Below are 57,671 nucleotides of genomic sequence, written 5' to 3'. Positions count from 1 at the left end.
GCTGAGCAAATGACGGAATTGTCACAGGAACCACCTTTACAGGAAGAATTCGAAGTCCGTGTCCGTCGTGATCATTCGCAATATTCCGGGACAGGCTATGTGGATAAACTCAATATCATGTCACTAAATGATGATCCAACCACCCTGACCAAGGTATCAATCAATCGCGGTAATTGTAGAACCAAAGGCTTTTATGATTATCAAAATATGCGCTATGGCTCAGTGGCCCAAGTCTATCTCGGTTGCGCTGCTGAAAATGTGCGTGAGGTGACCATCACCACCAACAGCGGATTGACCTATACCTATAATTTTTAGCTATTGATAACGAAGATTTTCCATTAATTAAGGGAATAAAAATATTCCCTTCTTTTAACTATAACAATATTATTTATTTTAATATCAACAGCTTAAAAACACAACTCAAATTTTAGTAGACATATTTTTAAAAAATAATTTTCGAGCTTAAGCCTAGCACTAAAGCATTATCAACATAATTCGTTGCTCCAGGATTGATTACATATTGAATATTAGGTCTAAGCATCAACCATTTCATTGGGAAATATGAATAGTTCAACTCAATGTTATATTCAGCCTCCTTGTTAAGGACTTGGTGTATTTGACTGTAACGATCACTAACATCAACTCTATTCACAGCAAAACCAACAATATCATTAGGATGATGATTTAAAAGTCCAACATATTTCAACCCCATTTGTTGCATATTTTCAACTTTGTTAGTGGTTTGATCATGAAAGCTAAAGTTCATAAAGGCATACAATCCCTGATGAGTTGAGTCTTTTTGGGTTAATTGTTGTTCCGCAACTCCCCACATACCATATGTATGATCTTGCAGCTCTCCAGTAACAATATCCTTCTGATTTTTAACATCATGAGCTGTATTGTAAAATCCACCAAGACGATATATCCCTGGTAATTCATTTATTCCTTTTTTAGGCTGCCATACAAATTCAACCGGAATATTCACGCCATCTGCATCATTCGTACTAAAATTCCAACCTTCACTTTCTTCCAAGTTTTTTGGGTTATATTCGAATACACCAAATTGTATAAAGGCCTCAGGGTTAAAACTATATTTAGACATTAGAGCCCATTGGCTTACAGGTGCATTAATCCATTTACTGCCTTGCCATTTCCCCATTTGTGCACCGCAAAATGAATTATTTTGAAAGTTACAAGACATCACATTGAAATAGGTTCCCATGGCAAAACGCCCAACTCGAATACTGGTAGCTGCGTTCCTAAAATTCTTTTCAATCGACAGTTCTGCAAGCCTTGTACCCGAATTACCTCGACCATAGTTTGCCTGTACATTGGCCAATTGTGGTGCTTGCGGATCGGAAATCTGTTCTACTGATACGCTCTGTCCTTGTCTTGCCATAACTAATGCTCGAACACTCACCCCGTCTACATTTAACAACTTTTCTAAATCTAAGATTGAACCCAGTGAAAACTGGCTAACATATGTTGGGTCTTGTCGTGGGGCATATCCACCATCTGCTAAGTAAGCAATATCGAGATTAGAACTACCATCAAATTTGATTCCTTTATCTGCTAGAGCTGTTCGTTCACCACCCCAGTCCCCTGTTAAATTTGTCCGATTCACATCAAATAAGCTCTCAGCAAAACAAACTGTATTTGTTCCAATAAGTACACCAATAAGACATAAAAAATTACTTTTTTTCATTGCACAATCCCTGCAAATTTTGAATATAAGTTTCCCTAAACAGCTAATTGAATGAGCTATTTTGAATGATTAAATGGAGTAAAAGTGGTGTGATAAAATTGCAGCATGGCGGGACTCCTGTCACATACCATGCTCAATTCACTAACAGAATTGGATTCTCTTAGGTTAAATGATTTTTAATTTTCTCTTTAACGGCTTCTGTAGAAATACCATAACGATCATGTAGTGTTGGCAGTGCACCTGCATCTAAAAATGCATCGGGTAACCCAATCATGTCAAAACGTGGATGTTGCCCATTTCTTAATAACAAGGTTCCAACTGCTTCACCTAAGCCCCCAACCACAGAATGATTTTCAGCAGTAAGTACAGGTCGACCTCCTTTTGCAACTTCAGCTAAAATCGTTTCTTCATCAAGAGGCTTAATGGTTGGGACATGTAAAACTGAAACCTCAATTCCCTCTTTTTCAAGTTCTTCAGCAGCCTCAAGCGCACGCATGGTCAGTAATCCAGTAGAGATAATCAAGAGATCTTTACCTGGCTTAATGACTTGGGCCTTACCTAATTTAAATTGGTAGTTATATTTATCCAGTACCAATGGAACTTGACCACGCAATAAGCGCATATAAACAGGACCTTGATGAGCAGCAACCTGTGGAATAGCCTGTTCAATTTCCAATGCATCACATGGATCAATGATCATTAGGTTTGGCATTCCACGGAAAATGGCAATATCTTCTGTTGCTTGGTGACTTGGTCCATATCCTGTAGTTAAACCAGGAAGGGCTGCTACAATTTTCACATTTAGATTATCTTCGGCAATCGCCATACAGATAAAATCGTAAGCTCGGCGTGAAGCAAAGACAGCATAAGTCGTGGCAAAAGGAACAAAGCCTTCTCGAGCTAATCCAGCAGCAGCACTCATTAGGAGTTGTTCTGCCATTCCCATTTGAAAGAACTTATCTGGATTTTGATTCGCGAAAATATGTAGATCTGTATATTTGGATAGATCTGCTGATAATCCAACAATATCATCACGCTCTTTCGCTAGCGCATTTAAAGCATGCCCAAATGGTGCAGACTTGGTTGGTTGCCCTTCTGCAGCAATCGAAGCAATCATGGCAGACGTTTTTAATTTTTTCTTAGGAGAGTTCGCTAATTGGCTCATGGATCTAGACTCCTTATTTGCCGTAATGGGTTAATATGTTTAAAGCTTCATCCCATTCGCGTTCATCCACGCGAATAAAATGTGTTTTTTCACGGCTTTCTAAAAATGAAACACCTTTACCCATTTTGGTATCGCAAATAATGACTCTTGGGCATGTTCCTTCGTGGCATTTCGCTTGATCGAAAGCGTCAAGTAAAGCTTCCATATTGTTGCCATCTACGCGTTGGGTATACCAACCAAAAGACTGCCAACGATCTACAATTGGTTCAAAAGCTAGAATTTCACTTGAATGCCCATCGGCTTGCTGATTATTCACATCAATAATTGCAATGAGATTATCTAACTTCCAATGTGAAGCCGACATGACGGCTTCCCATGTCGAGCCCTCATTGAGTTCACCATCTGATAGGAAGTTATAAACAAAAGACTCTGATTTCTTTTGCTTTAATCCGAGGCAAGCACCTACCGCAATGCCTAAACCGTGACCCAATGAACCACCTGTGATTTCCATACCAGGGGTATAAGTTGCCATGCCTGACATAGGTAAACGACTGTCATCAGAACCATACGTTTCTAGTTCTTCAATTGGAATAACTTTTGCTTCGATCAAAGCAGCATATAAAGCAATTGCATAATGACCTATTGAAAGATAAAAGCGATCTCTTCCTTCCCACTCAGGATTGTCAGGCTGATATTTCATTGCATGAAAATAAGAAACTGCAAGTAGATCAGCTGCACCTAAGGCCTGTCCAACATAACCTTGGCCCTGTACTTGTCCCATACGTAACGCATGTTGACGAATGTTATATGCACGTTGCTGGAGTTCAGCAATACGAGCTTCTTTATTAATATTTGACATGATTAGCTTCTCTTATTAACGATTAACCAGTTTTGCTGGAACGCGTAGTACTAGGCTTGCGCCAACAACTAAGACTGCTGTGATTAAGAACATACCTATGGCATTCGAACCTGTATTAGTGGTAATCCAGCCGATGAGAAACGGAGAACAAAATCCAGCGAGATTGGCAAAACTATTGATTCCAGCAATACCTGCGGCAGCTGAAACACCACCTAAAAAGTTGGTTGGCAACATCCAAAACAAAGAAGATGCGGTGAGTACACCTGATGCCGCAATACATAAACAAATCAGCGATAGGGTTAGATTCGAGGCAAACAATGTTGCGAAGGTCAGTGCAATTGCACCAGCACACATAGGAATAATTAAATGCCAGCGACGCTCTCTAAAGTGATCTCCGCTACGGCCTGCTAATAGCATTACAACTATGGCACACATATAAGGTAGGCTGGTCAACAAGCCAATATGCCAGTTATCACTAATACCCGAGTTACGAATTAATGTCGGCAACCAGAAAGTAATTGCATATTGTCCCATTACGACACAAAAGTAGATTCCAGCAAGTAACCACAAGCGTTTATCACTAATGAAGTCTTTAATACTGCTATGCCCTTCTTTCTGCTGATTATCTTGTGCGATTTCTTGCTGAACTAAATTCTTTTCAGCACTTGTTAACCAATGTGCATCTTGAACAGAATCTTTTAGAACTGCGAGGACTAATAAACCAACAACCACAGTAGGTATAGCTTCAAGCACAAACATCCATTGCCAACCATGCCATCCTTGCACATTGTTCATTTGATCCATGATTAAGCCAGACAGAGGTCCACCAATCATTCCTGAAATTGGGATCGCAATAAACCACAGCACAGTCATACGGGCCCGACGATAAGATGGGAACCAATATGTAAGATAAAGTAATAAACCTGGCGCTAATCCAGCTTCAGCAACACCGAGTAAGAAGCGTAAGGTATAGAATTGCCACTCTGTTTCAACAAATGCAAAACAGCCTGACAAAATACCCCATGTAATCATGATCCGAGCAATCCAACGTCGAGCACCAACTTTATGCAGCACAATATTGCTGGGTACTTCACATAAGAAATATCCTATAAAGAAAATACCTGCGCCAAGTCCATAAACAGCTTCACTGAACTGTAAATCACTCATCATTTGAAGTTTTGCAAAACCAACATTTACACGGTCTAGGTAAGCACAAAAATAACAAAGCATTAAAAATGGCATCAACCGAAATGCAATTTTTCGATATGCAGATTTACGAATAGCATCTGTATCAGATGAAAATACGGTATCCATCATGCGAGTCCCTTTACATTTGGCCACAATATCCTCTCATGGCCATGTCTCTATTTTAAATTTTCTAATACTAATACTGAGTTTTAGTGAATCAGCATTCCGCCATTTACATCTAAAGTTACACCTGTTAAATAGGCTGATAGATCACTGGCTAAGAATAATGCTGCATTTGCAACATCTTGAGCTTTACCTAAGCGACCAAGTGGAATACCTGCAAGAATGTCATGACGACGATCATCCTGCATTAGACCACCAGTAATATCTGTTTGAATCAGACCTGGTGTAAGTGAATTCACACGAATATTATCTGCACCAAATTCACGTGCCATCGCTTTACCTAATCCTAAAACCCCAGCTTTGGCAGCGCTGTAGTGTGGACCACCAAAAATACCACCACCTCGTTGTGCCGAAACGGATGATAAGCACACAATACTTCCTCCACCATTTTCTTTCATTGAGGGAATTACAGCCTGAGACATAATGAGTGTTCCACGCAGACTGACATCCAAAATACGGTCATAATCATTACGCTTGATATCTAATGTTTTTACAGGTTGGGTAATTCCTGCGTTATTGACCAAAATATCAATTTTACCGTAGTGTTGAAGGGCTTGTTCCACAGCAGCGTGTGCTTGTTCTTCATTAGCAACATTTGCTGCTAGACCTAAATGACCTTCGCCCAATGCTTTAGCCGCATGCTGGCTTTGCGCAAGATCTAGATCAACAATAATGACTTTGGCGCCTTGCTGTGCAAAGATTTCTGCTGTTGCACGACCAATACCACGTTCAGATGCTGCACCTGTGATTAACGCTACTTTTCCTTGTAGTAACATGTCTATTCCTCTTTTCTTCAACATATTTATTCATCGCTAGATTCTCTTTTTTCACAGTGAGCAGCAATAAGGTTAAACTCAACTAGGCATGAATAATATTCATGCCTATGATATTTTTAGTTGATATTCGAAAGAAAAATGGAATTTTAAATGAACAATAGTGAAAAAAATTACAATCAAGTGCCTGCAATAAAAACCTTACAAGCGTTTGAACAAACTGCTCGGTTAGGAAATGTGGCAAAAGCGGCAGAGGTTTTGAGCCTCACACCATCTGCTGTCAGTCATCAAATAGCAAAACTAGAAGAAATGATTGGTCAAAGCTTATTTATAAGGGGCGCACGCGGAGTGACCTTAACACCTTCTGGTGAACGTTATTATCAAGATGTAACGACTATCTTGCATAATTTGATGTTAGCGACTGAACAAGCATCAGATAAAAGCCCAAAAGATAGTTTATATATCCATTCTTCACCTAGCTTTGGACTTCTGTGGTTATTGCCAAGATTGGAATCATTTAAAGAACAATATCCTCTCATTCAGGTGAATTTATCTTGCTCTTATGAAAACCTTCATTTCACACGAGATAAAATTGATATTGATATTCGTCATGGTATTCCGAATTGGACAGGCGTCGAAATTAGAACGGTTCGAAGTGAAAAATTAGAAGTTCTTGCCTCCCCCAAATTACTTGAGCGCAGTCCTGTTTCTAAGCCTAAAGATTTACTAAAAAAAGAATTAATTTTATCAAAGTCCACACTCGTGACATGGCCCCAATGGTTTGCACATCAAGGGTTAAGCATTCCTGAATTTCCTTATACTTTTAGTTTTGATCGCTCATATATGTCACTTGAAGCTGCAACTCATGGGCTTGGATTTGTCCTAGAAAGCAATTTACTTACCCAAAATTATCTAGATTCAGGAAAACTTGTGAAAGTCTTTGCTGATGACTTATCCGTACCCATATCTGCACACCACTTAGTTTATCCACGTACCCATGAGAACATTCTCAAAGTGAATCATTTTTTAAACTGGATTGGTGACGAAATCATGAAAGATAAATAATGATCACTCAGAGCAAAGAGCATCCATTTAAACCAAACTCAGACCTATCCGCTGACAATCAAAGGTCTTTCTACGATGTCTTGCCAATCTTAAGTAATGATTTCTAGCATGGTTGTTTAAACGGGTTTTTACCGCTTGCAAAGCACGTTGAATCTGCTTGTCATCCAAACAGTTTACCGATATACCTTTCAAGTCATGCTCTTCAAATGAAACGGCTCCATAACCATTGGTTATATCCAACCATTGCTCACCGATTCTACGCGCATGATCCGTTAGAGTTACAGCTTGTGCCTGTCCAGCATAGACACAGAATAACTGAACATAGTAGCCCTGCTCTGGATCATGTTTAATCTGCCAAATCACCGAATGAATGGAACGAAACAGCTCAGTATCTCTGGAGCGAATTAACTTTAGAAAAGTACTTAAGTAAAGATCTAAATCATATAAGCGAATCACTGATAGCGCTTCAGGTTTAATGCCTAAATAAATTGGAAAGATGGTCAATTGATCCTGCTGCTGTATACATTCTGATAAGAAGCGTTCAGCCTTTTTCACCTGTTTCTTATACTCGTTCTGATCATATTGATAATCCGCTTCAATCAACCCAACTTGATCGTGTACATATTTTATAAAACCTTCCACCACATGATCAGGTAAGTCTTGAATAGAATCATAAAACCTAAAGGCATTCGCTTTAAAGATAATCTGCTCAAGATGTTTAAACACAATAATGGCAGCGATGTAATTATTCCCATCTACAAAAAATCGTCTAGATTTCTTAATCAAGGGAATGATCTGCTGTTTGAATTGTTCAACACTGATTTGATTGGCTAAGATTGCTTGAACAAAGTTTTCAATTTCACAAAATGTTTGTGATTCGTTGTAAGTCGTCATGGTAAAACACATCCTAAGCTATTTATTTCATAGACTTAGGAGTGCTGTAACTTTTTAATGGTGGATTGATCTAGAATCCACATCGCTGCAAGGTTTGTGCAATACCTCTACGCCAATGCACTTCAAATTGACCTGTACCAAAACTACGCATATACGGTATCTTAACTCGTAAGTGTTGTGCATATTTTTCAGGGTTGACCAGATACATAGCAGTATTCAAAGCATTACTGATTTCCATTGCAACATTGCACTGGATATGTCCTACACCTAATCGATTAAGTTCCTTAAACTTCTGCTTATGCTCCGTAGTATTACAATTAAAGTGCACGCCGATATTACCCGTAATACTGTTCCACATTTGCCAAACCTGATCAGCGAGATACCAGTCATTCTGACGTTTGGATGGATCATAAATTAGCAATAAGTGGCAATGATAGCCTTTATCTACCCCCTGCTCTAATGCCCATGCATAGCCCTGTAACCCCATGAAACATCCATCTTGATTGGCGATACGACTTCTTAAAATATTCATATGCTGTTGAACATCTTGAATACCTATATAGACCTGTTGTTCTTCGAGATAACCCAAATCGACACGTACAAATAACAGCTCAGAATAGTGTGTAATGAGTTTAGTCAGATACTGATATAGTGAATTTCGATTCTGCTGTTCTTGTTGGATAAAACGAGCATGCTCATTCCAATAATCATTTTGATATTGATAGAGTACACAGCATAGGGTTTGAACTTGCTGAGTATTAAAACTTAGGATGTGTAAAGCATGTTGCCCATTCAGAAAATGATCAATCCAATACTTACACTGAATAAAATATTGGATGGATTCAGCGTAGTGAAACTGTGCTGAATAGAAGTACTGAAAGGCTTCATATAATGTACTGAGTGACTGTTTGAACTGTTGTTCACTCATCTGTTCAAAACAAACGCTATAAACAAAGTCTTCAATCGCAATACAAAGATTAGATTCATTCCAAACCGGTGTAGTCAAATTCATGTTGTAATACTCATCATGTTAAGATTCATATCACAACCATGTCTGTAATCTTTTACTTGTTTACCCATATATATGAGTAAAGAATCAATCGATAATAAGATATTGATAGGTATATAATTAATATTAAATATAATAACTTTAATAACCCGCTAAGCTCCATCTACGACTTAACAGTGAATCGATTAGACCGACTGAGCTTAGAACACATGAATTAACCTAACAGAGTGAAGCTAAAGTTAATTTTTGGGGTTATTACCTTTTTCAACATTAGCAGTTGAACCCTTGATCAATACCTTCCTGATTGGGACTGCTGGTTTGGGTTGGAAAATCTCATTGTAGGCTAAATATTTGATGACTGTTTGTTTGAACAAATTTTGCTTTTTTCTGTCTCTAAGATCAAATACTACGAATTTTGAGTTAAATTCTCGTTGTGATGAAAATACAGCTATAGATTCCGTATCGCTATACACATTCTGAGGATCTTTTTTTGACTTACCCTCAAAATGAGTTGTTAAGAACTTATGCCAATAATCAATTATTGAAGTTGCAGTGCCATCGATATTCGTAAGCTTAGTTCGAGGAAAGAAAAACAAAACATCAGCAATACTTTTATTCTGGATATTAAAGCTCCAACATCCCAGATAACCTACACATTTTGATAGCGGTCGGGCTCTTTTACCAAAACGGATGAAACTTGTGAAAAGTTTAGAAAATTCTTCTTGTGAGATAGCCCCCCATGCTTTTACATCTAATCTAAATTGGATTCTATAGACCACCACATCTTGAACTAAAATAGCATTTAGATAATCGATAGCTGTCGCATAACGTCTAGCACAAGTTTTATATTGTGACTCAATTGCCGTTCTTTTATTCATCTCTAGATATTTGGAACTAATTCTGTTTTTTAGTCTTCCATGATGAACTGAATTTTCAATATATCTATCTCTTAAAGTAGCAATTGCCTTATTCAACTCAAAAATTTTGTTTAGATCCAGATTGAACTTATCGTCCATTTTGTTCTTTAGAAAGAAACTTTTTATGCCAAAATGATCTAAGTTGATATTAGGACTTAAAGCAGAATTTTGACTGTAATCTAAGAGTTGTTGTACTGCCTCAAATTCATCAATCAAACTGAAATATTGCTGGCAGCATGGAGTAATCGAACTTGCCCATTCATCTTCGGTTAATGAATTTGACTCACTAAACTGCCTAGGGAAATCAAAAAATCTGCCAAACGAAACCAATACATTTTCAATAAAAATTTCTAATCGCACACCGACTTCAGCTAATCCTTTAAAGTTATTGTCAATGCAGGCATATTCTTCATACATCAACTGTGCTATCTCAATCCGTTCAACAGCAGCTGTTGGTAAGTTGTGATATTGCCAAATTTTTTCTGGATTTTTGCCTTCAATTCGTTTTTTCCACTGCTCAATATTGCGCTGATATGCTAGCAACGGGTCATAATATACAAATTCATCAAGCCTTAAAAAGTCCCCATTAAGGAGGAATAAATCTCCTCTATTATTTCGGTAATCCAGCTTTATGATGTGGTCGATATACGCATAGTAACCCAAAATCCAATACTTAAACTGGTGTATAAGCTCTGTTTGGTGATTTGAAATTTTTGTAAAATCGTGCTTGGTAATTTGCTTTGACAGGTTTAGCCAATTGGTTATAGCGACGCCTGAATCAAACTTGTCTCGACTGATATTATCGGTGAGCTTTTCAATCACTTTTTTCGAGCTAAGCTTTTTTTTACCCTTAAAAAATAAAATACAATGCAAATTCAAGCCATACTGATGATCACTTTCCCACTTAAAAAATCCATTCAAAAAATCAGGAAACCGATTTAAGTACATCTGAATTTTGGTTATGTAGTCTAAATTAATTCGGATAAATTCATGTTCTGGACTGTTAAATGAATTTTTTAGATTTATATCCAAACACAGAACATTCACTTCCAAATTTTGTGAAATAAGAAAATCAAACTCCGTGCATATTTTATTATGCTCAGAATAATTCGTCCTTTTGTCATTATGCAAATTCCAAAGAATACTGTTCTGATTATCCTTAATCCATTCTTTTAAAACTTCTATTTGGCTCGAGGGGAATGTTGTATCACCCCATCCACGGAAAAGTTTTTGCACATTTGGGGATAAATGTGCATAGGGATCATTCTCGTCCAAGTGTAAAAAATACTCAGTTGCATTCTGTATATTTCTAACACGTTCCATCAGTTCAGTAGAGGTCGTCCATTGTCTAAACTTATATCCACAGTCGGGTAAAATAGTTGTGTTAGATATCAACTTACTAAAATACAAATATGTATCTTGATCAAACTCATGCCCCCCATTACTCGTCTTTAAAAACTTCTCAAGTACAGGATTTCTGTGGCTATTAACGTCCTCAAAAAAGTTGGTCAAGTTTTCCAGCACATCAACAGACTCTTTAAAAAAAGTGTTCCTTCCATGTTCTCCAGATGACAACGACGCATATGAGTGTGGAACTCTCAACCTTAACAACTCAAAAAGTTTTTCATTTTCCATAAAAATAAAACAATATATCCATCAATCTATTGAATTTATTATATATAAAATTAAAATTCAATTTTTAAAATACCTATTAATCACATTTTTTTAACATAAAAATTATATCATCTAAAATTATTAATCAGCAAAGTTTTAAGTAAGATTCCAGAGTTCATAGTTTTCAACAACTAATCCTAGAAGTTTAATCGACAGTCTACCCCTTCAATTTTCTCAAACATTAAGCGCTCGCATAACCAAAATATCTAAGACTGTTTCACCACCTCATGAGTTTAATTCCGTAGTACTTTTTTCCATCTGACATTCAAACGAATCTATTCAATCAGCAAACATCATCTGAAAATTAAACTTTACATTTGCTCGAAAAATAAACCGATGCTAAATAGAGAAATATGTTGGAAAATAAGCTTTGAAAAGCAGATAACTGAATAAATTCACAGAACGAAGGTGAAATAATTTGGGGTCAACATGAGATTGTTAAGATTTCGACACCCTTATCAAACGGGTAACTTTCTCTTTTTCAAAAACTATGTCTGTTCAAATCTGAACTAATATAGAGTATTAAATAATCATGGCCTTCAGACCATCATCCCCAAAAGTGAGTCGTAAAATTTTAGATTGATATAGAATTTTGAAAACTCTCTTTTTCGACTAAAGTTTATCTTTGTACTTGTGTATTAATTTTTAGTCCCATTAAGCTGATTCATTAAAGGACTAAAATACGTCTTAGATGAAGCTAATAAAAACTACCATTAGAGGAAAGTGTCGTTTCCTCAAACTCCTCTCAGTTATTACATCCAACTCATCACTTGCTCCCCGTACCATTCCATAATTTTCACTCGCTCATCCCAATATTGTGCTCGGTTGTATGCAGAGCGAATACGGTTCTGTGGTACATGAGCCAACTGACGTTCGATGGCATCTGGATTAAACAGATTTGACTCATTTACGACTGTACTGAATAGCGATCTAAAACCATGTGTTGTCATTCGACCTGCATAGCCTGAACGCTTAATGACTGCCAAAATAGATTCACTACGCATCGGTTCTTTATTATTTAAACGATGTGGAAATAGCAGTTCCTGATTATGGGTAAGTCTTAAAGCTTTCAGTTCCTCAACCATCATGTCCGTCAACGGCACACGATGCGGAAGACGATTCTTCATACGTTCTTCAGGAATATCCCACTTACGCCCTTCCATATCGAATTCCCCCCAACGTGCTTGTAGTAACTCACTGACCCGAACACCAGTAAGCATAATTAAAATGATGGCATGATGTGTCTGAGCATCACTTGGATAAGCTCTGACTTTTCTTAGAAATTCGGGCATATCTGAAGCAGGTAATGATGCTAAATTTTTCACACGCTTATTTTTTAGAGCATAGACCAAATCACCTGCAGGATTATCGTAGCGATAGCCGTGTGCAATAGCGTACTTCATGACCATGCCACAGCGGGATAAAGTCCGTTTTGCCACTTCAAGTGAGCCTCTCGCCTCAATCTTTTTTATTATCTGCAAAATTTCAGGTGCTTGAATCTGATTAATACGCTTATTTTCTAATGAAAGATACAATTCATCTAGAGATGCTCTGACATTGCTAATATGCTTCGGGGACCACGTTTCTTTCTGATTCTCAAACCAATCTTCAGCTACTTCTTTAAAGAAAGGCTTTATGTCCTCATGAAGTACTGATTTTGAATGTTTATACTTAAGTTCATAAGCCATTTCTCTAGCTTTTTTCAAACTAAGTTCTGGGTATGGTCCTAGTGACTCAGATTGACGCTGTCCATGAACTGTATAGCGGACATTCCAATACCTCTGACCTTTAGTCGTAATAATCAGCGATAAACCATGTGAATCTGATAGACGATATTGCTTGTCTTTCGGTTGAGCTTTTCTACATTCTGCATCTGTGAGTGACATATCTTTAACCAGAATTTGTTGTGTTAATTTCTGGGTAAATTTTGCCAATTTTTACCCACACAAAGCAAAAATAGGGTCAAATCGCTTAGGACAGTATCGGACAATAGAGCCAACAAAAAAGCCCTTAAACATTGAGTTTAAAGGCTTTTTTAAATTCCGATGGATTACTTCGGAAAGAATTTTGGTGGAGGTGGCGGGAGTTGAACCCGCGTCCGCCAGCACTACGCTCGAGAATACTACATGCTTAGATATCGTCTACTGTTTTAACTCTTTGTGACCCGACGAACAGGGTACAAATCGCGATCCTCTTAATTTAGTACAAAACCCCGAGGCTTGGTTTTATACGGACTTGTGTGCGTGCGCTTCAGTCGGACTCTCTAACCACAAGTATTCGGAGAGGCGGACAAGCTGCCCTTAGGCAGCTAGAGCGTATGATTCGTCGTTTGCGACTAAAAAATGCAAATTTGATTTACGAGAGAAAATGCGCTCTCGACATGCATCTATGAGTTTCATCACCAGCGTCGAAGCCAGAAACACCCCCAAAGTAGCGGCAATCATAGCATAGTTGCTAGAAAATATGATCTATTTTCTAAACAAACACACATATTGATGCGCTTAATTACATAATTGCGCTAATATTTTGCTTTTCAAGTCCAACAATAAAATAATTTATGAGCTACTTACTTGCACTCGACCAAGGAACCACTTCGAGTCGTGCCATTATTTTCAATGAACAAGGTCAAGTTCAGGCAACGGCGCAACGCGAAACACGTATACATACCCCCCAATCAGGCTGGGTAGAACAAGATGCCCAAGAGATTTGGAGCTCACAAATTGCCGTTGTACAGCAGGCTCTGGCCTCTGCTCGTATTTTAGCCAAGGACATCAAAGCCATTGGTCTTACTAACCAAAGAGAAACGACTGTCGTATGGGATAAACGTACAGGGCAACCACTTGCGCCAGCCATTATCTGGCAAGACCGTCGCGCATTTGAATGGTGCAATCAGCTCCTACAGCAAAATCTAAAAGATAAGATTCAATCCAAAACTGGACTCCGAATTGACCCTTACTTTAGTGCAGGAAAATTGGTCTGGCTACTTGAGCATGTCAATGGTCTACGCACACTGGCTGAACAGGGGCATGTGGCCTTTGGCACGATTGATAGTTGGCTGATTTGGAATCTCACCCAAGGCGCTCAACATGTCATCGAAGTCAGCAATGCTTCTCGCACTATGCTCATGAACTTAAGTACGCAGCAATGGGATGAAGAACTGTTAGATTTATTTAATATTCCACCTGCATTACTGCCGAAAATCATCAACTCAGATACCTATGTAGCCGACACCGCGGCAGGCTTACTCGGTGCCAATATTCCGATTACAGGCATATTAGGTGACCAACAGTCTGCACTGTTTGGACAGTCCTGTTTTGACATTGGGACTGCTAAAAACACCTATGGCACAGGTTGTTTTATGCTGTTCAATACAGGCGAGACCGTTCAATATAGTAAAAACAAACTGCTTTCGACGCTGGGTTGGAAAACGCAACATCACACCACTTATGCCCTAGAAGGCAGTGTATTTATGGCAGGTGCGATTGTTCAGTGGCTACGGGATAATTTAGGCATTATTCAAAAAAGTAGCGATGTTGAAAAATTAGCTTGTACAGTTAAAGATACCGATGGCGTCATGCTGGTTCCGGCATTTACTGGACTCGGTGCGCCACATTGGGACAGTGAAGCGCGTGCCCTATTATGTGGAATGTCTCGCGGCACCAATAAGGCCCATATCGCCCGTGCAGCCTTAGAGTCCATTGCCTTTCAAGTCTCTGATGTACTGACCGCCATGCAAGCCGATATTCAGCAGCCGCTGAAAGAGCTCCGCGTCGATGGTGGTGCCAGCCAAAATGACATGCTTATGCAATTTCAAGCCGATATTTTAAATGTGCCTGTACTACGCCCTAAGATGCAGGAGTCGACTGCATGGGGTGCGGCGGCCATGGCAGGCTTAAGGTGTGGCGTATTTTCAAGTTTGGATGAAATTGCACAGTCTTGGCAGCTTGAACGTGCTTTTGAACCAAAAATGAGTCCTGATCAACGTGAATTTCACTTACAACAATGGCAATCCGCTTTAAGACGAGCAAAGTCAGAACTTTGATTATTTAACGCTATTGTTTTGAGATATTCAAAACATCATAAAACTGCATAACATGTAGAATAAAAAACCGCTTCAAGAAAGCGGTTTTTTATTACCCTAATGCGCATGTCCGCCACCGCCTGCCCCTATTTTAGGTTTAGGACAGAGCCAAATAATGGATGCTGCAAATAGGAACACCAAGGCCAAGATCAGGAAAATATAGTTTGCCGACAAGGTCAACGCTTCTTTATCCACCAAACTAGAAATATAGCCTAATGCACCTTCCGCGCTCATTCCCTGCTGCATCAGCACCGACTGAGTTTGCTCTGTATGCAAACTGCCGACCATTTCACTACGTGCAACTTTGGTGTGGTCATCCCAAATAGTGACCGCAATAGATGCGCCTATCGCCCCTGCCATGGTTCTTAAGAAGTTCATTAAACCTGCGGCAGATGCCATTTCATGTGGTAGTACCGATGATAGCGCCATATTAGATAATGGAATAAAGAAAAATGGCACAGCAAAGCCCTGCAAGATTTGCGGCAATGCCAATGCAAAAAAGTCTGCATCTGTGGTCCAGAACGAGCGCATCAAGGTCACCCCGCCCAAGATGCTCAAACCAAAACTGGCCAGTGCACGTTGGTCATATTTGGTTGCCAATTTCGCCACAATGGGTGACATGGCTAAACTACCAAAACCCATGGTTGCGGTTAAATAACCGGCCCAAGTTGCGGTATAGCCCAAATTGATCTGTAACCATTGCGGAATCAGTACAATACTGCCAAAAAATGCGCCAAAGCCAAAGGCCAGTGCCAAGACAGAAATCGTGAAACTACGGTATCTAAAGATTTGGATATTCACCACTGGATGCCGTTCTGTCAGCTCCCAAATGGTAAAAATCACCAAACCAATCACAGCCGTTAAAGCCAGCACCACGATCGCAGGGCTATTAAACCAATCGCGTTCATGCCCCAGATCGAGCATGAGCTGTAATGCTCCAATCCATAAAATCAGGAGGATCAATCCACCGCGATCAATTTTGAGTTTGGCCGTTGCGGTTTCCGCAGGTTTAAGCAGACGCATCGCTGCAAAAGCACATGCGATCCCAACAGGAATATTAATAAAGAAAATCCAATGCCAAGACATGTTGTCACTGATGGTTCCCCCTAAAATCGGACCAAGAATCGGGCCAACCACCGTCGTCATTGCCCACATGCCCATGGCTTGGGATTGCTTTTCTGGAGGGAAAATCCGCATCAGTAACATCTGACTGAGCGGCATGATCGGGCCACCAAATAAACCTTGTCCAATGCGGCAGAAAACCAGCATTTCTAAACTGGTCGATAAACCACACAGTACCGAAAATATGGTGAAGCCAATCAGACTTAAGGTAAAAACCCTCACTCCACCAAAACGACCTGCGAGCCAGCCTGTTAAAGGAACACATATCGCTTCAGCCACAGCATAAGAGGTAATCACCCATGTTCCTTGCGAACTCGATACGGCAAGACTTCCCGTAATATGAGGCACCGAAACATTGGCAATGGTCATGTCCAGCACGACCATAAAATTGGCCAAAGCGAGGACGAAAGCCGCCAACATCAGGCGACCACCCTTTAAGTCACCATAGGGAACGTAGCTATTCATGTGCAACTACTTCGATTTCAGATCGATTTGAGCTTCCATCGACAAACCAACACGTAACGGATGTTCAGCCAACTCTTTCGGGTCGAGTTGAATACGTACAGGCAAACGCTGTACCACTTTAATCCAGTTACCTGTGGCATTTTGTGCAGGAATCAGCGCGAAGGCAGAACCTGTTCCACCAGAGAAGCCCAGGACCGTGCCATGGAACTCAACCGAGTCACCATAGAGGTCTGAGGTTAAAACCGCTTTTTGACCTGGGCGTACATTTTCAAGCTGGCTTTCTTTAAAGTTAGCGTCGACATATAACTGTGAAATTGGCACCACCACCATGAGTACCGAACCCGGTGCCACACGCTGTCCAACTTGAATTTTTCGGCTCGTCACCACCCCATCAAATGGTGTTTTAATTTCAGTACGTTCTAAATCAAGTAAAGCTTGTTTCAGTTTTGCTTGAGCAACCAAAACATCGGGAGTCGAATTTTCATTGCTGCCTTGAATTAAAGCTTCATTTGCAGCCAAATTGCTTTGCGCAGCTTTCTGACTGGATTTAGCCTGCGCCCAACCCGCTTGCGCCAAGTTATAGCCCGCTTGTGCATTATTTAAAGCAGCTTGTGCCGTGCTTAATTCTTCTTTAGAAATCGCGCCTGTCGCACTCAACTGCTGACGACGGTTCAAATCATCTTGCGCTTTATCCAACTCCGCTTTGGCTTTAGCCACTTGCGCTTCAGCACTATGAATGGCGTCATCGCTAACAAAGACTTGCGAATTTAAAGAGCTGCTGTTGGCCGCACTTTGTTTATACTGGCGCTGTGCTTTAAGTAATTCGGCCTGAGCTTGGGCTACAGCAATTTCAGCATCACGATGATCGACCAAAACCAGCACATCGCCTTGCTTTACCGTTTGCGTGTCACTGACCAAAACTTTTTCAACTTGGCCAGTCACCATAGAGGTAATCGAGGCCGTTTCCGCACCCACATAGGCATTATCCGTTGAAACCGAATGATTAAAGAACAGTTTCCAAATCAAGAATAAAATGGCAGCAATGATCAGGATCACAGCCACGAAACCTAAGCTTTTCTTACGTTTGGCTTTCAGTGCTTGATCATTGATTTGATCGGTTGGATCAGTATCTGGCAGTGTATTTGAGGCATCTGTCATTGATTTTTCCTAAATCTAACAGACTTGGTCAGCCGGCATCATCCCGACAAAAGGGACATCAGACAAATATTGCCTGCATTGGTGTCGATGAGAAAGTCACAATAAAATTTGATGCATTCTAAAAGCAAATAATCACATTTTGAGAAAATAAATTGTAACCGCTCAGTCTATTTTAGTTTTCAGCATCCAACTTCCTATTAGATGCTGTAAATTTCACTTGAATATTAAATACTTAATTAATTTAAAACTAATAAGCATAAGAAGCAATCGCTGTTGCAATCGATTTGCCTTCATCATTGACCATGGTCATGCGCATCGTGCAGCCTTTACGCCCCAATCTTAGGGTTTCAGCACGGGCAATAAAGTATTTTCCACGTCCTGGCGCAAGATAATCAACTCGCATATCGACTGTAGCTAAACGGGATACCTTTTTAATGGTGTCCGCAATCGTGTCAGGTTCCGCTTTTTTATACAGCTCCCCCATCGCTACAATACCACCAATACTGTCCAAAACCGTTGCAGCCACGCCCCCGTGTAAAATTTGGAACGCAACATTGCCAATTAAGTAATCTTGCATATCGATATAGGCTTCAATTTGCCCATCAACGACTCGCATAGTCATGGTATTGTGCTTAAAAAATGGTGACGCATTAAAAGCCTTAACCAACTGCTCAAAAACTACATCTATATCCACTTTTGCTCCTAAGTGTATGCTGCCCGTCCAGCTTTTTTCACCACTACTCATAACAATCTGCTTCACTCTTAAAACAATAAAAACCCGTCAATATGTGCCCAAAGCCATAAGATAGGTCTACAATACTGACCTAGTTTAATACCGATTATCGAGATTTGTATGACCTATACGTTCAATCGTCCCGCCTTCCCCGCTACTCGCATGCGCCGTATTCGTAAAAATGAACATCTGCGCTCTATGGTTCGCGAGACCCATTTAACGACAGATCATCTTATCTATCCAGTATTTGTACTGCCGGGACAAAACCAAACGCAAGACATTCCCAGTATGCCGAAGGTGCAACGCCTATCTGCGGACTTACTCTTAAAAAAAGCAGAACGTTTACTTGAACTTGGCGTATCGAAACTGGCGCTATTTCCAGTTACTCCCCAAGAAGATAAAAGCTTAAGTGCCGAAGCAGCATGGCGTGAAGATGGTGTGGTTCAAAACACGCTACGTCTGCTCAAAAAAGAATTACCTGAAATGGTGCTGATTACCGATGGCGCACTTGACCCGTATACTACGCATGGTCAAGACGGCATCATTGATGACACAGGTTATGTACTCAATGACGAAACCGTTGAAGCACTGATCAAACAAGGGTTAAGCCACGCTGAAGCTGGAGCAGATGTCTTTGCGCCAAGTGACATGATGGATGGTCGTATCGGTGCGATTCGTCAAGCCTTTGAAGCCAATGGTCATATCTACACTTCAATCATGGCCTATTCAGCAAAATACGCGTCGAGCTTCTATGGCCCTTTCCGTGATGCGGTCGGTTCATCCAGCAACCTTAAAGGTGGCAACAAATACAACTATCAAATGGATGTCGGCAACCGCGCAGAAGCATTACATGAAATTGCCCTTGATATTCAAGAAGGGGCTGACATGGTGATTGTGAAACCGGGTATGCCGTATTTGGACATTGTCCGCGAAGTCAAAGACAACTTCGGCGTGCCAACTTTCGTTTACCAAGTCAGTGGCGAATATGCCATGCTCGCAGCGGCCATCCAAAACGGCTGGCTATCAGACAGCGTGATTATTGAATCGCTGATGAGCTGCCGCCGCGCGGGTGCAGATGGTATCTGGACCTATTTTGCAGAAGAAGCTGCACTAAAACTAAAAGATATGAAATAACAGCCTGTTTAGAAGGATCGAGTTGCAATGCATATTGCCATCATTGGCGCAGGAATCAGTGGCTTACTGACAGCGCTTGAGCTGATTGAACACGGTTGCTCGGTTGAGATTTTTGACCAACAGCAAGCGGGACAAGCGGCTTCATGGGCAGGTGGAGGGATTCTCTCCCCGATGTACCCATGGCGCTATCCACAAAGCGTCAATGACCTCGCCAAATATGGCAAAAGCATGTATCAAGCATGGAATGAAAAAATTAGCCCCGTTTCGGGGATTGATTTTGAAATCCATGAAACAGGTATGCTGATTTTTGATGAAGCTGATTTTGAGATTGGCCTAAATTATAAAGATCAACACCAAGAACCGATGCAACATTGTGAACTTTTACAACGCGAGCAACTTGAACAGGTCAATCCGCGCATTTCCTCGCGCTTTCAACAAGCCATCCATTTTCCACAATTGGCCAATGTCCGTAATCCGCGACTGCTCAAGTCAATTGTGGAATACCTCAAACGGCAGCCACAAGTCACCTTTCATGAGCAAGCGTGGGTACATACCTTTGACATAGTCAATCAGCAAGTTCAAGGGATAAAAACTGCTGATGGTCAGAGCTATTCAGCGGATCATGTGGTAATTGCAACAGGCGCATGGTCACAGCACTGGTCCGAACAACTCCAATGCAGCATTCCAGTGAACCCCGTACAAGGGCAAATGTTACTGTTTAAAACCCCTGAAAACTGGCTACCAACCATGTGTATGAATCAGGTTATGTATCTGATTCCACGTTTGGATGGTCATATCGTTTGTGGTTCAAGCATGGCGGATGTCGGTTTTGACCAACGCCCTTCTCTACAAACCCAGCAAAATATTTATAAAGCCTGTTTGGATATGGTGCCTGAGCTGGCCGATTTCCCAATTGTGAAGCATTGGGCAGGTCTACGCCCAAGTTCACCCACGGGTGTTCCTTATATCGGAGCACTCCCCGAAATAGCCAATCTCTGGGCAAACTTCGGTCACTATATAAATGGTCTATGTATGGGGCCTGCATCTGCACGACTGCTACGCGAATTGATGTTGGAGCAAAGCTTAACGGTTGACGCCAGCGCCTATAGCCCTGAGCGTTTGGTAAGCTTTGCTTGATCAAACGCTACTTGGCTAAATTTTGCGGTTGAATAATGTGGATCAAGGCTTCTTTTAAAGTGGGATATTTAAACTCAAACCCCTGTGCTTTCAATGCTTCGGGGCGAACAAATTGACCATTCAGCACCAGTTGAGACTGCTCGCCTAAAAGTAACTTCAGCACAAAAGCTGGTAAAGAAAGTACAGGTCTACGTTTTAGAATTTGCGCTGCAGTTTGTGCAAATGCTGACTGGGTGACTTTTTCTGGACTGACGACATTAAAAACTTGCTCAGTCGTTTCATGCAACATTAAAAACTCAATCGCTCGCAGCACATCTTGAATATGCACCCAGACCACAGGTTGCCGCCCCGAACCAATACGTCCACATAAGTTCATTTTGATCGGAAACAACATTTGCGGCAAAATGCCGGCCCCTCGTCCAAAGACCACACCTAAACGAATAATTTTGGTATTTTGCGACGTGTCTTGCCGTGCAGATTGTTCCCATTTTTGACACAACTCTGACATAAAAATAGACTGCGGCGCTGACTGCTCATTACAACACTCTGACCATTGTTCAGTCGGATCGATGCCATAATAGCCCACTGCCGAACCTGAAATAATACATTTCGGTTGAATATTTCTTTTAGCGAGATATTGATAGAGCATCGTCGTCATTTCAACGCGACTGGCGATCAGCTTTTGCTTGCGGGCATCTGTCCAACGTCCCTGAGCAATACTTTCCCCAGCCAAATTCACCACATAATCAATGCGATCATGCTTAAGTTCTTCTAAAGCTCGAATCCAAGTCAAATGTGGGTGAATTTTAGGCAGATTCTTCTGTCGGCTTAAGCCGATCACTTCATAATCTTTTTCTAATAAATAATCGAGCAAGTTTGAACCAATAAAACCACTTGCTCCTGTCACCAATACACGTTCTTTTTGCATAGCGTGATCTCAAATGATGCTTTTGATCAAACTATAGCATTTAGCCAAGCGCTTTACGATTAATCGATCATTTTTGCCGCCATACGCTCCGCTTGTTTGCCATAGAACCAATAGGTCAGCACATACAGCGGAATCGCGATCAATAAAATCAGAATCACCACCATACTGATAAATTGCGGTTGTTGGACGTAGAGCATAAAGTTTTGCCAAACTTCGGCATCTCCCTGCGCAAAAATAGCTAATCCCAACATGAGAAAGGCAAAGTTATAGCTCCAAAAAATCAGACTAAAACCTAAAGTGAATTTTTTCCGTTCTACTTGGGTTGGCGCACGGCGCTGCTGCTTAATAAATTTAAGTAAAACCCAAATCATGGCCACCAAATAAGGTACAGCCGTTAATACAGCTCCCATCCCTGTCGGAAGTAGTGCAGCGAGTACACCACAGACACAACTAAAGACAAAACATATGAAAAAAAACCAGAGAAAATATCGTGTTAGCGAAATCATAGCGCTACTTTAAACCCAGCCAAAAAATCATTATAAAAAAAATTCAGTTTTTTTTCATTTTCATGTCAACCAATCGAAGTTGATGTGCGTTAAATAGGGTACAAGGTCGCAGCAACCGTTAACATTGTACCGGCATCCACAATACGTACGGTGACCTTTCCTAGAGCAATAAGATTGGCTCCAAATTTAAATGTTGTCAGCAGCCAACATTTAAGCGTGAAGCAGTTTTCTTTGACCGACGATTTCATCATCACTCGAATCGTCGGTCTTTATTTTTTTGAGGACTGATTTTTGCAGTACTCCCCCACCTCAATAGATGAAGAAGCCCTTAAAAGCTAATATGAGTTTAAGTGCTGGACGTCTGCCGCATCCTGAATGACATAACCATTACGCCCCTGCTCTTTGGCCAAATACAAGTTCTGATCGACCTCTTTTAAGAAAGCCATTTTGTCATTTTTATGCGTTGGGATAATGGTTTTCACCCCCAAACTGACCGATAAACGCTGATCCAATGGCGATGAGCTATGGCAAATATCAGCGGTTCGGATACTCTGTAAAATACGCTCCACCACTTCAATTGCAGACGCTTGTGAGGTATCGGGTAATATCAAAACAAATTCTTCCCCACCAAAACGCGCCACCAAATCACGTGGACGTGAGACACTTTTTTTCAGTATTTGTGCAATTTGTTTCAGGCAAGCATCACCAAGAATATGACCATTATAATCGTTATATTGTTTAAAATAATCGATATCTAATAACATGAGGGTCAGTGGTTGCTGTTCACGCTGTGCATTGAGCCACTCGCGTTGGTAGCTATCTTCAAAGAAGCGGCGATTGGCAATTCCCGTTAGACCATCTTGATACGAATATTCTTCCAGTTGCTTTTTCAGTGTTTCTAACTCTTGTTCCTGTCTTTTACGTTCAGAAATATCGAACATAAATCCAACCAAGCTATCGACTTCCCCATCTGGTTTTCGCACCACATGCACCACATCACGAATCCAAATATATTCTCCATTGCTAGTCAGTGCGCGATAGTCCGCCTCATGATCAACCCCAGAAATCGACTGAGCCACACAAAAATCAACCACCCATGCACGATCATTTTCATGCATTCGCATTGCCCAATCTTCAACTGTTCTCCACGAATCCTGCTTCCAACCCAGCACTTTTTCAATTTGTGGGCCAATATAACTAAACGTTTTGGTTTCCCAATCAATACTCCAAGGAATAGCAAGTGTTGATTCAATCAGCGTCTTATACACCAGATCATTGACGATACGGGGCGAATTGAAAATAGAATCAGACATAGTTACGTTCTCCTTATACCCTGTCCTACTCAATACATGACTTATTTTTTAGACATTCTGCATAAATCATTCTTATAAAGTCTCAAAATTGAATCCGTGAACGAGCTGCACATTTCCTTTATGGCTATGACACGATATACAATTTCATAGATTTACATAATACCCCATTAAAAGAACATTTTTTAATCAAAATTTATCTTTTTACTATAGTGTTAATCAAATAAACCCATCACTTTCTTTTTCACATAATCACTCACTAATTTTTCTGTGCAATCAAACTTAACAATAGGCTCTCAACTGTCAGGTCAGAGATTGTCGTCGTAGCGACAATTATCCATCGCATAATTTTGATTTATGTTAGCTTATAGCTCTATTGCGCTTTGAGCTTGGGGTATCTATGGCTGTTCGTTTTTTTCATACATCTGATTGGCATTTGGGACAGTTTTTTTATAACCATTCCCGCCAGTATGAACATGAACAGTTTTTATCATGGCTACTGGAGCAAATCAGTGAAAGACAGCCACATGCGCTTTTGATTGCAGGAGATATTTTCGATGTCATCAACCCTGCATCGTCCGCACAAAAGCAACTCTATCAATTCTTAGCAGATGCACATGCACGTGCACCACATATGCAAACCCTGATGATTGCAGGCAACCATGACTCAGGCTACCGCATTGAACAAGTTGAACCTTTACTGGCCAAATACAACGCCAAAGCGGTGGGAGTGATTCATAAAAATAGCCAACAGCAGATCGATCTTGAGCACTTATTGGTGCCGATTTTAGATGAGCAACAAAATACTGTGGCATGGTGTCTGAGCCTGCCCTTTTTACGTCCTGCTGAAATTACAGGCTTTAATGAGCACACCACCAATAGCCAAAACGCGATTGCTTATTTGCATCAACAATTGATTGCCGAGGCCGAAGCCCGCAAAACAGCGGATCAAGCCCTGATTTTAATGTCTCATGCACATATGCAAGGCGGCGAAACCTCAGACTCTGAGCGTCCTATTGTGATTGGTAATGAAGAAGCACTCTCAACAGCATTATTTGATGAAATCATTGACTATGTGGCACTAGGGCATTTGCATAAACCGCAAAAAGTCGGTGAAGAGCATATTCGCTATAGTGGCTCCCCAATTCCACTATCTTTTAGTGAAATTAACTATAAACATCAAGTTATTGAAGTGACACTTGATCCCACACGAAATGATGTCTCCCGTTTTCAGTTGAATGTTTTAGCAATACCACGAAGCATTCAACTGCATAAAATACGCGGTGAATTAAATGAGGTACTGGAAAAGCTGCAAACATTGCCTCAAGGCATCATCCCAGAGATTGATCAACGTGAATATGTTGATATTGAATACCATACTACTGTTCCACCGCAGCCCAATTTAAGACAACAATTCGAAGAGGCACTACCCAAAGACCGTTATCGTTTAGTCCGTATTTCACGTCAATATTTAGCGACCGAGCAAGACCCCAATGCACCCGCTAAAGTAAGTTTAGAACCACCTACACCAGAAAAACTGTTTCAGCAAATTTGGGAAAAACAGGGTTATCACAATGATGCAGAAGTGTTGAACGATTTTATGAGCTTAATGCGTGAAGCAGAACAATCCCTTGCAGATGAACAAGAGGCTTAAAGGTTTAGTATGAATATTTTATCGATTCGAATTAAAAACCTTGCTTCACTTTCTGGCGAACATTTCATTGATTTTGAAAGCGATCCCCTTGCCAGTGCAGGTCTGATTGCCATTGTGGGGAAAACAGGTGCAGGTAAATCCACCATTTTAGATGCCATGTGTTTGGCCCTGTTTAACCGTATTCCACGGCTAAAAGACAGTGATGGCAAACTTCAAGATGTCGATGGCTCAGAGCTGCTCACCAACTCTCCATTGACCGTACTGCGTCGTGGCACTGCACATGGTTATGCCGAGCTTTGCTTTATTGCACAAGACCAAAAACGCTATATCGCGCGTTGGGAATTAAAACGTTCGCGGGAAAAAGCCGATGGCAAACTGCAAAGTGTGCAGCGTTCTTTAAAATGTGTCACCGATGGTGTCGTCGTTGCGGATAAAAGAAGTAGTGTCGATCAAGAAATTAAAAGAATTACTCAGCTCAGTTTTGAACAATTTACTCGTGCCGTTTTATTGGCTCAATCTGAGGTCACCGTTTTTTTAAAAGCGCGGGACAATGAACGCGGCGAATTGTTGGAATATCTGACCAATTCCGCTATTTTTGGGAAAATTGGTCAACTGGCTTATGAAAAAACCAAATCCGTCGCCACGCAGCGCAAAGAACTGGAAAATGTGCTGGGTCATATTGAACTGTTAACCGATGAACAAGTCACAACATTATCGACACAATTTCAGCAGTGCGACAGGGATTATAAACAGCTTGAAGCTCAAAAGTCGCAACTGGAAAAACAACAACAATGGTTTGAACGCAAACATAAACTCGACAGTGAAATCATTAGCAAACAACAACTATTCGATACGCAAAGCAAGTTACAACAAGATTTAGCTCCTGAGCGCGAACACTTGGCTCGTTTGGAGATCTTTTCAGAAATTCGTGCCGTGGTATTCCAGCAACAACAGTTACAGCAAGCGATGCAACAACTGACGCCCCGTATTCAACAACAGCAACAACTGTTCGATCATTTACAGCTTAAATTTGAAAGCGAAAAAGCCCAATTCACACAAGCTGAAATGGCAGTGAATGAACTACAACAATTTGAAAGTACCCATCATGATGCATTGAATGAGGTGCGTAAATGTATTCAAGAACGTGATTTTATTGGGGCTGAGTTTAAGAAAGTTCAGGAAAAATTGCAGGCTTTAGAACAGTCTAAGCTGCCCCTAATCCAGCAACAACAAAAGTTTGAACAGCAGATTCAACACATTGATCGACAGCAAACCGAGTGTAAGCAGCAACTGGAAAGCTCAAAAGAATTTGTAAATCTAGACAAAGGTCTCAGCGCCCATACTCAACAGCTAGAACAGTTCATTCATCAATATCAAAAAATTGAACATCAGCTCGGGCCACGTACTCAGGCTGAACATCGGCTAGCATCAGAAAAACAACAATTACAGCAGTCGATTCAACAGTTCGGGACGATCGAACAGCTTGAAATCAAAGTTGCGCAGACACAACAGCAACGCGAGTTGAAAATCAATCAACTCAGCCAATTCGAGCTGATTCAGCAAAAAATTCAGCAGTTTTTTGACTTACAGGCTGAGGCTACAGAACAGCAAGTACTGCTCGACAATGCCAATACACAGCTTCAAGCCGTGCAGCACAATAGCCGACAAGCTGAACAGGTCTTTCAATCTGCCAAAAGTGAACGCATCCAGCTACAATTGGTTTTGCAACAGCAGCGACTTTTACATGCTGAAAATATCGAAGATTTACGCACGGCACTCCAAGACGGCGAACCCTGTTTAGTCTGTGGCAGTACCTCACATCCTTATAAACTGGAAGATACTGCGCTCTCCAAGGCCCTGTTTGAGCTTCAACAACAGCAGGAACAACAGGCAACACTGAAAGAACAAAATTGCTTCGATGGCTGGCAACAAGCGCAGCAGCAGCTGACTAAACTGAATACTGAAATAGAACAACGCCAAACTTTAATTCAGCAGCTTTCTGAAAAAATCAGTGCTTTGCAACATGTGTTAATCGAGCACAGCCAAATGACAAATATGGCGCTCGACTTCACCCTAACAGCATCGAAATTGAAGACTCAGTTCATGCAAATGGCTCAGCAATATCAGTTGGATTTGCAACAACTCAAACAACAGTCTGAGCAGTTCCAACACAATATTAAAATCCAGCAACAATGCACCCAAAACATTCAACAGATTGAACATTTACTACAAACAGCGAACGGTTTACACAACCAAGTTCAGCATATCGTGCAGTGTTTATCTGAAGCTGAAAAAACAGCTTGGCAACAGCAGACCACCCAAACCGCTCAGCAAATCTTGATACGTCTAAATACCCGTTCACAACAACTGGAACAGTTGGAACAATGGCGTCAGCAATACGAACAAACCACGCAACAGTTCAAGACCAATCAACTGAATATCGAAAATACCAGTAGGCACATCGCTGAAACCAACGAGCAGCTCAATGAGATCAAACAAAAAGGACAGCAAAATACAGAAATAGCCAATCAATTGATCCAACAAATGACTGGCTTAACGGACATCAAAGCCAATGAGTGGCTCATCCAGCACGATCAACATCGCCAGCAGACGCAAAGCCATTATCAACAGCTGAAACAGCATTTTGATCAATTGCGCCATCAATTCGAACAGGAAAAAAATCAGCTAGAACAGCTCAAAGCCCAGTTACAGCAGAATCAGACCAGTGCCAGCCAAGTAGAAAATACCCTTCAACACTGGCTCAATGCGCATCCTGATTTCCATAAGCCTGATTTAGATGCGCTGGCTCAAATTAACTCGGCTCAGGAACAACACATCCGTCAGAAATTACAGCATGCAGAACGCCTAGTAAATGAAGCACATGCTGCATTGAAAACTATGCAAGAGCAGTTGAGTGAACATCTGGGCCATCAACCTGAGATTGACCCAGCACAGTTACAACAGCAAATGCAGGAGCATCAAGCGGCACTGCAAACACAACTTGAACTACGTGATCAGCTCAAACTTAAACTTGAGTTGCATCAGCAAAATGTCGCAAAACAAAAGCAATTTGCAGATCAGATTCAATCCATACAACAGGAAGAACACCGTTGGGGTAAAATTTCAGGTCTGATGGGAGATGCCACAGGCAAAAAATTCCGTGATTATGCGCAGCAATATAATCTCGATATTTTACTGGAGCATGCCAACCAACAACTCAACCAACTCTCGCAGCGTTATACCTTGAAGCGTTTAGAGCATTCGCTGAGTCTGGCCATTATTGATCATGACATGGATGGCGAAACCCGCTCTGTTGCATCACTCTCTGGGGGTGAGTCTTTCCTGACCGCCCTTGCCCTATCTCTTGCCATTTCCAATATGGCCTCAGGGTCAATGAAAATCGAATCTCTATTTATTGATGAAGGCTTTGGGACTTTAGATGCATCGTCCCTGCACATGGTCATGAATGCTCTCGACCAATTGCAGAATCAAGGACGTAAGGTGGTGCTGATTTCACACATCCAAGAAATGCATGAACGTATTCCTGTGCAAATCCAAGTCAAAGCTTTGGGCGCAGGTGCCAGTACCATTGAGGTGGTAGGATAATTTCAGATTTTTGAAAGTCAAACTTTGATCTGTTTTAAGACACCATCTCTCAGTTAAAAATAAAGGGAGCACCCTACTTAATGTAAGTGCTCCCTGTGAAATCCAAACAAATGCTTTAATCCGCTGGGAATGCTTTTGGTGGAGGTGCATATTTAGATGCATCTGCTGCTTTATCTGTAGCCGCCATAGACTGTAGCGGGTAGATCACTGTACCAATCACACCTGTATTTTGGATGGAACCATGATCTGAGTTTGCAGCATAGGCATCTTCAGGACGACTAAAGGTAAAGGATGCCACTGCAGAGTCACTCTTACGGAAGCCTTCAATAATCAACTCTCCCTGTGGACGAAGCACATAACCTGAATTAGTGCGTGATGCTGCACGTCCATCAATAACATCTAAACCATCCACACTGGCAACCACTTCAAACGTGCTATTGCTATGGTTCTGGTATTTGAGTTGATAACTTTGTCCATCTTTGCCAGATAAATAATACTGCTGACCATCTCGAAATAAAGGCAGTGGACGCTGTGCATCATCTACAATCGAAAAACTGATTTTTCCAGCGGCCAATGACAGACTGTTCACAGCTTTCCCCAAGTATTTTTTGCTGGCATAGCGAACTTGTGATTCAGCAATTGGACTGCTGGATAAACGTTTTAAATTCACTTCCGTGACGTTTGAACTAATCTCATCGCCCCACTTGGTGCCTAATTTTTCACTTTTAGCGACGTGAGCATTCTGAACCGTAGAATCCGCACTCATCTCACTCATTTTGGTATTTGTGCTACTACAAGCTGCTACAAGTAAACTCAAAAGCAGGGAGATAAATAGATAGAGTTTTTTCATTTTGGCTTCATCCTAAATGCAATTTTTATCGTTGTCAGGAAATCATTTTTCATGGTTCATCTGTCAAATTTGTAGACGACTCAATCCATGAGTTTAAATTAAGCCTATTTTTTCAGCAGCCTATTAGTTTTATATAATTGTAAGTTAAACGCTTCTCACTGCCTTTAAGCTCAAGAAGCCCTATTTAGACTTAATGCTGTGAATAATCTCTCGCTCCGAACAAGGCGGTTCCAACGCGAACCATAGTCGACCCAGCTGCAATCGCATCGACCATATCGCCAGACATACCCATGCTTAAGGTATCCCAGTCTTCAGGATGTATATGCAGCTCTTTCACTTGGTCAAATAACACTTTCGCGGCCTTAAAGGCTTGGGTATTGTTCGGTGCAGGAATCACCATCAACCCACGCAGTTTGATGTTAGGCAACTGACTGATACTTTTTACCAACTCAGCAACTTCATCAGGTTGGCAGCCATCTTTGCTGTCTTGACCATCGATATTGACCTGTAGACAAAGATTTAATGGTGGTTGTGTTGTCAGACGCTGCGCCGATAAACGCTCTGCAATAATTAAACGATCAACCCCATGCACCCATGCAAATTTTTCAGCCAAATGTTTAGTTTTATTGCGTTGTACATGCCCAATAAAATGCCATTCAATCTCTAAATCCTGTAGCTCTTCTATCTTTTGCAAAGCCTCTTGTAGGTAGTTCTCACCAAATGCGCGTTGACCACAAGTATACATGTCTCGTAACACTTCGCTCGGATGTGTTTTAGAAACCGCCAAAAGCTCTACAGACTCCACGTCACGACCTGATATTTCGCAGGCCTGCTGAATTTGGGATAACACGTGTTGACGTGAATTTTGCAAGATATTCATTGACGAGGGTCTCATTTCGGTCATCTTTTTTGCTTTGCCTTTCAACAAACTGTTGGTTAAGTTGATTGAAAGCCTTATTATTCTATCAAAATAATTAGCATTTAAATGAACTCGGGGAAATAATGGATATCACAGAATTACTAGCCTTTTCGGCTAAGAACGGGGCCTCAGATTTACACTTATCTGCAGGTATGCCACCGATGATTCGTGTCGATGGTGAAGTTCGTCGTATCAATTTACCAGCTTTAGAACACAAAGAAGTGCATAAACTGGTCTATGACATCATGAATGATAAACAACGTCGTGATTTTGAAGAAAAATTAGAAACGGACTTTTCCTTTGAGGTTCCAAGTATTGCTCGTTTTCGTGTGAACGCATTCAACCAAAACCGCGGTGCAGGTGCAGTATTCCGTACCATTCCGTCTAAAGTCCTGACCATGGAAGACTTAGGTTTAGGACAAACCTTTAAAGAGTTGTGTGAATTGCCACGTGGTTTGGTTTTGGTGACAGGACCTACCGGTTCTGGTAAATCTACCACGTTGGCGGCAATGATCGATTATATTAACGATAACCGCTATGACCACATCTTAACGGTTGAAGACCCAATCGAATTTGTACACCAGTCAAAAAAATGTTTGATCAACCAACGTGAAGTACACCGTGATACGCATGGTTTTAACGAAGCACTGCGTTCTGCACTCCGCGAAGACCCCGATATTATCCTAGTCGGTGAGATGCGTGACCTTGAAACCATTCGTTTGGCGCTAACTGCTGCTGAAACGGGTCACTTGGTCTTCGGTACACTACATACCACCTCTGCAGCAAAAACCATTGACCGTGTGATTGACGTATTCCCTGCTGAAGAAAAAGACATGGTTCGTGCCATGTTATCTGAATCGCTACAAGCCGTAATTTCTCAAACCCTACTCAAGAAAAATGGCGGTGGCCGTGTTGCCGCGCATGAAATCATGATTGGTATTCCTGCCATTCGTAACTTAATTCGTGAAAACAAAGTGGCACAGATGTATTCTGCTATTCAGACTGGTGCAAACTACGGTATGACCACACTGGATCAAAGTTTGAAAAACTTGGTCACCAAAGGAGTGATCAGTCCACAGACCGCGCGTACAGCTGCCAAGCAACCTGAAACCTTCTTATAAGAAAACAATGGATTTGGGGTATAGATATGGATTTTAACGACTTACTCAATTATATGATTCAACAAAAAGCGTCGGATTTATTTATCACCGCTGATGTTGAACCCTCCATGAAAATTAACGGTCAAATTGTGCCTGTGGCTAAGGGCAAGCTGACGGGTGATGTCGCGGGGCAACTGCTCAACTCGATTATGAGTGACAAACAGCGTAAAGAATTTGCGGACACACGTGAGTGCAACTTCGCGATTATGAATCGGGATAAAACTGCGCGTTTTCGTGTCAGTGCCTTTCAACAGCGTGATATGCCAGGTATGGTTTTACGTCGGATTGAGACGCAAATTCCAACCATGGACGAGTTAAAACTCCCGCCTGTACTCAAAGAGTTGGCCATGACCAAACGTGGCATCATCATCTTTGTGGGTGCAACAGGTACGGGTAAATCGACTTCTTTGGCTTCGATCATTGGTTACCGTAACCAAAACTCGAAAGGTCATATCATTACCATTGAAGACCCGATTGAATTTATTCATGAGCATGCAGGCTGTATCATTACCCAGCGTGAAGTGGGCATTGATACTGACTCTTTTGAAATCGCACTGAAAAACACCCTACGCCAAGCACCCGATGTGATCCTGATTGGTGAGATTCGTTCCCGTGAAACCATGGATTATGCAATTGCCTTTGCTGAAACAGGTCACTTGGTATTTGCAACGCTGCATGCCAACAATGCCAACCAAGCCATCGACCGTATTATTCACTTCTTTGAAGCAGACCGTCATAGCCAATTGTTTATGGACTTGTCTTTAAACCTTAAAGCGATGGTTGCACAGCAGTTGATTCCAACACCTGACGGTAATTCACGTCGCGCTGCAATTGAGATTTTGATTAACTCACCATTAATTTCCGATTTGATCCGTAAAGGTGAAATCCATGAAATTAAAGACCTGATGAAGCGTTCTCGTGAACTCGGTATGCAAACCTTTGACCAAGCCCTATTCGATTTGTACAAAGCCAAGCAGATTACCTATAAAGATGCGCTGAAACACGCCGACTCTCCAAACGACTTACGCTTACAAATCAAGTTGTCTGAAGAAGGCGGTGATCGTCTATTGCATGCCAGTGCAAACATCACGTTTGACGGACAAGCTTAAGCATTTCTCTAAGCAATAAAAAGGGCTTCTCATGAAGCCCTTTTTTAGATCTAAGTTATTACTTTTTACGAAGTGCTTCTTGGCACTCTGCAGCATCACAATAACCGTATAGGTTGAGTGAGTGACCTGTTAAAGTAAAGCCATGCTTTTCAGCAACTTCATGCTGCTCATGCTCAATCACTTCGTTGCTAAATTCAACCACTTTGTTGCAGTTTTGACAAACGATATGATCATGATGATCGTCTTGCATGATTTCGAAAACAGAATGGTTATTTTCAAAGTGATGGCGCTGAATAATGCCCGCTGCTTCAAACTGCGTTAACACGCGGTAAACAGTTGCTAAACCGACATCTTCACCTTGTTCAAGTAAAGTCTTATAAATATCTTCCGCACTTAAATGGTGTTGCTTTGAATTTTCTAGTAGTTCTAATATTTTAATTCGTGGAAGTGTAACTTTAAGTCCAGCTTTGCGTAGATCTTGATTTGAAATTGGCATGTAAAAAGGTCTCTCAACAAATTTAAAGTTAGAATATGCAACAAAGTGTAGATGCAGTATGATCTATCCGTGGCTCAATTGCATCATAATTAATTTGGGATAGTGTAGCAAAATGCAAAAAATCATGTTGGCGTTATTCGTCACTTCACTGCTCGCAGGCTGTTCGACCTTGGGCGTTTATAAAGTTGATATTCCTCAAGGTACGCCATTAACTCAAGCACAAGCGTCAAAAATACAAGTTGGCATGAGCCATCAACAAGTTCGCTTTTTGCTTGGCAGCCCGACAGTTTCAGATCCAATGAACCCGCTACGTTGGGACTACATCTACAATTATACCCCAGGAACGTATGCTAAAAAAGCCAAGATTCCTGCTGCACAAGGTCAACACCTGAAAGTCTATTTCGACCCAAACGGTATTGTCCAAAAAATTGAAGGTTTAGAAACCATTCCTGCATCTCAGCCGGGCTTACCAGCATCGAAACAAGCGATTCTAAACGCGCCCCCACTATAAAGCCTTATTCTAAAAAAGAAACCCCTCGACTGAGGGGTTTTTCATATCATTTCGATTGTTTTAAGCGATTGCCTTTGGCAAAGCGCCCCACAGGGTTATTTTGTGCACGTATCCTTCGAATATCTTTAGGATTAATACTCAAAGGGCGGTAAATCTCAACACGATCCCCTGCCTGCAAAACCTGTTGAGGGTCTTTCAAGCGGACACCAAAGATGCCCAATTGCAAAGGTTCAGGCAATTTGACCTGCGAGCCTATACCACTCAGTTGAATTGCATCCTGTGCCGTCATTCCCTCAGAAAACGGCACACTAATATGAAACTGCTGGTCTGCTGTTGCATAAGCAATCCAGACTTGTTGAAGCATGCTCATTAAATCAGTTTTCCAAGCACGGCTACAATTGCCAATACAATAGAAACGGGTAATACCACACGCACGGCGATGCGCCAAATATTATAAAAAGCTTCATTACTAAAGTTCATCGACTTACGTAAATGGCTAATTTTCATAATCCAACCAGCAAAAATGGCATAAATCAAACAAATCACCAAGCCCCACAGCATCAGTAAGATGTTAAAAATCGGGCCAGTGGCTGGAATTAACCACACCAACGTTGCAGCAAGCAGCACGAGCCACTGAATCACAATATTTAACTGGCGCTGTGCCAACTGCTCACGTGCCATCTGTAACAACACGGCTGCCGCTGCAACCGCAGTTAAAGCAATCGCATACGCAGGCAATGCCGCTTGGACTGCAAAAAATGCAAAAGCAACCACCGCCAAAATTTGTGCAATCCAAATCGGTAAAACAGTCTTGGTTGCAGCATCTTGCTGTTGAACTTGTGCCAAACTATTTTGCCAGTACAGGCCGAGTCCTAAACCACTTGCCACCAAAGCCAATACCGTTGCACTGCCCCACTCTGAAAATTCAACAGGTGTCACTTGCCACTCAGTAATTCCTGTACCAGAGAGGTTTGCAAGCACTAAGGAAATCAGCACACCGACCACCGTTAACGCTAAGGTCAATAGACGTGGTGCAAAAGACAACGCAATGGCAACCACAGCCAAAGCGATAAAGATCACAGACGATGTCATATCGGCCAGTGCATATTGATTTAATAGTTGTGCAGCATTAGACAACATGCCACCCGCTAAAAAAGGAATAAAGACGACAGCAAGCCATCCCACAAGGCGCCACGTCTGAGAAGCATCGGCATCACGCGTTAAACTCGACAAAGCATTCAATGCCGTGGTTTTTGAACGCTTGGCTAAGGCAATTTCTAAGTAACACACAGGTAAAGCCAAGATCACCATGGTCACTAACCAAAGTAACCAAAAGTCGAGCTGACGTTCAACCTGAATTCCCACCAAGGGTGCAAGTGTGGCAATGATAATAAATGATAAACAAAATGCCATCAGCGGCGATAACCATCGTGACAGAGCATTGTCTTGCATGATGCGTTCCTTCAATAAGTCTTGCGCTATTTTGCCTTGCTCGCTTATGAAAATCAAAAACAAAAAGCAAACCATCAAAACTGATGATTTGCTGCGCTAAATATAATTAAAATTTATTGTTTTTATCCCTCGTTTGGCTCACTTATGAAAAGAAACGAGTAAACCAGTTTTTCCCTTTTTTCTTTTCTTTTTCTTTGATAATGCCCATCATATTTTCTTTTACGGCACCGACATAATCTGCATCATCGTGCTGGATATGGTTAATCAGCCATTTCGACAACACTTCATGCAGCTCAGCTTCGATTGAATGACCCAACTCAAAACGGTCACGATAAGATTCAATTTTTTTAATAAATAAATCATGTACACGTTTGTGCGGTACACGGTATTTATAACCCGCTTCTTCTTGGAGAGACTCTTCAAAAGTAAAGTGAGACTGTGTGTAATCAATAATATTTTCTAAAATCTGTTTCACGCGTTCACGGTCAGTATTGACATCAATCGCATCAATTTCATTGATATAATCGAGAATACGACGGTGTTGATCGTCAATCACATCGATACCAGTATTATATTCTGGAACCCACTTCATTATCATTCCGACCACCCAATAAAAATTAATAGATTAATTACATGAATTAATCATATCGACTATAATTAAAAATAAAAGTGAATCAAATTGGTTGGTTTTATACTATTTTCAAAAAATTAAACTTAAGTATATATTTTAAATAATTAAATAAATTTAAATCCGACTAAAAGAATCAGTTATTATTTAATCGATTTTATTATTTTATAAGTATGCATCAAAATAAAAGCATGTTTTATTTTATTATCAACATGCTTTTATATTCTAATCATTTTGAAATAAATTAATATTGATCTGCTTTAGTGACACGCTTTAAAGACGGATCTTTGGCTTCTCGGATTAAACGTTCCACATGGGTCATTTGGTGGCGGATCGCTTTACCATATTGAAATAAAATCATTTCACCGGGTGAAAATGCCGTCCACGCTTCATTTTGAGTCAACGGTTCGGTAGTAATCACGGCCACGCGATCGTCTACAGTAGTGACTTGGCTAAAATCGACTTCAACATCAATGTCGATCAGCTGCGCAGGTTTAAATGGGTACTCACGCACCAACCAATGCAGTTTGGTAATGGCATAACTAAACAGGGCCTGCCCATTTGATAAACAGAAATTGAACGTGCCATGCTCCGCAATCCGTGGAGAAACATCAGTTAATAAATCAAAAACTTGATCTAGACTTGGCTCGGTATAGCCAAATTTATTCACCAGTTGGTCCAGTAAATAGCAAAATGCACGTTCACTGTCGGTATTGCCAACTGGGGTAAAGCGTCCTGAAAGTACAGGATCAAAGTCATGCAAATCGCCATTATGCGCAAAAATCCACTGTCGTCCCCATAACTCACGGCTAAATGGATGTGAGTTTTCTAAGTTAATTTTTCCCTGTGTCGCTTTGCGGATATGTGCAATCACATTGCGTGATTTGATCGGATAATTACGAATTAATTCAGCAATCGGGGACTCAACTGCAGATTGATTGTCAACGAATAAACGGCAGGCTTTATCCTCAAAAAAAGCAATCCCGAAACCGTCACAGTGGTCTGAAGTAATCCCCGCGCGCTGTGAAAAGCCTCGAAATGAAAAGGTAATATCAGTCGGTGTTGCACAGTTCATTCCGAGCAGTTGGCACATAATCTTGATCTTATTTAAACATATTTATTTATGATGGTTTTATTGTGCATGAGTCCTGACTGGCTTGCAATTCACAATGCTTCATAACCCGAACACATTCACGCATAAAACCATTTTTATAAAATGCATAGGCCTAAAAAAAGCCTCCGAGGAGGCTTTTCAAAATATTTAGTGCTTATTACTGCGATTGGTAATTAATGTACCCACACCATGATCGGTGAAAATCTCCAACAGCGTTGCATGTGGCACACGACCATCCACAATATGCGCACTCACCACACCACCTTTCACCGCATCTAGAGCACAGCCCACTTTCGGAATCATTCCGCCGTAGATCACGCCCGTTTCAATGAGACGGTCAACTTCTTGGGTAGTTAGACCAGTGAGTAGGTTTTTATTTTCATCTAAAACACCTGATATATTGGTCAACAAAATCAGCTTTTCAGCACCGAGGGCTTCAGCCACTTTTCCAGCCACTAAATCTGCGTTGATGTTATAGGTGTTGCCCTCTTCATCCACACCTAAGGGTGCAATCACAGGAATAAAATCACCACTGGTAAACATTTCCAATACATCGGTTTTAACACTGGTCACTTCGCCGACTAGGCCAAGATCAATTTTTTGTACCGTGCCATCTTCTGCAGTTTTTTCCATCAGTAACTTTTGTGCACGCAGTAAATTACCATCTTTACCCGTTAAACCAATGGCACGACCGCCATGTTGGTTAATCAAGTTCACGATGGATTTATTCACACTACCACCCAACACCATTTCAACCACTTCCATGGTCGCTGGATCGGTCACTCGCATACCATCAATACGGTCCGACTCACGCCCCAATTGTTTTAAAAACGAGTCCACTTGTGGACCACCGCCATGCACCACAATCGGGTTTAAACCGACGGTTTTTAACAAAACGATGTCACGTGCAAACGAGCTCTCAAGCTCAGGATCGGTCATTGCATTGCCACCATATTTCACTACTAGCGTTTTTCCAGCAAAACGTTGAATGTACGGCAAAGCTTCAGTCAGGACTTGTGCTTTGTCGAGGCCAGTATGTTGATGTGGCATGTGCCTCTCCTTAATGGGCGTCTAATAGGTCTTGTGCAATCTGCGGATAATCTGCCGTCAGCATGTGCACAAAGTTATGGCGAATTTGATGGAGCCGCTGATCACTGTCCGCGTCGAAACGCACGGTAAAATACTCGCCCGTATTCGATGCTCGAATAATGCCAAATCCATCCTCAAAATCAAGTCTTACACCATCAATTTTACTCATTTCCGCTTGAAAGTGCTGACTTTGTTTTTCCACATTCGCTAAAACCAGCGCGGGTGAAATCTGATGGGTGCTGATATAAATATCCTCTGTACTGGCACGTTCTGGATAGTCTGCCAGTGCTTCCGACAAAGTGCATTGCTTCAAGCTTAAGTATTCCAACACACGTAGTGCGGCATATAAGCCATCGTCATAACCAAAACCACGACCATCATTAAACACATAATGCCCTGCATATTCACCGCCAAAAACCGCATGCCCTTCAGATTGCGCCAAATATTTCCGCAAAAAAGAACTACCTGTGCGAATCATTTTTGGAATACCGTGATGGGCCAATACTGTATTTCGAACCATGGTGGAACATTTCACATCAAAAACCACTTCATGTGCTGGATGATCAGCCAAACACATGTGCGCAAACAAGGACAATAAACGGTCTGCTGAAATGATTACGCCCTTTTCATCAATCAATACAACACGGTCACCATCACCATCAAAGGCAATACCGATATCGGCATGCTGCTGTTGCACGGCCTTTCGTAGCAGATCTAGATGTTTGGCTTGAGAGGGATCGGGGGCATGTTCAGGAAATTCACCATTGGCCTCACAGCGTAAAGCATGCACCTCACAGCCGAGTTTCTTTAAGACCAAAACGGCACAACGCCCCGCTGAACCGTATAAACCATCTACCACGACTTTATAGGGTCGCGGTTGAGGCATGAGCTGTATATCATTGAGCAATGCCGCCTGATAAGCCAGACAATATTCAGGCACGATCTGATGTGGCAACGTTTGCCAGTTCATCTCTGCATGGCTGTCAAAATATTCATTTGCATCGCGTGCTACCTGCTGGATTGCCTCAGGTAAAGGAGGCTCACCCTGCATAATCCATTTGATCCCATTATCCGACTTCGGATTGTGGCTGGCTGTCACCATAATGCCGTTGCCATCAAACTGACGTGCCGTGTAATACAACACAGGGCTAGCACAGCATCCGATAATTTTCGCATCTAAGCCCTGTTTAAGACATTCTTTGTAAATAATTTCTGCAAAAGCAGGACTGCTTTGTCTGGCATCATAACCAATGGCTAAACGTGTCTGCCCAGTCTTTAAATATTGAGTTGCGAACGCTTGTGCAATGGCACGAATCAGCTCAGCACTCATAACATCCAATTTGCCACGGATGTCATAGGCACGAAAAATATGTGCAGGAAATTTTGGCTGAAAATCCATAGGTCTAACTTCTAATTTATTCAGATCAACAGCTCTTTCAGCTGTCCTTGTTGTTATGCTTAACGCTGCGTTTAATTTTACTAAGGATTCAAAAAAGAGTTGTAACTTTTTATGAACTAAAAATGATCATTCAGCATTAAAACAACAAAGCCTCTTTCATGGAGAGGCTTTGTTGTTTTACTTTATCACTGAGAGATTAGTTTTGACCAGTATGTCCGAAACCACCTGCACCACGTTCTGTCGCTTCAAATTCATTCACAATATCGAACTGTGCTTGAATCACAGGTACGAGTACATACTGTGCAAGACGTTCACCCGGTTCTAAACTGAAAGCTGTTTGGCTACGGTTCCAAACTGAAACCATCAATTCACCTTGATAGTCCGAATCAATTAAACCCACCAAGTTACCCAAAACAATGCCGTGCTTATGACCTAGGCCTGAACGCGGTAAAATTAAACCAGCAAAGTGTGGGTCTTCAATATAAATAGATAAACCCGTTTTCACCAAAACAGTTTGTCCCGGTTCAATGACGGTCGCAGCATCGACACATGCACGAAGATCTAAGCCTGCTGAACCCGTTGTCGCATAAGTTGGCATTGGCCATTCATTGCCTAAACGTGAATCCAACACTTTAACCTGAACTTTCATTCTCTTTTTCCTAGTACAATAAATTTCAAAAATAAAAAAAATTAGCGTTTAATCAACGCACGTAAATTGTCTAAATAATGCTGTGCTTGTAATTTCGGATCGACATTGCCCGCCAGTTTCTTTTTACGCCCCAGCCATTCCAACTCATCTTGCGGTAACTCATCTAAGAAGCGACTTGGTGTCATTTGCTTCATTTGACCGCCCGCCTTACGTTGTTCTGCAAGCGTGATGGTTAAACCCTGACGTGCACGAGTGATGCCCACGTACATCAGGCGACGCTCTTCCTCAACTGTATCTGCGGCAATCGAGTTTTTATGCGGCAGTAACTCTTCCTCAAGACCAATCAGATAGACATATGGAAACTCAAGCCCTTTGGATGCATGCAGCGTGAGCAGGTTTACTTTGTCAGTGTCTTCTTCTTCTTGCTGCTGCTCTAACATATCCAGCAACACCATTTTACGAATCACACTTTCAATGTTTTTCTCATCAACATCTTCAGCACGGTTAATCAAACTTTGAATACTGCTATACAGCACTTCAATATTATCCAGCTTGGTTTTTTCTTGCGCAGGCGTCGCCGCAGACTCTTTGACATAGTCGATGTAACCCGCTTCAACCATCATCTTGCGAATAATCGGTACAGGTTCATCATCCTCAAGCAACTCACGGGTAAAGGTAGTAATGAAGTCTGCAAACTCCGCCAACTGCGTGGTGGCTTTTTTAGGAATCACCATGGTGAGACGCTGATCACCCGCTGCTGAAAGTAACGACAAATGATTTTCTTGTGCAAACAACCCCAGCTTTTCTAAAGTCACAGGCCCAATGGCACGTTTAGGTGTATTGATAATCCGTAAAAATGCACTGTCATCTTCAGGATTAATAATGACGCGCAAATAGCTCATCACGTCTTTGATTTCAGCTCGTCCGAAGAACGACTGACCACCTGATAATTTGTACGGAATCTGCATTTGACGCAGTTGTGTTTCCAGTGCACGTGCTTGAAAATTACCCCGATACAAAATGGCGTAATCTTTCCAATTTTTACCATTCATCAGTTTATGCGTAATTAAGTCTTTTACTACACGTTCTGACTCATCGTCATCATTGCGGCACGTAATCACTCGAATTACTTCACCATGACCTTTATCTGACCACAGTTTTTTATCAAAAATATGCGGATTGTTACCAATCACGGTATTGGCCGCTTTTAAAATACGACTGGTCGAACGATAGTTCTGTTCGAGTTTAATCACTTTTAAATTGTGAAAATCTTCATTCAGCAAAGCCATGTTTTCAGGCTTGGCACCACGCCATGCGTAGATCGATTGGTCATCATCACCCACCGCAGTGAACTGTCCCATCACCCCGACCAGCAATTTCACCAAAATATACTGTGCGGTGTTGGTGTCTTGATACTCATCGACTAATAAATAGCGAATACGGTTTTGCCAGCGCTCACGTACTTCTGCATTTTCTTGTAAAAGACGCGTCGGCATCACAATTAGGTCATCAAAATCGACCGCATTATAGGCACGTAAATTACGCTCATACAGTTGATATAAGTGCGCAAACTGAACATCTTCTGCGGTTTCACAGGTGGTGTGTGCTTGCTCAGGCGGAATCAGGTCATTTTTCCAATCTGAAATCATCTTCATGGCTTTGGCAATCAGTTCTTTACTTTCCGCACCGGATAAATTGTCACGGTGCATCAAGTCCATCAAAATACGCTTACAGTCGTCCGCATCTAAAATAGAAAAATTATTTTTTAATGGTGTGTGTTTCAGCTCTAAACGCAGCATGTTTAGGCCAAAGGTGTGGAAGGTCGAGACTGAAAGCCCCTTTGCCTCTTCACGTGACAGCAACTTGGTAACACGTTCTTTCATTTCACGTGCTGCTTTGTTGGTAAACGTCATCGCGGTAATACGATAAGCAGGAATGCCGCAGTGTTTCACCAAGTAGGCAATCTTACGGGTAATCACCGAAGTTTTACCTGAACCAGCCCCTGCAAGTACTAACAAGGGTCCTTGAGTGTATTTCATGGCTTCAAGTTGCTTGTCGTTTAATTGACTTGCCAGTGACATAGTCTTTCCTCTATTTCATTCCGAGCTCGATTATAGTCATCTCCGCTACAGATGCATAATGCAAATTCATATTTTAACAGTCATAAAAAAACCACCCGAAGGTGGTTTTTCAGTCTTCAATAAAAATTATTGAATTGCGTAGATGCTGATTTCTACACGACGGTTTTGCTCACGGCCTTCAGCAGTCGCGTTAGATGCGATTGGGTTTGCTGAACCTTGACCTTGTGCATTAATACGTGTTGTAGAAACACCTTGAGATGCCAAGTAACTTGCTACAGATTGCGCACGCGCTTGAGACAGAGGAATATTGATTGAATCATTACCTGTACTGTCTGTATAACCTGTTACAAGAATACCGCTCTTGTTATCTTCAGTTAAGGTTTGCGCAACTTTGTTTAAAGTTGAATAGAAGTTCGGCTTGATGTTTGATTTGTTGGTATCAAAAGTGATGTTACCCGGCATAACCAAACCTACAGAACCATCTGGATTACGGTTAACTTCTACACCAGTACCCGCCATTTGTTGACGAAGTTTCTTCTCTTTGTTGTCAAGGTAAACACCAGTTGCACCACCGACAACTGCGCCAATCGCTGCAGCACGGTTGTTTTGACGGCTAGTATTTGCACTTCCTTTAGAAATACCATAACCCGCAGCAGCACCAATTAAGGTCCCTAGAGCAGCTTTATCGTATTCTACACCACCAATGTTATTACCAGTGCTTTGACAACCTGTAAGAACCATTGCCCCAACGACTGCGGAAATTGCTAGTGCACGCATCGCATGCCTCCTTCTTTGTGTGTTTTGTTTATAGAACGAATATTGTCGTAAAACGATGATCTAGACCATTGATTTTTTGTTAATAATAAAGCCTTTATTTACAATATGTAATAAAAAATTTCCTTTTCAAGGCTTTCTTCGTCACAATTTCTACACAGTTAATGTTTGGTGCTTTTCTATTTGATCATCCCGTACTATATTGACCTTTAGAAAATAGAACGAGTTGCGAAACGCATTATATTTTAGGGTTTATTTTTATGTCATCGCCAAACCAAAAACAACCTTTATTAAAAAAAATCACACGTGGTTTAACTGTTGGTTCAGTCATTACAGGCAGTACTTTTTTTCATGGCCCGCCAGTGCTCGCGCTTGGCCTGACCAAATTGTTTAAAAAATCTAAAAAAGTGGATGAGACCAATATTCAAATCACCAACAGCTGGCTGGCTGTGAACAATTATTTAATCGATCATGTCTTGCCCAACACGAAATGGGACATTTCTGTCGATGATGATCTTGAGCTAAGTATGCAGGGTCGTTACCTGATGACTTGCAACCATCAAAGTTGGGTCGACACCACGGTTAACCAATATTTTGGTTTAACCCGTATGCCCCTCACTCGCTTCTTTACCAAGTGGGAACTTATTTTTATTCCATTTGTCGGCCAAGCCTTTAAAATTCTAGGCTTCCCGATGATGAAGCGGCATAGTAAAGAACAAATTGCAAAAAATCCTGCGTTGAAAACACGCGATATGGAAGAGGCACGCAAGTCTTGTGAACAACTGCTTAGCCAACCATTCACCCTGTTAAACTATTTGGAAGGCACGCGTTTTACTCCAGAAAAACATGCACAGCAGCAATCGCCTTATCAAAATTTACTTAAACCGAAAGCGGGTGGCTTGGCCCTAGCCTTAAGTATTTTAGGTAATGACATTGATGCCTTAGTGGATATGACCATTGTCTATCCCGACGGCGCGCCTGGCTATAGCGAATTTTGGCTCGGGGAAGTCCCACGGATTGCGGTCAATTTGCGCAAAATTGATATTCCTGCATGGGTGCTTGCTGGAAACTATGAAGACGATGCTCACTTTCGTGAACAATTCCAACAATGGGTCGATCAACTTTGGACTGAAAAGGACCAGTTGATTGAAAAAATGAAAGCCAAATACTCAACGTCCAATTTAACCGAGTAAGGGTCTATGCATGATGCACACTAACCAAGTCAAAAAGTCTAAATATCATCAGGTTGATCCACAAAGTTTGTATTTCAAACTGTTTTTGATCTATGACATTTTTATGGTGTTTCTCATCATTTTTAACTTGTTTTGTTTGTGTGCTAATTTTTTTATCATGAGCAATATCGGTGGATGGTTTTTCCATGCCATTCACCTAGAAAGTGTCTTAACCTTCTATCGTGAGCATTTGCATCCGTGGGTCATCACCACAGAAGCTTGGTTTATTCTGTTCTTGATTACTGAGTTATTGGTGCGTTGGGGTATTGCTATCGTTTATCGACACCATCGTCGCTGGTTTTTCTTTCCCTTTATTAATTGGTACGAAATTTTAGCGATTATTACTCATTTACGTTTTTTAAGATTATTTCGTGCGGGGGTGATTGCTTTTCGCCTGCATGAATTGGGCTATAACGTAATTCCAGAGTCGGTACAAGCCAAGGCCAAATTTTACTACCGCGTGGTGATGGAAGAGCTCTCTGACCGCGTCGTGATTACTGTATTGGATGGGGTGAAGCACGAATTAAATACCAGTTCGACCCATAAAAAAATTATACATGATCTCGTCGATCATCATCGGGCTTTATTTGCACAAGCATTGGCTGAAATTTTACAAGAATCTCTCGCCACCGAACTGAAACAACGTCAATATTTCATTGCCCAAAATGTCGGCCTGATTGTGAATCGCGCGATTGAAGATACCCCTGAACTGACCCAATTACTGCGTTTGATTCCAATTGTGGGTGGAAGAATTGAACAACAAATTCAAAGTATCGGACAACGACTCGGTGAAAACATCACACAAGGTTTACTGGAACCAATGGTGGTGGGAAATCCAGCACAGCCCAATGCCACCTATCGCTTGATAGCTGAAAAAGTCAGTGATTTAAAAATCGATAATCAGTCTTTGGAACAGTTGGTTGAGTCTGTGGTCTATGAAAGTTTGGATGCCATTCGCAAGCAAGTTAAGGTGAAACAGTGGTTAGAAGAGCTTGAAAAAGATGATCAAGCCAAAGAATAAGCATTAAGGTAAAAATATTACAATCGCAGCTAGTGCAATCCTCCATTTTGTTCTAGGATTTGCTCTATTTACAACATCACTTCTTTAGTAAAAAATAAATCTGAGAAGTCTTAAGGAAAAATTATGGCTGATATCCGGATAACTGGCAGAATGGTCAATGCGATTCGCATTACCCTTGACACCAATGATCATGATGCAATCCGACAGCAATTAAGTAAAACATTACAAAATGCATCGACTGCTGGAGCATTAGTTGTTCTAGAAAGTAGCGTTGAGCAAGAATTAATTTCCTTGATTCAATTATTGCTGGATCTGGATGTACAGCCAATGGCAGTACAAGAAGGAATTTTGGCTGAACAAGCCCGTGCCATTCAGTTCCCTGTAATTCCCGCGCAAGGTCATGGTATTAGCTCGCAACTTCAAGAAGTCAAAGCAACCAAAGAGCAAGTGGTTGAAGCCCCTGCTCCTGCTGCGACAGCTTCTACCAATACGCCAGTTGCGGCAGCACCTGTCATTCGCCATGCGACTTCATACCATGACGAAATTTTACGTACAGGCCAGTGCTTGGTGCAAAATCAAGGCGATATCATTATTACCGCAGGCATTAACAGTGGCTCGGAAGTGATAGCTTCAGGAAATATACATATTTATGGTAGTGCTCGTGGTAGAGTCATTGCCGGCGCGGGCGGAAACAGCGCTGCACGCATCTTCTGCCATGCTTTAGAAGCCGAATTGGTTTCAATTGCAGGGACCTATTGTGTTGCAGATGATATTCCAGCGCAGCATTTAAAACGCCCAACACATATTTACTTAAATGATCAACAAGAGCTTGTATTTGAAGCGCTTGAATTTTAATGTATAAATAAACACCAAAAGCCCCAAATGATAAATAAGGGGATTTAAACCATAACAGGAGTGGATTCGGTGGCGAAAATTGTTGTCGTAACATCAGGCAAAGGTGGCGTAGGCAAAACTACGACGAGCGCATCTTTTGCAACAGGTTTAGCCCTACGTGGTCACAAAACTGTTGTGATCGATTTTGACGTAGGTTTACGTAACCTTGATTTGATCATGGGTTGTGAACGCCGCGTTGTGTATGATTTTGTCAATGTATTAAATAACGAAGCTCGATTACAACAAGCGCTTATCCGCGATAAAGATATCGAGAATTTATATATTTTACCTGCGTCGCAAACCCGTGATAAAGATGCCTTAACTGATGAAGGCGTAGCACGTGTCATGGATGAGTTGTCACAAGAGTTTGACTACATTATTTGTGACTCACCCGCAGGTATCGAACGCGGTGCAATTTTAGCAATGTACCATGCCGATGAAGCGATTATTGTGACCAACCCTGAAATTTCATCTGTACGTGACTCTGACCGTATTATTGGTATGCTCGACAGCAAAACCAAAAAAGTTGAAATGAATGAAGGTCGTATTCGTAAACACTTGTGTATCACACGCTTCAACCCTGAACGTGCCGATAAACAAGAAATGTTAACCATTGACGACATTTCTAAAGATATTTTACGTGTGCCAACTTTGGGAGTGATTCCTGAATGTAAGAGTGTTTTACAAGCATCGAACGAAGGTAAACCAGTGATTCTCTTTACTGAAGAATCAGCAGGTCAAGCCTATGATGACCTTGTGGCACGTTTCTTAGGTGACGAACGTCCTTACCGTCATATTACGGTGAAGCCTAAAGGCTGGTTAGCACGACTATTTGGAGCGTAGACATGGCAGGATTTTGGAGTAAGCTTTTTAGTAATGATGATAAACCGTCTAGTGCTCAAACAGCAAAAGATCGTTTGAAAGTCATCGTAGCGTCTGAAAGTGGTTTAGGTAAGCGTCTTAGCCAAGACAAAATCGACCAAATGAAAAAAGAAATCATGCAAGTGGTGAATCGCTATGTTCGCGGTGTAGATGAACAGCACATTCAAATGGCTGTACGCTCTGAAGCGAATATTGAAATGCTTGAAATGAATATCAATTTGCCTGAAGAACGTTAATCTGATTTTTGATTAGTCAAGCAAATTGAATCAAGGCAGAATATGCGCAGACACAAGAAAGTATTTTCTTTGTCTCCCATATTTTGCCTTTTTTAATGATTAAACCAGCAAGGAGATTGCTATGGCATTATCTCAGCCAGCAACGTTCAATGAAGAATGGTCAGATGAGCGTGTATTTGCCTACTTAACTCAGCTTCCTCCTGGAGGTGTGAATGGCGATTTTCATGTGTTGTACCATGCATTTAAACACATGCGCCCAAGTGATTATGAGCGTCTGCTCACCCAATTTAAAACGGATGGTCGCGACATTAACGCAACTAATCCAGAAGGTCAGCGTATCCATGACGTGATTGCCGCTTATCCACGCCAAGCAGCTCCCTTCTTAGAGGTTTTGGCTAAATTTGCCTAAGCCTAGATCTGCTTAATACGCATGATCTACAAATGCCAGTTCATTCCTAGGAGACTGGCATTTTTTATGACTGTAAAAACCACATCCAAAGTGGAAAAGTCAAACCGAAACACAAAGTTTGCAAACTAATGATTGCTGCCATGAGTTGACTGTCCCCTTGAAAATATTTGGTCAGCACATAGGCTGCTGAGGCCGTTGGTAGCGAGAAGAATACCACTACAATCATGGTTTCAAATGTTGCTAAACCAAATAAAAGACAGCCTACATAGGCTAAAATAGGCACCAAGATTAAACGTCCAAAAGTATTTAAAATCAGCGCTCGACCAGCATATTTTAACGCATTAAACTGGAGTGCTGCGCCCACACACAAGAGCCCAAGCGGGAGGCTCATCCCTGCTACTAGCTTTAAAGATTGGCTAATGCTCTCGGGCAAATGCATACCTGAAAAATTAAAAATGATCCCAACCAGACAGGCGAGAATCAGCGGATTTTTCGCAACCGACCACGCAATTTTTTTATAAGACAGTCCCTGCCCTTGAGAAAAACCAAGTACGGAGAGTACATTCACCAAAGGAATGACAAAAGCAATAATCATGGCAAAGACTTGCATCCCCGCAGCGCCAAAAATCAAAGCCATACTGGTCAAACCAATATAAGTATTGAAACGAATATGACTCTGCAAATAGACGCCAAATTGCGCCACAGGTATACCATACACCGCTTTTAATACCCATAGCACCACACTCATCAGCAAGGTCACAGTAAAGACCACAGCAAGCGCTGGCAGGACTTTCCCGACATTAAAATGAACGGTGGCTAGACTACTGAACAGCAAAACAGGAAATAAAATCCAATAATTCAGCCTTTCAGCGCCTTGCCAAAATTCTACCGTTAAAAAGCAATACCGCTTTAATACATACCCCATGGCAATGAGTACTATCAATGGAATTAATGCATCAATAATTTGCATGACTGGATGCCTAAACTGAATGATTAAGAAAAAGCCTGCAATCCGCAGGCTTTCTTTTTAAACTAAAATCTCTCGCTTGCCGTTTGCACCTTGCGCACTCACGATCCCGTTTTCTTCCATTTGATCGACAATTCGCGCGGCACGGTTATAGCCTAAACTAAACTTACGTTGTAGCGAGGACACCGAAACCTTGCGTGTTTCCAATACAAAGGATACGCACTGGTCATAAAGTGCATCACGGTTTGGATCGCCATCACCATCTTCAAAGCCACGAGAACTTGGCTCTTCATCAAATGGCGTTAGGATTTCATCAACATAATTTGGCGAGCCACGTTCACGCCAAGCATCACAGATGCGGTTCACTTCATCATCAGCAATAAAGGCACCATGTACACGTTCAGGTTCAATTTTACCCGGCCCTAAGAACAACATATCACCATGACCCAGTAAGTCTTCCGCCCCACCAGCATCCAAAATCGTGCGTGAGTCTATTTTTGAGTTCACACGTAAAGCCACACGTGTTGGGATATTGGCTTTAATCAGACCCGTAATTACATCGACCGATGGACGCTGCGTTGCAAGTAACAAATGAATGCCTGCGGCACGTGACTTTTGTGCCAAACGCGTAATCATTTCTTCAGCTTTCTTACCGACCTGCATAATCATATCGGCAAACTCGTCCGCCACAATCACAATCGATGGTAATGGGGTCAAACGTGGTGCACGCTCACCGGCAACCGAATCACTGGCTTTCCAGGTCGGATCAATCAGCTCTTCGCCATTGGCAATCGCTTCTTCCACTTTGCGGTTATAGTCCGCTAGCTTACGAATTTTTAAGAAAGACATCAGCTTATAGCGACGTTCCATTTCATTCACACACCAGTTCAAAGCACTGACCGCATCTTTCATGTCCGTGACCACAGGGGTGAGCAAATGTGGGATATCGTTATAGTTAGCAAGTTCTAACTGTTTCGGGTCAATCAAAATTAAACGCAACTCATTCGGCGTATATTTCAACAACATCGATAAAATCATCGAGTTCACTGCCACCGATTTACCTGAACCTGTGGTGCCTGCAACCAGCATATGCGGTGCTTTACCTAAGTCAGCAATGACGGGATTACCCGAAATATCTTTGCCCATTGCCATCGAAAGAATGCTATTCGGATCGGTAAAAGCAGGAATGGTCAACAACTCGATTAAACGCACCATTTCACGTGTGCTATTCGGCACTTCAATCCCGATATACGGTTTACCTGGAATGACTTCAACCACACGTACAGATGCCATCGACATTGAACGAGCCAAATCTCGCGAGATATTGGTCACTTTAGAGGCTTTCACACCTGGGGCCAAATCCAATTCAAAACGAGTTACTACAGGCCCTGGCTGTGCTTCGACTACTTTGGCTTTGACATTGAACTCTTGTAGTTTAATTTCAAGTAGTTCAGATAAACGCGCCAACTGCTCAGCGGTTAAATTGACTTTTTTATTGAGGTCAACTTCATCCAGTAAATCCACTCCTGGCAGCGGTTATAAATCACGACGACGCTCTGCTACTTGCATGGACAAAGACATTGGACGGCCTGATGCATCAGTCAATGGAGCATCAAAGTCAAACTCTTCTTCGTCTTGCGGTTTACCTGCGGTGTCCTGCCATGCTTCAATAAATGCTTCTTTGGACAAAACTTCTTTGGCTACAGCCGCTGTAGCACTTGTGCTCACTGTATTATGATGCTGAATGGGTGCTTGTACAAAAGCTGATGACTGCGCATAGCTGCTGCTGGTCCGTACATCTGAAGCAGCAACTTTCTGCTCCGACCAATCTTCAGCAAGGAATTCGTCTAAATCATCCAATTCATCAAGCTGTGCTTTTGCAACTCCACTCGGCGCTGCTTGTAAGGCAACGGGACTCGCAGCAGCACTCAAGGTTGCAACCTCAGCCACCGCAATTGGATCTTCAACCACATGTAAATGAGACACCGGTTCAGGTGTATTGAAGGGGCTATGGACATCTGTTGCTGTTTTACCATTGGGTACAGCAGCAAGCAGCTCGTCAAAGATTTCATCATCATCCCAATCGACATTTTTCTTTTGTGCAGGGGCATCGTCTTGGAAATAATTAGGATCAGCAATTGGCGCTGTATGATCTTGCACCACTGCTTGAAAATGTTGTTCTGGGCTAAATGGGCGATCTTCTTCAGCAGCACGAAGTAAAGCATCAATATCATTTTTATGACGTTGATCTTCACCTGAGTTTAATGCACGCCACACTTCCCCTGTCGCTACCACGCGCTGACTGTCTTGTTCTAATTGGTGCGCTTTTTCTATAGTCCGCTCAAGCTCTACTTCATCATCCACATCCACCTGTTGTTCTTGAACACGTTGCTCTTTGGCCACCATATCATTAAACAAATGCTCTGCTGAATAGTCGCGCTGAGGTGCTTTAACTGATGCCTCTTGCACGGCTACTGGCGCCTCGACCAATTCCGTTGCTTCAATACCCTTTTTCGGTGCCGTTGCAATCACTTCTTTTTTGACGCTTGGCGTCGTACGATCAAAGGCAGACTCGCTTTCAGGTACGTTACGGTAAAATAAATCTTGTAAATACGCAGGAGTTGCTTTGAGGGTCGCGAAAGTACGGTTCCATTTGATACCGAAAGCCAAGGTCAATAAGACCACGGTAAACACGACCAAAAATAAGGTTGCACCGTAAATGGTTAAAATCTGCGACAAACTTTGTCCCAGTTCATAACCAATAATGCCGCCAGAGGCATTGTCTAAAGTGTCTGCTGGAACTTTCCAAAACAAGAACAGTAAGCTGGCGGTTGCAAGCAAAATAAAGAATTGTGCAGCATAACGAAATGGGCGGTTTAAAAAACTATGCGGCCACCAGACTTGAATGGCTTCAATGAACAAAAACACAGGAATAAGTAGACTTGCCCAGCCTAAAAAACCGAACAGTAGGTCAGCAATCCACGCCCCAGCAACGCCACTGGCATTCGAGACTTGCAAAGTATCACTTGATATATGCATCCAGCCCGGATCAAATGGGGTATAGGTCACGGTAGCAAGGAACAAATAAATGCCAAACGAGACTAAAAATAATGTCATTAATAAGCGCTGTGCATAAGCACCCGACACCTCAGTCATATACTGTCCTGTAACAAATTCTTCATTAATGTTTTTGTTCGAAACCTAAAGCAAAAGTTTCACAATAAACGTCATATTATGCACCTCTTCTTTATAAAAAGATGCACTATTCTTAAATGCTTTATGTATAGCGAGCAGATGATTTTTCCACTTTTTCCCGCTCTACACCGCATATTTCTTCTATATAGCTCAAATCGATTTGATTGATCAATAATATCGACATTGAACTCACACAACTGTTATAGAGTTTCACGTATAATTCCACAAATTTCTAAATAAAAAAAGGATTCTACGTATGAGCGCTCGTCACTCACGTTTGATTATTCTCGGTTCAGGCCCTGCGGGTTACAGCGCTGCGGTATATGCTGCGCGTGCCAACTTAAAGCCTACATTGATTGCGGGTATCCAACTCGGTGGTCAGCTAACGACAACGACTGAAGTCGATAACTGGCCGGGTGACCCTGAAGGCTTAACAGGTCCTGCACTGATGGAACGTATGCAAGCGCATGCGGAACGTTTTGGTACTGAAATCATCTACGATCATATCAATGAAGTCGATCTTTCTGTACGTCCATTTGTACTCAAAGGTGACATGGATGAGTTCACTTGTGATGCACTGATTATTGCCACAGGTGCGACCGCTCAGTACTTAGGTCTTGAGTCTGAAGCTGCTTTTATGGGCCAAGGCGTGAGCGCATGTGCAACCTGTGATGGTTTCTTCTATAAAAACCAAAAAGTCATGGTTGTGGGTGGCGGTAATACTGCCGTTGAAGAAGCACTATATTTATCTAACATTGCATCGCATGTGACTTTGGTTCACCGTCGTGATTCATTGCGTTCTGAAAAAATCCTTCAAGATCAACTATTTGAGAAAGAAAAAGAAGGCAAAATTAGCATCATTTGGAATCACCAAGTGGATGAAGTTTTAGGTGACAACACGGGTGTAACCGCAGTTCGCTTAAAATCGACTCAAGACGAATCTACACAAGATATTGATGTTCAAGGTTTGTTTGTTGCAATTGGCCACAAACCAAACAGCGCAATGTTCGATGGTCAATTGAACTTACGTGATGGCTATATTCAAGTTCAAAGCGGCACATCTGGTAATGCCACAGCTGCTTCTGTCGCTGGTGTATTCGCAGCAGGTGACATTGCTGATAGTGTTTATCGTCAAGCGATCACTTCAGCGGGTTCTGGCTGTATGGCTGCGCTAGATGCGGAAAAGTATTTGGATGCTTTAGGCGAATAATCTAAGCCTTGAAAAAGACCGCCTTCCATAGGCGGTTTTTTTATGTATGATCTTAAAGTCATTTTTTTATCATATACACACACCACTATGCAGCAGTTACCACCTTCTGAGTATATCTTTCCCGATCCACTTGAAGTTGACCCCGAAGGTGAAGGCTTAATTTGTATCGGTGCAGACCTCTCCCCTTCTACCTTGTTTGAAGCCTACACCCATGGTTTGTTTCCATGGTTCTCAACAGGCGAACCCATTTGCTGGTGGTGCCCCGAGCCACGTTGCATCATCCGTCCGCAGGATTATCAGCCCAGTAAAACTCTCCTTCGGAGCATGAAAAAGCAAGATTATCGCATCACCATCAATCAAGCTTTTGAACGGGTGATCCGTGCCTGCTCACTACCACGTAGCTACGCTGATGACACGTGGATCAGTGAAGACATTATAGATGGCTACTGTGCAATGTTTGATGCTGGTTATGGCTATAGTGTTGAAGTATGGGATCAAACGCGCTTGGTTGGTGGACTATACGGCATCAGCATTGGACACGGCTGTTTTGGGGAGTCCATGTTCAGTACCGAAACGGATGTCTCAAAAATGGCATTTTATACGCTGATGTTGATTGGACGTGAAAATAAGCTGCCTTGGATCGACTGCCAATTGGTCAATGATCATCTTTTAAGCCTCGGTGCTTGTACACTTTCTCGGCAAACCTACTTAAAATCGTTACAAGATATTGTAAATCAACCTGCTATCGATTGGAAAATGTATCAGGAGGGTGTATTTTCAAGTAAAACAATAGCGCAAAATGCGCGACTGACTGAATAAAGAATAATAGAGGGATTTATCATGAATTCGTATCACCCGAAGTCCCTACTGAATGATTTACAGTATTACATCACGCCACCGCATGACTGCAGCTATCTAGAAAAAAAGTCAGCCCGGATGGTATTTCTCGATCCAGCGCATCGTATTGATGTCGTCACGCTGTCCGAACTTTCTCGCGTAGGTTTTCGCCGGAGTGGTGATTTTGTCTACCGCCCAGAATGTCATCTGTGTCGACAGTGTCTGTCTAGCCGCGTACCTGTGCGCGAATTTAAAATGAACAGCAGTCAAAAAAAAGCATGGAAACGCAATCAAGACCTGACTTTAAAAATTACCCGCACTGCGGATGCCACCAAAAAACATTATGACTTATATGAGCGTTATATCTTTAAACGCCATGCTGATGGAGACATGTTCCCGCCCAGTCGTGATCAGTTTGATAAATTACTTGTACATAGCTGTACCGAGAGCTTTTTCTTAGAGCTGTGGAAAGAAGACCAGCTCATCTGTGTTTCGACCTGCGATCCTCTAGATGATGGTTTATCTGCGGTTTATACCTTTTTTGATCCCGATGAAAACAAACGCTCACTGGGGACTTTTGCCATTTTAAAACAAATCGAACTCGCCAAAGCACGCGCTTTGCAGTTTGTGTATTTGGGCTATTGGGTACCGCACTCAGAAAAAATGAACTATAAATCGCAATATTTACCACTAGAATTGTTGATTGATGGTCAGTGGCGCAGACTCAATCATAGCCTGAGCAGCGAGGAAGTGCAGCAACTGGGAAACTCATTAATGACCACCCTACCTTCGGGATGGAATAACGCCATTATTAAATAATGGCGACATACAGAAACTCGACTTTTCTCTTATTTAAACAACTCGGAAAAGTCATCACTACATGATTTCACCATAATAATGGCATGCTCACGACCACCATCAGGTTTAGGATAGTAGTTTTTACGCAAATCAATTTGATGAAAACCAGACTTTTCATACAAGGCAATCGCTGCTTGATTGCTCTCACGGACTTCTAAAAATACCTGTAGAGGGTTGTTTTTGAGTTGTGCCAGTGACGCATCTAATAGCTGATACCCCAACCCTTTACCTTGCTGGCTTGGATGAATGGCCATCAACAATAAATTGGCCTCATCAAGAACGGGCTGGAGGATACAAAAGCCTACCACCTGCCCTGCCTGTTCAATCACGGTACTGTGATAAGACTGCATAGACTCTTGGAACTGTTGTAGGCTCCAAGGATGGGTTTGAACTAAATTTTCAATCTGCGCAACTTGGCCTAAGTCCGCAGCTTGCATTAAACGAATCATCTTCGTTTATCTTTCTAAAATGTGGAGGTCACAGTATAAAAAATTTGTGCTAAAAACCGAACAAAAAAAAGAGCGATTTATATCGCTCAAAGAGCCAAAACTGCTTAAAACCCTAATTTTAGCTTCCACTTCTCAAGTAAAGCATCGGTGTTGTGATGATTAGGATGAAAACCCGGTTGAAAGTACATGATCATTTCACGTGCCATTCCCGTAATAATTCCTTTCGATGGACTATATGCATAGGTATAAATATCTTTCAGCGCAGCCCTGTTCAGCTGTTTATCTTGCTGTAATAAACGAAACACAAAAAACGACTGCACGCAGAATAAAATGGCCATCGCTGCAACCAGTGATCCCGTTCGTAGTAGATAGGATTTAATTCCCTTTCCAAAAACTCCTTCAAATACATCATAAGCCACAGCTTTGTGCTCATTTTCTTCAATGGCATGCCATAACCACATGGTTTTCATGGTTTCATCGCTCATCAGCTCTTGAATGTGGTTATTGATCAACAACTGAGAAGCAATAGTTGCAGTAAAATGCTCCAGCGCGGTGGTAGCGGTTAAATCCACCATCTCTTGAGTAATACCCACAGGCTTGCCGAGAAAAGCAAACACTTTACGTGTGGCTTGAATTGCACGATCCGTATAGCGGTCAAGTGTTGCAACATCGTGCCCATACTTTTGTGCCGAGGCATTAAATCCTTCATGCTCTTGTGTGTGCATCGCTTCTTGACCAATGAAGGCTGAAATCTCTTTTTGTAATTCGGCATTGTCTTTGATTGAGGGATGCTGTCTGACCGCACGAACACTATCGATAAAAAACATTTCACCTGCTGGAAAGAGTGCTGACAGCGCGGTCATAAAATGGGTCAATCCAGCTGAACCATTCATCCAATATTCAGGTACGCTTTCAAACTCAAAGTTCATCCGACGTACAGGGAAACTCGCGCCCGCACGATTAGTGATTTTTACCTTCGCATTCATCTTTCTGCTCCTATGAATATCCTGAAGACATCCGCTGCTTATAGTTGTTTTCGTCTTTTTATCTTACGTGATTAGGCTCCGCTCATAAGTGCAGTTAGGGTCAGCAAAATATCAGTTTAGGACAGTTTTGAGGATAGATTGTTAGACAATTTAGTGTGCGTAAAGTTCTACATTATTTTTCAGAATGGACGCTAAAGTCTGCTGTATCTCACCCTAGAATAATCACTTGCGCAGTAAAATGAATAAATAAAAAAAGCGCCCCAAAGGAGCGCTTTTTTTCACACAATCAGATGATTATGCAGTTACTTTAGCAACTACACCAGCACCAACTGTACGGCCACCTTCACGGATCGCAAAACGTAGACCTGGGTCCATTGCGATTGGGTGGATTAATTCTACTGACATTTCTACGTTGTCACCAGGCATAACCATTTCTACGCCATCTTGTAATTTGATCGCGCCAGTTACGTCAGTTGTACGGAAGTAGAACTGTGGACGGTAACCGTTAAGGAATGGAGTGTGACGACCACCTTCTTCTTTAGAAAGTACGTATACTTCTGCATCGAATTTAGTGTGCGGCTTGATTGCACCTGGTTTAGCAAGTACTTGACCACGTTGTACGTCTTCACGCTTAGTACCACGTAGAAGAACACCACAGTTCTCGCCCGCACGGCCTTCGTCTAGAAGTTTACGGAACATTTCTACGCCAGTAACTGTAGTTACTTGAGTATCACGGATACCAACGATTTCAACTGATTCGCCTACTTTCACAATACCAGTTTCTACACGGCCAGTTACTACTGTACCACGACCAGAAATAGAGAATACGTCTTCGATTGGCATTAAGAATGCTTGGTCGATTGCACGTACTGGCTCTGGAATGTAAGTGTCAAGTGCGTCAACAAGAGCAACAACTGCTTCTTCGCCATACTGACCAGCGTCACCGTTAAGTGCAAGAAGAGCTGAACCACGGATAACTGGAGTGTCATCACCTGGGA

50 protein-coding genes, 1 other RNA gene and 1 pseudogene (1 of these 52 running past the window's edge) are annotated in these 57,671 nt (G+C 41.8%); 19 read left to right on the top strand and 33 right to left on the bottom strand.

Annotated elements, in window-relative coordinates:
- Nucleotides 1-315, top strand: the 3' portion of a protein-coding gene (locus tag WH214_RS07175; protein WP_339421606.1) for a hypothetical protein. 219 nt of this gene lie to the left of the window's left edge; the window shows 315 of its 534 coding nt (coding positions 220-534); its start codon lies off the left edge, out of view; it ends in the stop codon at nucleotides 313-315.
- A 127-nt stretch (nucleotides 316-442) separates the two neighbouring features.
- Here WH214_RS07175 and WH214_RS07170 read toward each other — a convergent pair whose 3' ends face one another.
- The 5 genes from WH214_RS07170 to WH214_RS07150 form a co-directional block, all read right to left on the bottom strand.
- Nucleotides 443-1,705, bottom strand: coding sequence for a carbohydrate porin (locus WH214_RS07170; protein WP_339421607.1), 1,263 nt, complete (start codon nucleotides 1,703-1,705; stop codon nucleotides 443-445).
- 160 nt (nucleotides 1,706-1,865) lie between these two features.
- A complete protein-coding gene (locus WH214_RS07165; RefSeq protein ID WP_279044978.1) occupies nucleotides 1,866-2,870 on the bottom strand; it encodes a transketolase family protein in 1,005 nt (334 codons plus the stop codon).
- A 13-nt stretch (nucleotides 2,871-2,883) separates the two neighbouring features.
- Complete coding sequence (locus tag WH214_RS07160) at nucleotides 2,884-3,729, bottom strand: transketolase (protein WP_279044979.1); 846 nt, start codon at nucleotides 3,727-3,729, stop codon at nucleotides 2,884-2,886.
- Nucleotides 3,730-3,744: 15 nt separating this feature from the next.
- On the bottom strand, nucleotides 3,745-5,043 hold the full coding sequence (locus tag WH214_RS07155; protein ID WP_215904343.1) for an MFS transporter: 1,299 nt from the start codon (nucleotides 5,041-5,043) through the stop codon (nucleotides 3,745-3,747).
- Nucleotides 5,044-5,126: 83 nt separating this feature from the next.
- Entirely contained in the window at nucleotides 5,127-5,876 is a 750-nt protein-coding gene (locus WH214_RS07150; RefSeq protein ID WP_286407162.1) for an SDR family NAD(P)-dependent oxidoreductase, read from the bottom strand.
- Between the two features lie 180 nt (nucleotides 5,877-6,056).
- On the opposite strand from WH214_RS07150, the gene WH214_RS07145 reads away from it, so the two are divergent.
- Entirely contained in the window at nucleotides 6,057-6,938 is an 882-nt protein-coding gene (locus tag WH214_RS07145) for a LysR substrate-binding domain-containing protein (protein WP_286407184.1), read from the top strand.
- A gap of 27 nt (nucleotides 6,939-6,965) precedes the next feature.
- Here WH214_RS07145 and WH214_RS07140 read toward each other — a convergent pair whose 3' ends face one another.
- The 5 genes from WH214_RS07140 to ssrA form a co-directional block, all read right to left on the bottom strand.
- A complete protein-coding gene (locus WH214_RS07140; protein ID WP_339421608.1) occupies nucleotides 6,966-7,832 on the bottom strand; it encodes a hypothetical protein in 867 nt (288 codons plus the stop codon).
- 70 nt (nucleotides 7,833-7,902) lie between these two features.
- Nucleotides 7,903-8,844: a YagK/YfjJ domain-containing protein gene (locus tag WH214_RS07135; protein WP_339421609.1), complete on the bottom strand. Its 942-nt coding sequence runs from the start codon at nucleotides 8,842-8,844 to the stop codon at nucleotides 7,903-7,905.
- 236 nt (nucleotides 8,845-9,080) lie between these two features.
- A complete protein-coding gene (locus WH214_RS07130; RefSeq protein WP_339421610.1) occupies nucleotides 9,081-11,393 on the bottom strand; it encodes a hypothetical protein in 2,313 nt (770 codons plus the stop codon).
- A gap of 791 nt (nucleotides 11,394-12,184) precedes the next feature.
- Nucleotides 12,185-13,318 (bottom strand): tyrosine-type recombinase/integrase, encoded by a 1,134-nt coding sequence (locus WH214_RS07125; protein ID WP_339421611.1) that lies wholly within the window; start codon nucleotides 13,316-13,318, stop codon nucleotides 12,185-12,187.
- Nucleotides 13,319-13,500: 182 nt separating this feature from the next.
- Nucleotides 13,501-13,859, bottom strand: a transfer-messenger RNA (tmRNA) gene (gene ssrA / locus WH214_RS07120).
- 130 nt (nucleotides 13,860-13,989) lie between these two features.
- On the opposite strand from ssrA, the gene glpK reads away from it, so the two are divergent.
- On the top strand, nucleotides 13,990-15,474 hold the full coding sequence (gene glpK, locus WH214_RS07115; protein ID WP_339421612.1) for a glycerol kinase GlpK: 1,485 nt from the start codon (nucleotides 13,990-13,992) through the stop codon (nucleotides 15,472-15,474).
- Nucleotides 15,475-15,570: 96 nt separating this feature from the next.
- Here the strand turns inward: glpK and WH214_RS07110 are convergent, their stop codons facing one another.
- From WH214_RS07110 to WH214_RS07100, 3 genes are all read right to left on the bottom strand, one after another.
- Complete coding sequence (locus WH214_RS07110) at nucleotides 15,571-17,100, bottom strand: DHA2 family efflux MFS transporter permease subunit (RefSeq protein WP_339421613.1); 1,530 nt, start codon at nucleotides 17,098-17,100, stop codon at nucleotides 15,571-15,573.
- Between the two features lie 6 nt (nucleotides 17,101-17,106).
- Nucleotides 17,107-18,258: an HlyD family secretion protein gene (locus WH214_RS07105; protein WP_339421614.1), complete on the bottom strand. Its 1,152-nt coding sequence runs from the start codon at nucleotides 18,256-18,258 to the stop codon at nucleotides 17,107-17,109.
- 247 nt (nucleotides 18,259-18,505) lie between these two features.
- Nucleotides 18,506-19,003: a thioesterase family protein gene (locus WH214_RS07100; RefSeq protein ID WP_004694841.1), complete on the bottom strand. Its 498-nt coding sequence runs from the start codon at nucleotides 19,001-19,003 to the stop codon at nucleotides 18,506-18,508.
- A 108-nt stretch (nucleotides 19,004-19,111) separates the two neighbouring features.
- On the opposite strand from WH214_RS07100, the gene hemB reads away from it, so the two are divergent.
- Nucleotides 19,112-20,125: a porphobilinogen synthase gene (gene hemB, locus WH214_RS07095; RefSeq protein WP_125281232.1), complete on the top strand. Its 1,014-nt coding sequence runs from the start codon at nucleotides 19,112-19,114 to the stop codon at nucleotides 20,123-20,125.
- A 27-nt stretch (nucleotides 20,126-20,152) separates the two neighbouring features.
- The gene (gene thiO / locus WH214_RS07090) at nucleotides 20,153-21,262 is read left to right on the top strand and encodes a glycine oxidase ThiO (protein ID WP_339993107.1); all 1,110 of its coding nucleotides are present in this window, start codon (nucleotides 20,153-20,155) and stop codon (nucleotides 21,260-21,262) included.
- A gap of 7 nt (nucleotides 21,263-21,269) precedes the next feature.
- On the opposite strand, the gene WH214_RS07085 is transcribed toward thiO, so the two are convergent.
- The 3 genes from WH214_RS07085 to WH214_RS07075 form a co-directional block, all read right to left on the bottom strand.
- Complete coding sequence (locus WH214_RS07085) at nucleotides 21,270-22,190, bottom strand: TIGR01777 family oxidoreductase (RefSeq protein WP_339421616.1); 921 nt, start codon at nucleotides 22,188-22,190, stop codon at nucleotides 21,270-21,272.
- A 59-nt stretch (nucleotides 22,191-22,249) separates the two neighbouring features.
- A complete protein-coding gene (locus WH214_RS07080) occupies nucleotides 22,250-22,696 on the bottom strand; it encodes an ABZJ_00895 family protein (RefSeq protein ID WP_339421617.1) in 447 nt (148 codons plus the stop codon).
- A gap of 335 nt (nucleotides 22,697-23,031) precedes the next feature.
- Entirely contained in the window at nucleotides 23,032-24,009 is a 978-nt protein-coding gene (locus WH214_RS07075; protein WP_339421618.1) for a GGDEF domain-containing protein, read from the bottom strand.
- A gap of 397 nt (nucleotides 24,010-24,406) precedes the next feature.
- Here WH214_RS07075 and WH214_RS07070 point away from each other — a divergent pair, with 397 nt between their 5' ends.
- Both WH214_RS07070 and WH214_RS07065 read left to right on the top strand, forming a co-directional pair.
- Nucleotides 24,407-25,660, top strand: coding sequence for an exonuclease SbcCD subunit D (locus tag WH214_RS07070; RefSeq protein ID WP_339421619.1), 1,254 nt, complete (start codon nucleotides 24,407-24,409; stop codon nucleotides 25,658-25,660).
- Nucleotides 25,661-25,669: 9 nt separating this feature from the next.
- Complete coding sequence (locus WH214_RS07065) at nucleotides 25,670-29,266, top strand: AAA family ATPase (RefSeq protein WP_339421620.1); 3,597 nt, start codon at nucleotides 25,670-25,672, stop codon at nucleotides 29,264-29,266.
- Nucleotides 29,267-29,381: 115 nt separating this feature from the next.
- Here WH214_RS07065 and WH214_RS07060 read toward each other — a convergent pair whose 3' ends face one another.
- Both WH214_RS07060 and WH214_RS07055 read right to left on the bottom strand, forming a co-directional pair.
- Nucleotides 29,382-30,116: a hypothetical protein gene (locus tag WH214_RS07060; RefSeq protein WP_339421621.1), complete on the bottom strand. Its 735-nt coding sequence runs from the start codon at nucleotides 30,114-30,116 to the stop codon at nucleotides 29,382-29,384.
- Nucleotides 30,117-30,306: 190 nt separating this feature from the next.
- On the bottom strand, nucleotides 30,307-30,996 hold the full coding sequence (locus WH214_RS07055; RefSeq protein ID WP_339421622.1) for a YggS family pyridoxal phosphate-dependent enzyme: 690 nt from the start codon (nucleotides 30,994-30,996) through the stop codon (nucleotides 30,307-30,309).
- A 122-nt stretch (nucleotides 30,997-31,118) separates the two neighbouring features.
- Here WH214_RS07055 and WH214_RS07050 point away from each other — a divergent pair, with 122 nt between their 5' ends.
- Complete coding sequence (locus WH214_RS07050) at nucleotides 31,119-32,156, top strand: type IV pilus twitching motility protein PilT (RefSeq protein ID WP_004694862.1); 1,038 nt, start codon at nucleotides 31,119-31,121, stop codon at nucleotides 32,154-32,156.
- Between the two features lie 26 nt (nucleotides 32,157-32,182).
- Complete coding sequence (locus WH214_RS07045) at nucleotides 32,183-33,304, top strand: PilT/PilU family type 4a pilus ATPase (RefSeq protein WP_004984301.1); 1,122 nt, start codon at nucleotides 32,183-32,185, stop codon at nucleotides 33,302-33,304.
- 58 nt (nucleotides 33,305-33,362) lie between these two features.
- On the opposite strand, the gene fur is transcribed toward WH214_RS07045, so the two are convergent.
- Nucleotides 33,363-33,800, bottom strand: coding sequence for a ferric iron uptake transcriptional regulator (gene fur, locus WH214_RS07040; protein WP_004694866.1), 438 nt, complete (start codon nucleotides 33,798-33,800; stop codon nucleotides 33,363-33,365).
- A 112-nt stretch (nucleotides 33,801-33,912) separates the two neighbouring features.
- Here fur and WH214_RS07035 point away from each other — a divergent pair, with 112 nt between their 5' ends.
- Complete coding sequence (locus WH214_RS07035; protein ID WP_339993103.1) at nucleotides 33,913-34,311, top strand: outer membrane protein assembly factor BamE; 399 nt, start codon at nucleotides 33,913-33,915, stop codon at nucleotides 34,309-34,311.
- Between the two features lie 46 nt (nucleotides 34,312-34,357).
- Here WH214_RS07035 and WH214_RS07030 read toward each other — a convergent pair whose 3' ends face one another.
- From WH214_RS07030 to WH214_RS06990, 9 genes are all read right to left on the bottom strand, one after another.
- Nucleotides 34,358-34,681, bottom strand: a complete 324-nt coding sequence (locus WH214_RS07030) for an RnfH family protein (RefSeq protein ID WP_339421623.1) — start codon at nucleotides 34,679-34,681, stop codon at nucleotides 34,358-34,360.
- Nucleotides 34,681-35,763, bottom strand: coding sequence for a hypothetical protein (locus WH214_RS07025; protein ID WP_339421624.1), 1,083 nt, complete (start codon nucleotides 35,761-35,763; stop codon nucleotides 34,681-34,683). Before WH214_RS07025 ends, WH214_RS07030 begins: the two co-directional genes overlap by 1 nt.
- A 142-nt stretch (nucleotides 35,764-35,905) precedes the next feature.
- The gene (locus tag WH214_RS07020; RefSeq protein WP_339421625.1) at nucleotides 35,906-36,361 is read right to left on the bottom strand and encodes a bacteriohemerythrin; all 456 of its coding nucleotides are present in this window, start codon (nucleotides 36,359-36,361) and stop codon (nucleotides 35,906-35,908) included.
- A gap of 274 nt (nucleotides 36,362-36,635) precedes the next feature.
- The gene (locus WH214_RS07015) at nucleotides 36,636-37,484 is read right to left on the bottom strand and encodes a class II glutamine amidotransferase (RefSeq protein ID WP_339421626.1); all 849 of its coding nucleotides are present in this window, start codon (nucleotides 37,482-37,484) and stop codon (nucleotides 36,636-36,638) included.
- 168 nt (nucleotides 37,485-37,652) lie between these two features.
- Complete coding sequence (gene argB, locus WH214_RS07010; RefSeq protein WP_004984290.1) at nucleotides 37,653-38,555, bottom strand: acetylglutamate kinase; 903 nt, start codon at nucleotides 38,553-38,555, stop codon at nucleotides 37,653-37,655.
- Between the two features lie 10 nt (nucleotides 38,556-38,565).
- On the bottom strand, nucleotides 38,566-39,993 hold the full coding sequence (locus tag WH214_RS07005; RefSeq protein WP_339421627.1) for a phosphomannomutase/phosphoglucomutase: 1,428 nt from the start codon (nucleotides 39,991-39,993) through the stop codon (nucleotides 38,566-38,568).
- A gap of 196 nt (nucleotides 39,994-40,189) precedes the next feature.
- A complete protein-coding gene (gene dut / locus WH214_RS07000) occupies nucleotides 40,190-40,642 on the bottom strand; it encodes a dUTP diphosphatase (RefSeq protein WP_004694889.1) in 453 nt (150 codons plus the stop codon).
- Nucleotides 40,643-40,683: 41 nt separating this feature from the next.
- Nucleotides 40,684-42,723 carry a UvrD-helicase domain-containing protein gene (locus WH214_RS06995; RefSeq protein WP_004694892.1) on the bottom strand — a complete coding sequence of 680 codons (2,040 nt, stop codon included), beginning with the start codon at nucleotides 42,721-42,723 and terminating at the stop codon, nucleotides 40,684-40,686.
- A gap of 126 nt (nucleotides 42,724-42,849) precedes the next feature.
- Nucleotides 42,850-43,500, bottom strand: a complete 651-nt coding sequence (locus tag WH214_RS06990; protein ID WP_004984284.1) for an OmpA family protein — start codon at nucleotides 43,498-43,500, stop codon at nucleotides 42,850-42,852.
- Between the two features lie 257 nt (nucleotides 43,501-43,757).
- Here WH214_RS06990 and WH214_RS06985 point away from each other — a divergent pair, with 257 nt between their 5' ends.
- The 6 genes from WH214_RS06985 (at nucleotide 43,758) to WH214_RS06960 (ending at nucleotide 48,171) form a co-directional block, all read left to right on the top strand.
- Nucleotides 43,758-44,690 (top strand): acyltransferase, encoded by a 933-nt coding sequence (locus tag WH214_RS06985; protein WP_339421628.1) that lies wholly within the window; start codon nucleotides 43,758-43,760, stop codon nucleotides 44,688-44,690.
- 10 nt (nucleotides 44,691-44,700) lie between these two features.
- Nucleotides 44,701-45,750: a preprotein translocase subunit SecA gene (locus WH214_RS06980; protein WP_339993098.1), complete on the top strand. Its 1,050-nt coding sequence runs from the start codon at nucleotides 44,701-44,703 to the stop codon at nucleotides 45,748-45,750.
- 123 nt (nucleotides 45,751-45,873) lie between these two features.
- Complete coding sequence (gene minC / locus WH214_RS06975; RefSeq protein WP_224467317.1) at nucleotides 45,874-46,605, top strand: septum site-determining protein MinC; 732 nt, start codon at nucleotides 45,874-45,876, stop codon at nucleotides 46,603-46,605.
- 69 nt (nucleotides 46,606-46,674) lie between these two features.
- Nucleotides 46,675-47,487, top strand: coding sequence for a septum site-determining protein MinD (minD, locus tag WH214_RS06970; RefSeq protein ID WP_039889843.1), 813 nt, complete (start codon nucleotides 46,675-46,677; stop codon nucleotides 47,485-47,487).
- Nucleotides 47,488-47,489: 2 nt separating this feature from the next.
- Nucleotides 47,490-47,762, top strand: a complete 273-nt coding sequence (minE, locus tag WH214_RS06965; protein ID WP_087528310.1) for a cell division topological specificity factor MinE — start codon at nucleotides 47,490-47,492, stop codon at nucleotides 47,760-47,762.
- 121 nt (nucleotides 47,763-47,883) lie between these two features.
- Entirely contained in the window at nucleotides 47,884-48,171 is a 288-nt protein-coding gene (locus WH214_RS06960; protein ID WP_339421630.1) for a PA4642 family protein, read from the top strand.
- Between the two features lie 64 nt (nucleotides 48,172-48,235).
- Here the strand turns inward: WH214_RS06960 and WH214_RS06955 are convergent, their stop codons facing one another.
- Nucleotides 48,236-49,141, bottom strand: coding sequence for an AEC family transporter (locus WH214_RS06955; protein WP_339421631.1), 906 nt, complete (start codon nucleotides 49,139-49,141; stop codon nucleotides 48,236-48,238).
- Nucleotides 49,142-49,198: 57 nt separating this feature from the next.
- Nucleotides 49,199-52,294 (bottom strand): annotated as a pseudogene (locus WH214_RS06950) (DNA translocase FtsK).
- 295 nt (nucleotides 52,295-52,589) lie between these two features.
- On the opposite strand from WH214_RS06950, the gene trxB reads away from it, so the two are divergent.
- The 3 genes from trxB to WH214_RS06935 all read left to right on the top strand — a co-directional run bounded on the left by trxB (nucleotide 52,590) and on the right by WH214_RS06935 (nucleotide 55,199).
- Complete coding sequence (gene trxB, locus WH214_RS06945) at nucleotides 52,590-53,543, top strand: thioredoxin-disulfide reductase (protein ID WP_339421633.1); 954 nt, start codon at nucleotides 52,590-52,592, stop codon at nucleotides 53,541-53,543.
- Between the two features lie 87 nt (nucleotides 53,544-53,630).
- Nucleotides 53,631-54,362, top strand: a complete 732-nt coding sequence (gene aat, locus WH214_RS06940) for a leucyl/phenylalanyl-tRNA--protein transferase (RefSeq protein WP_339422948.1) — start codon at nucleotides 53,631-53,633, stop codon at nucleotides 54,360-54,362.
- 21 nt (nucleotides 54,363-54,383) lie between these two features.
- Nucleotides 54,384-55,199 (top strand): arginyltransferase, encoded by an 816-nt coding sequence (locus WH214_RS06935; protein WP_339993095.1) that lies wholly within the window; start codon nucleotides 54,384-54,386, stop codon nucleotides 55,197-55,199.
- Between the two features lie 29 nt (nucleotides 55,200-55,228).
- On the opposite strand, the gene rimI is transcribed toward WH214_RS06935, so the two are convergent.
- The 3 genes from rimI to WH214_RS06920 form a co-directional block, all read right to left on the bottom strand.
- Entirely contained in the window at nucleotides 55,229-55,687 is a 459-nt protein-coding gene (gene rimI, locus WH214_RS06930; protein ID WP_339421634.1) for a ribosomal protein S18-alanine N-acetyltransferase, read from the bottom strand.
- A 104-nt stretch (nucleotides 55,688-55,791) separates the two neighbouring features.
- The gene (locus WH214_RS06925; RefSeq protein ID WP_339993093.1) at nucleotides 55,792-56,673 is read right to left on the bottom strand and encodes a metal-dependent hydrolase; all 882 of its coding nucleotides are present in this window, start codon (nucleotides 56,671-56,673) and stop codon (nucleotides 55,792-55,794) included.
- A 294-nt stretch (nucleotides 56,674-56,967) separates the two neighbouring features.
- Nucleotides 56,968-57,671: EF-Tu C-terminal domain-related protein (locus WH214_RS06920; protein ID WP_017397147.1), on the bottom strand; the 704-nt coding region annotated here is incomplete at its 5' end.

This window comes from Acinetobacter sp. MYb191 (assembly GCF_037572605.1).
GTDB lineage: Bacteria > Pseudomonadota > Gammaproteobacteria > Pseudomonadales > Moraxellaceae > Acinetobacter > Acinetobacter johnsonii.
The sequence above is the reverse complement of the archived record's forward strand: the minus strand, read 5'-3'. Positions and strand labels throughout refer to the sequence as shown.

Excerpts from the sequence above, each read along its gene's own strand:
- WH214_RS07110 (WP_339421613.1), bottom strand. The coding sequence starts at position 17,100 with ATGAATAGCTACGTTCCCTATGGTGACTTAAAGGGTGGTCGCCTGATG.
- glpK (WP_339421612.1), top strand. The coding sequence starts at position 13,990 with ATGAGCTACTTACTTGCACTCGACCAAGGAACCACTTCGAGTCGTGCC.
- WH214_RS07085 (WP_339421616.1), bottom strand. The coding sequence starts at position 22,190 with ATGCAAAAAGAACGTGTATTGGTGACAGGAGCAAGTGGTTTTATTGGT.
- rimI (WP_339421634.1), bottom strand. The coding sequence starts at position 55,687 with ATGATTCGTTTAATGCAAGCTGCGGACTTAGGCCAAGTTGCGCAGATT.
- WH214_RS07165 (WP_279044978.1), bottom strand. The coding sequence starts at position 2,870 with ATGAGCCAATTAGCGAACTCTCCTAAGAAAAAATTAAAAACGTCTGCC.
- WH214_RS07045 (WP_004984301.1), top strand. The coding sequence starts at position 32,183 with ATGGATTTTAACGACTTACTCAATTATATGATTCAACAAAAAGCGTCG.
- WH214_RS07020 (WP_339421625.1), bottom strand. The coding sequence starts at position 36,361 with ATGATAATGAAGTGGGTTCCAGAATATAATACTGGTATCGATGTGATT.
- WH214_RS06960 (WP_339421630.1), top strand. The coding sequence starts at position 47,884 with ATGGCATTATCTCAGCCAGCAACGTTCAATGAAGAATGGTCAGATGAG.
- WH214_RS07170 (WP_339421607.1), bottom strand. The coding sequence starts at position 1,705 with ATGAAAAAAAGTAATTTTTTATGTCTTATTGGTGTACTTATTGGAACA.
- WH214_RS06995 (WP_004694892.1), bottom strand. The coding sequence starts at position 42,723 with ATGTCACTGGCAAGTCAATTAAACGACAAGCAACTTGAAGCCATGAAA.
- WH214_RS07065 (WP_339421620.1), top strand. The coding sequence starts at position 25,670 with ATGAATATTTTATCGATTCGAATTAAAAACCTTGCTTCACTTTCTGGC.
- WH214_RS07050 (WP_004694862.1), top strand. The coding sequence starts at position 31,119 with ATGGATATCACAGAATTACTAGCCTTTTCGGCTAAGAACGGGGCCTCA.
- WH214_RS06935 (WP_339993095.1), top strand. The coding sequence starts at position 54,384 with ATGAATTCGTATCACCCGAAGTCCCTACTGAATGATTTACAGTATTAC.
- trxB (WP_339421633.1), top strand. The coding sequence starts at position 52,590 with ATGAGCGCTCGTCACTCACGTTTGATTATTCTCGGTTCAGGCCCTGCG.
- WH214_RS06925 (WP_339993093.1), bottom strand. The coding sequence starts at position 56,673 with ATGAATGCGAAGGTAAAAATCACTAATCGTGCGGGCGCGAGTTTCCCT.
- WH214_RS07080 (WP_339421617.1), bottom strand. The coding sequence starts at position 22,696 with ATGATTTCGCTAACACGATATTTTCTCTGGTTTTTTTTCATATGTTTT.
- WH214_RS07140 (WP_339421608.1), bottom strand. The coding sequence starts at position 7,832 with ATGACGACTTACAACGAATCACAAACATTTTGTGAAATTGAAAACTTT.
- WH214_RS06980 (WP_339993098.1), top strand. The coding sequence starts at position 44,701 with ATGATGCACACTAACCAAGTCAAAAAGTCTAAATATCATCAGGTTGAT.
- WH214_RS06990 (WP_004984284.1), bottom strand. The coding sequence starts at position 43,500 with ATGCGTGCACTAGCAATTTCCGCAGTCGTTGGGGCAATGGTTCTTACA.
- WH214_RS07055 (WP_339421622.1), bottom strand. The coding sequence starts at position 30,996 with ATGAATATCTTGCAAAATTCACGTCAACACGTGTTATCCCAAATTCAG.
- WH214_RS06985 (WP_339421628.1), top strand. The coding sequence starts at position 43,758 with ATGTCATCGCCAAACCAAAAACAACCTTTATTAAAAAAAATCACACGT.
- WH214_RS07150 (WP_286407162.1), bottom strand. The coding sequence starts at position 5,876 with ATGTTACTACAAGGAAAAGTAGCGTTAATCACAGGTGCAGCATCTGAA.
- WH214_RS07060 (WP_339421621.1), bottom strand. The coding sequence starts at position 30,116 with ATGAAAAAACTCTATCTATTTATCTCCCTGCTTTTGAGTTTACTTGTA.
- WH214_RS07015 (WP_339421626.1), bottom strand. The coding sequence starts at position 37,484 with ATGTGCCAACTGCTCGGAATGAACTGTGCAACACCGACTGATATTACC.
- WH214_RS07075 (WP_339421618.1), bottom strand. The coding sequence starts at position 24,009 with ATGTCTGATTCTATTTTCAATTCGCCCCGTATCGTCAATGATCTGGTG.
- WH214_RS07005 (WP_339421627.1), bottom strand. The coding sequence starts at position 39,993 with ATGGATTTTCAGCCAAAATTTCCTGCACATATTTTTCGTGCCTATGAC.
- WH214_RS06955 (WP_339421631.1), bottom strand. The coding sequence starts at position 49,141 with ATGCAAATTATTGATGCATTAATTCCATTGATAGTACTCATTGCCATG.
- dut (WP_004694889.1), bottom strand. The coding sequence starts at position 40,642 with ATGAAAGTTCAGGTTAAAGTGTTGGATTCACGTTTAGGCAATGAATGG.
- thiO (WP_339993107.1), top strand. The coding sequence starts at position 20,153 with ATGCATATTGCCATCATTGGCGCAGGAATCAGTGGCTTACTGACAGCG.
- WH214_RS07135 (WP_339421609.1), bottom strand. The coding sequence starts at position 8,844 with ATGAATTTGACTACACCGGTTTGGAATGAATCTAATCTTTGTATTGCG.
- WH214_RS07035 (WP_339993103.1), top strand. The coding sequence starts at position 33,913 with ATGCAAAAAATCATGTTGGCGTTATTCGTCACTTCACTGCTCGCAGGC.
- WH214_RS07160 (WP_279044979.1), bottom strand. The coding sequence starts at position 3,729 with ATGTCAAATATTAATAAAGAAGCTCGTATTGCTGAACTCCAGCAACGT.
- hemB (WP_125281232.1), top strand. The coding sequence starts at position 19,112 with ATGACCTATACGTTCAATCGTCCCGCCTTCCCCGCTACTCGCATGCGC.
- WH214_RS07155 (WP_215904343.1), bottom strand. The coding sequence starts at position 5,043 with ATGGATACCGTATTTTCATCTGATACAGATGCTATTCGTAAATCTGCA.
- WH214_RS07025 (WP_339421624.1), bottom strand. The coding sequence starts at position 35,763 with ATGCAAGACAATGCTCTGTCACGATGGTTATCGCCGCTGATGGCATTT.
- WH214_RS07105 (WP_339421614.1), bottom strand. The coding sequence starts at position 18,258 with ATGACAGATGCCTCAAATACACTGCCAGATACTGATCCAACCGATCAA.
- aat (WP_339422948.1), top strand. The coding sequence starts at position 53,631 with ATGCAGCAGTTACCACCTTCTGAGTATATCTTTCCCGATCCACTTGAA.
- WH214_RS07100 (WP_004694841.1), bottom strand. The coding sequence starts at position 19,003 with ATGAGTAGTGGTGAAAAAAGCTGGACGGGCAGCATACACTTAGGAGCA.
- WH214_RS07070 (WP_339421619.1), top strand. The coding sequence starts at position 24,407 with ATGGCTGTTCGTTTTTTTCATACATCTGATTGGCATTTGGGACAGTTT.
- WH214_RS07125 (WP_339421611.1), bottom strand. The coding sequence starts at position 13,318 with ATGTCACTCACAGATGCAGAATGTAGAAAAGCTCAACCGAAAGACAAG.
- minE (WP_087528310.1), top strand. The coding sequence starts at position 47,490 with ATGGCAGGATTTTGGAGTAAGCTTTTTAGTAATGATGATAAACCGTCT.
- argB (WP_004984290.1), bottom strand. The coding sequence starts at position 38,555 with ATGCCACATCAACATACTGGCCTCGACAAAGCACAAGTCCTGACTGAA.
- WH214_RS07030 (WP_339421623.1), bottom strand. The coding sequence starts at position 34,681 with ATGAGCATGCTTCAACAAGTCTGGATTGCTTATGCAACAGCAGACCAG.
- WH214_RS07130 (WP_339421610.1), bottom strand. The coding sequence starts at position 11,393 with ATGGAAAATGAAAAACTTTTTGAGTTGTTAAGGTTGAGAGTTCCACAC.
- fur (WP_004694866.1), bottom strand. The coding sequence starts at position 33,800 with ATGCCAATTTCAAATCAAGATCTACGCAAAGCTGGACTTAAAGTTACA.
- minC (WP_224467317.1), top strand. The coding sequence starts at position 45,874 with ATGGCTGATATCCGGATAACTGGCAGAATGGTCAATGCGATTCGCATT.